We start from the raw sequence: 56,629 nt of genomic DNA, 5'->3' as shown, positions 1-56,629 counted from the left end.
TGGCGCATCCGCAGATCCTGGCGGCCTTCGAGGCGGTGGAGCACTGGGTGGCCGGGCAGGGCGGTCTGGAGTACGACGGTCCGTGCCGGGAGGTCTACTTCGCGGACTGGGACGCGGCCGGGCCCGAGGACCCGGTCTGCGATGTGGCGTTCCCAGTCCGGTGACCGGGCACAAGCCGAGCCCCCTCGGCAAGGACGGCGGGCTGGTCGAGAGGGCTCTGTGGGTGTTGCTTGTGCAGTTGTCGTAGTCGGGAGCGTGAGCGGTGGGTCAGCGAGTGCCCCCTACGCCTTGACCGAGGTCACAAAGGCGTTCCACGCGCCGGCCGGGAACGCGAGGACCGGGCCCTCCTCGACCTTGGAGTCGCGTACGGCGAGTCCCGCGGTCGTCGGCGACTTGACCTCGACGCACGCCCCGTTCCCTGCGGAATAGGAGGACTTCGTCCACGTCTCCGTGGCGCCCTGAAGCAGTGCCATGTCCACTCCTGTTGCGAGATTGCTGTGGTGCTTGCTGTAGTGCGATTCACGCCAACCTTTCTGACCGGTTGGCGTGATCGACGCTACTAGCCAACTTCCCCGCCTGGAGTACCCGTTCACTCGACCGGGTGGCATATTCCGTTGGAGACTTCCGCTGGACCGTGGCACCGGTGTACAGTCCGCCGCTTCCTCAGCGGGCGTACTCCTTGGCCGCGTCGGCGATGAACTGCCGGGACTGCTCGACGTTCAGCGACTGGGCCCGCAGGTGCTCGTACATCACGGCGTACTTCTGCACGTCGTGGGCCTTCTCCAGGTAGAGGTCGCTGGTCACGCCCTCCAGGTAGACGACGCTGGAGTCGGCCGCGTCGGCGAACTCCAGGATCGCGTACTGGCCGTTGAGGCCGGGGTGCGCGCCCACCTCGAAGGGCAGCACCTGCACGGTGATGTGCGGCTGCTGGGACATCTCGATGAGGTACTCCAGCTGCTCGCGCATCACGAGCCGGTTGCCGACCAGCCGGCGCAGGGCGGCCTCGTCGAGCACCACCCAGAGGCGAAGGGGGTTGTGTTCCGCGGTGATACGTTCCTGTCGGCGCAGCCGCACCTGGACGCGCTTCTCGATGTCGGCGGCGGAGGTCTCCGGCAACGCGCCCTGCACCAGCGCCTCGGCGTACGCGCGGGTCTGCAACAGGCCGGTCACCAGCTGGGGTTCGTACACCCGCAGCGACTCGGCGTCCGTCTCCAGGCCGATGTAGACGCTGTACGGGATGTCGCCGAACGCGTGCCACCACCCTTGCTGGCGCGAATCCCTGGCCATCTCCATCAGGGAGTCGACCACCCGCTGGTCCTCGACCTCGTACACCCCTCACAGGTCGCGGACGTCGCGCTGGCTGATGCTCCGGCGGCCGTTCTCCAGCCTGCTGATCTTCGACTGCGAAACGAGCAACCGCTCCGCCACTTCCTCCGCCGTCATGCCCTTGAGCTCACGGAGCCTGCGCAGCTCCTGGCCCAGCCGGCGTCGCCTGACGGTGGGATTGACATTGGACGCCACGGGACGTGCACCTCCGGCTGCCTGCCTGTAACTACCACTTTGCGTATCTGCTGTTGAGCAGACTGCCACCAAGGTGGTTCCTACCGCTGGGAAACTGTGGATATGCGGCGCGTACGCGTCAGTTCGGGCACATTCCGGATGCGGCCGGGAACAGGGGTGCGGAGACAGCCGAACGGGGCGGCGAGGCGCGTACTGCGTACGCCTCACCGCCCCGCTCGGACCAGCGGCTCCCGAACCGGGTCTCTGGTGTGCCGTGTTGCTGCCCGTCGTTCTCTGTCGCTGCCGTGGAACTGCGGCTCAGTGCACCACGGCGCGCGCCATCGCGCCCCGGCGCGGCTGCATCGGAACACCGCGGGCGGGTTCCGGCGCACCGGGCCTGGCGCCTGGTCCGGCCTGCCGCCGCGGCTGGGCGACCGCGCCGTTCTGCACGTCCATGACGGCGTGGGCCACGAGCCCGCCCATCGGGTCGTGCCGGATCAGGTCCCGCAGCCGGGAGCGAGAGGACCGTCCCTCGTTGCCCGGGTACAGGTGCTTGCCGAGACCGACCGCGTGGGCCAGGGCGGCGAGCGCGGCGGTCCGCGGGTCCGGCGGTACGCCGGTGCGGATCGCCGAATCCAGCCGGCCACGGATCTCCCGGGTGACGGCGTTGTCCGTCGCCTGGTAGCGAGTGGTCGGCAGCACCCCGCACATCTGGCCCGCCACGGCGGCGACCATGCCGCAGCGTTCGAGATGCGTGAGGTAGACCTGACGGAGTCCCAGCCGGGGTCCGCCGATCCAGTGCACAGCCCGCACGGGAGCGCCACGCCTTCGCAGCAACTCCAACGCGCAGTCCAAAGTCGGATCTCCAGTCGGCCGTGGCTGCACCACGGCGATACGATCCCCGTCTGGGGCTATCCGTCCGGCCAGCGCCAGCTCCACTAGCTGTGCTCCGGCCAGACCGAGGTCGAGCGACTGCGGCTGTGCAGTGGTACCCGTGGCCGGGTCCAGTGCCAGCAGCAGAAGCTCCTCCGGAAGTGTTCTGCGGCTCCTGCCCATCCATGCCTCCCCGCGTGGATGAATGACAGGGTGACCCCTCTCACATTGGTCTGTCGAGGGTGCGTGACCGGTTTGTAAGGGAACCGGAAGGTATGTCGTTCTCGTCTACCGCAGGGGCTAAGCCCGCACACAGGACACTGGTACATGGTTCGGACAACGCACGGCAACGTGCGAAGCGTGGAGGAGGCATCGGTGGCGGGCGAGTCCCCCGACAGGTCGAAGCAGCGCGAGTCGTCGGCAGAACCGACGTCGGGGAGCGCGGGTTCGGTTCCCGAAGCACGCGACCCGCGAGTGGCGGCGGCCGCCGGGAAGGAGACGGCCGGCGGCGTGGACACCGCCACCCGGATCTTCTCGGTACGGAACCCGAAGCCGGGTGGCGAGGACGACACGAAGCTCCGCGAGGCGGTGGCGGCGTGGGTCCGGACGGGCGACCCGGAGGACGCGGCCACGGAGCCCGAGGAGGGCCCTGAGACCGCCGAGCAGCCCTCGGACGGCCCCGAGGCGGCGGAGAACGCCGACAGGCCCGACACGGCGCCCGAGGCAACGACAGCGGCGCACACCGCGTCCGCCCCCAAGACCGAGCCGAACAAGCCCACTTCGGCCGAGAACCCCCCGAAGGCCACACCCGAGCCCGCCGACGAGCCGGAGGCGACGGCCGCCGAGCCCGAGGACGCCAACCCCGTGGCCAAGTCGACGGCCGAGACCGAACCGGAAGACGCCCGGCCCGAGGACGACCGGCCCGAGGCCAAGCCGACGGCGACGGCGACGGCGACGGCGGCCGAACCCGAGGACGCGCGCCCCGGCGACCAGCCGCAGGCCGACGCCGAACCCGAAGACGCCAACCCCGCGAGCAAGGCCGCGACGGCTGCGGCCGAGCCCCAGGACGCCCACCCCGGCGACCAGCCGAAGGCCGCGACCGGGGAACCGGCGGACGCGAAGCCCGGGGACGGGCAGGCGGCCGCGGCGGAGCCCGAGGACGAGGCGACGGCCGTCGCCGAGCCCGAGGACGCGGCCGAGGACAAGGCTCAGGCGGCGACCGCCGAGCCGGAAGACGCCAAGCCCACAGGCAAGTTGGCGGCCACGACCGAACCCGACGACGCCCGACCCGAGCGCGGGCCGAAGGCCGACGCCGAACCCGAGGACGCCAAGCCCGCGGGCAAGGCGACGGCGGCCGAACCCGAGGACGCGCGCCCCGGCGACAAGCCGCAGGCCGACGCCGAACCCGAGGAAGCCAACCCTGCGGGCAAGGCGACGACGGCGGCCGAGCCCCAGGACACCCGCCCAGGCGACCAGCCGCAGGCCGACGCCGAACCCGAAGACGCCAACCCCGCGAGCAAGGCGGCGACGGCTGCGGTCGAGCCCCAGGACGCGCGGCCCGGTGACCAGCGGCAGGCCGACGCCGAACCCGAAGACGCCAAGCCTGCGGGCAAGGCGGCGACGGCTGTGGTCGGGACCGAGGATGCTCGGTCCGAGGGGAAGGCGGCGTCGGAGGAGGCCGCTTCCGGGGACGGGCCCGCGGACGCCGATGGCGCGGAGGGCCCGCAGGGGCCAGCCGCGGCTGACAACGATGGCCGCACGGGGGGTGCGGGTGGGGACGCGACCGCCGAAGGCGGAGCCGAGGCGGGCGTCGGGACTGGCGTCGACCAGCCGACGACCATGCTGAAGGCCCCCCGGCTGCCGCAGGTCGACCAGCCGACGACCACGCTCAAGCTGGGCGGCACCGCCAAGCCCGAGGGCGATGCCGAGCGCACCAGCAGGTTCGTAGCGCTCAAGTCGGACATACAACCGGGCGCGAAGCCCGCGAAGCCGCAGCCGGAGTCCGGGGGCGAGCCCGCCTCCACCACCCGCACCACCGTCATCCCGCAGGTCGGCCCCGAGCGCACCACCCAGCAGCCGCTTCCCCCGAAGCCCCCGCTGGACCTGCTCGCGGAGCTGACGAACACGCCCCCGCCGCCGGAGACCTCGGTCAGGACCGCGGTCCGGCGGGTCAAGATCTGGACCCCCCTGGTCATCCTGCTCCTGATCGTCTTTGCGGTCGTACAGAACGTGCGCCCGCTCCCCCAGCCCACGCTCGACCTCACCGCGAAGGACACGTACACCTTCGACGGCAGCAAGGTGGACATCCCCTGGCCCGCCGACGGCCAGGCCGCCCTCGACGTCCAGGGCATCGGCACGTTCGGTTCCTCCGGCGACCAGAAGCCCGTGCCGATCGCCAGTGTCGCCAAGGTGATGACCGCGTACATCGTGCTGCGCGACCACCCCCTCAAGAGCGGCGCGGCCGGCCCGAAGATCAAGATCGACCAGACCGCCCAGGACCAGGCGAACGCCGGCCAGGAGTCCACCGTCGACGTGACGGCCGGCGACTCGGTCACCCAGCGCGAGGCCCTGGAGAGCATCCTCATCGCGTCGGCCAACAACGTGGCCCGCCTGCTGGCCCGCTGGGACGCGGGCAGCGAGAAGGCGTTCGTGGCGAAGATGAACGCCACCGCGAAGAAGCTCGGCATGACCAATACGACGTACACCGACCCCTCCGGCCTCACCGACTCCACCGTCTCCACGGCCGTGGACCAGGTGAAGCTGGCGAAGGCGGCGATGGCGAGCGAGCCGGCCTTCCGCGAGGTCGCCGCGATGATGTCGTACGACGACTACAAGGGTGTCAACCACTCCAACTGGAACCAGCTGGTCGGTCACAACGACGTCGTCGGCATCAAGACCGGCACCACCACCTCCGCCCTCGGCAACCTGGTCTTCGCCGCGAAGAAGACGGCCGGCGGCGAGACCCGCACGATCATCGGCGCGGTCATCCGGCAGCCCGCGGGCGGCGTCGACAACACCATCCTCAGCGCCGCCCTCACCGGCGGTGACAAGCTGATCCGGGCCGCCCAGGACGCGCTGAAGTCGGCGACGATCTACAAGAAGGGTTCTGTCGTCGGGTACGTGGACGACGGGCTCGGCGGCCGCACCCCGGTCGTGGCGACCAAGGACGTCACCGCCGTCGGCTGGTCGGGGCTGAAGGTGAAGCTGACGTTCGCCGCCGACGAGGTACCGCACACCGCGAAGGCGGGCACCAAGGTCGGCACCCTCACCGTGGGTGACGGCTCCGGCTCCGCCGTCCAGGTGCCGGTCGCCCTGCAGAAGGACCTGACCGAGCCCGGCTTCACCAGCAAGCTGACCCGTATCGCCTGAGCCGCACAGAACCCATAGCAGGCATTCCGTCACGCACCCCGCCGATTGGCGGCCCACCCCGGGGCCGCACGGCGGGGTGCGTGCTAGCGTCACGAATCGGGGCAGGTCGCCGGTCGCCGGGACACGGCCGCGAACTGGACGGGAAGCGGCCGGTAACACCGTGGAACACGGCCGAGAACAGAAGACGGGACACGGGGAGTGCCTTCAGGTGGCCACAGCGGAGCCGACACGCGCCGACAACGCCGATCCGGGCCCGAAAGCCGGCCCGCGAATAGCCGTGCCGCCCGCGGAAGCGGACGGCACGGAGCGTAAGGACGGCGGTCGGCTGCTGCGTGCCGCCGAACCCCTGCGGCGGCGGCTGCTGGAGCACCCGGTGCTCTCGGTCACGGCCCTCGCCGGCGCCCTCCACATCATCTGGTTCTTCACGTTCGCGAACAGTGGCGGGGATCTCGCGGCGCAGGACGCCTGGGCCGAGTTCGTCGGCCGGCACCCGGACTCCGCGTACAACCTCGCCTGGTACGGCGGGATGCACCCGGTGTCGTACAGCGTGGTGTCGCCGTACCTGATGTCGCTGCTGGGCGTCCGTACCACGATGATGATCTCCGGCACGGTCTCGGCCGGGCTGCTGACCCTGCTCCTGATACGCAGCCGTGCGGTGCGGAACCCGCTGTGGGCCGCGCTCGCCGGGGTGTTCGCGCTGATCTGCAACGCGCTGTCCGGGCGGGTCACCTTCGGTCTCGGCACGGTGTTCGCGCTGGCCGCGGTCGGGGCGGTGTTCTGCTGGCCGCACCGCTGGCGTTTCAAACGGTGGGCGAAGGCGCTGGTCGCGGCCCCGCTGGCGGCGCTCGCCACCATGTCGTCGCCGGTCGCCGGGCTCTTCGTGGGGCTGGTCGCGGTCGCGCTGTTCCTGCAGAAGCGGCGACCGGGCGCCTGGGCGCTCGGTCTGGCGCCGGCGGCCGTGGTCGCGATCTCCGCCTGGCTGTTCCCGTTCTCCGGCACCCAGCCGATGGGCCTCGGCTCGATGAGCCTGCCGCTCGCCTCCGGCCTGCTCTGCCTCTTCCTCGTCCCCAAGGAGTGGCGGACGGTCCGGCTGACGGCCGGCGTCTACAGCCTCGGGGTCGTCCTCGTCTGGCTGGTCAGCTCGCAGATCGGCTCGAACATCTCGCGGCTGCCGATGCTGTTCGCGGGCGCGACCCTGATCGCCGCCCTCCCGTACACGGTCCCGCGCTCCCGCAAGTACTACGTCACCGTCCTCGCCTTCCTCGGCTCCGCCGGCTGGATCGGCTTCAAGGCGGTCGACGACGTCGTCCATACGACCCCGACCGCGTCCTGGGCGCGCGAGCTGGCCCCGCTCGTCCACCAGCTCCAGCAGGTCGGCGCCGAGAAGGGCCGTGTCGAGGTGGTCCCGGCCGCCTCCCACCGGGAGGCGTCCGCGCTCGCGCCGTACGTCAACCTGGCCCGCGGCTGGAACCGCCAGGCCGACATGGAACGCAACCCGCTCTTCTACGACGACACCCTCAACTCCGCGAACTACCACGAGTGGCTACAGCGCTGGGCCGTGCACTACGTCGTCCTGCCCAAGGACGATCCCGACGGCGACGGCGGGGAACGCGAGCGGGCCCTGGTCCGGCGCGGGATGCCGTACCTGAAGCAGATCTGGGGCGACGCCAACTGGCAGCTGTTCCGGGTGACCGACCCGACGCCGCTCGCCGAGCCGGACGCCGTGGTGGACAGCGCCGAGCAGGGCGAGCTGACCATCGAGGTCCGCAAGGCGGGGCGGATCCTGATCCGGATCCCGTACTCGCCGTGGCTGAGCATCGTCGACGCGGAGGGCAAGAGCCTGAAGCCGCCGCAGGAGACCGAGGCCTCCAAGCACCGGGCGGACGACAGACCCAAGACGTACGTCAACGTCAACGGCTGTCTGGCGGAGACGCCGGAGGACGCGAAGGGGGACAAGTGGACGATGCTGCTGGCCCCGAAGGCCGGCACCTACCGGCTGGCGGCGCCCTACCAGCTCCCGCGCGGCACCCCGTGCCCCGACGAACTCAAGTGACCGGGCGGCGGTGAGGGCGGGCCTGCAACCGGCTGGCGGATCCGTGCGTCAGTCATATGCACAGAGCGTGCGAGGAGCAAGTCGTGCAAGGCGCAAGTGGTGAGCAAGTGCGGTCGTCTGCGGGTGACTTGAAGGCGGACGGGTAGTCCGTCGCCGTCGCGTCCCCCGCTGCCCGATGGTGTGTGACTCCGGGGGGAACGATGAACAGACGCACGGGTCGGCAGGGGGCAGCACGCAGGCTGCCCCTGTTCGTGGCCACGGGAGTGGGTCTGCTGGCGATCCTGGCCACCGTTCTGGTGGTCCTGCGGGTCTCCGACGGGTCCGGACCGGACTGCGACGTCCGATTAGAGGTCAACTCCTCCACGGAGAAGGGTGACCTGCTGGCCGAACTGGCCGCGAAGTACAACTCCTCGGGCCGTGAGCTGGCGGGCGGCCGGTGCGCCCGGGTGTCGGTGTCCGAGACGAGTTCGGGCGTCGCGATGGACGCCCTGGCGCAGGGCTGGGACGAGAAGCGCGACGGCGCGCCCGAGCCGCAGGCCTGGACGCCGACCTCCTCGCTGTGGCTGACGCTGCTCGCCGAGAAGGGGACCGCGTCGGACCGTACCGTCCTCACCGGGGACAAGCCGGTCTCGCTGGCCACCAGCCCGCTGGCCATCGCCATGCCCCGGCCCATGGCCGAGGCGCTGGGCTGGCCCAAGAAGAAGATCGGCTGGCGGGACGTGCTGTCGCTGACCGAGAAGGGCTGGGGCTCGCTCGGCCACCCCGAGTGGGGCCGCTTCTCCCTGGGCAAGGACAACCCGCACACCTCCACCTCGGGCCTGGCGGCGACCGTGGCCGCCTTCTACGCCGCCACCGGCCGCTCCAGCGACCTCACCCTGGACCAGGTCAGGGACCCGAAGACCCGGAAGTTCGTGGCGGGTGTGGAGGCCGGGGTGCTGCACTACGCCGCCGACGCGACCGCCTACATGGCCCACCTCGCCGAGGCCGACGCCGAGGGCCGGTCGCTGTCGTACGCCAGCGCGGTCGCCGTCCAGGAGCAGCTGATCCATCTGTACAACCAGGGCAGCCCCACCGGAAACGTGGACCAGCTCGGCAAGGGGCGCAAGCCGAAGGTGCCGCTGGTGGCCGTGCACCCGGCGGACGGCACCCTGATGCTCGACCACCCCTTCGTGGTGCTGCCGTCGGCGAGCCGGGAACAGCGGGCCGCCGCCGCCGACTTCCGCGCCTTCCTGCTCGAACCCGCGCAGCAGCGCCGCTTCCAGCACTTCGGCTTCCGCGACCACGAGGGCAACGCCGGTCCCGAACTGGCGAAATCGGTGAGCCTGCCCGACAAGGGCAAGCAGCGGCTGTCCCTCATCGACCCGCCGGCCCCCGCGGTGCTCGGCGCGATCCTCGACAGCTGGGACGAGCTGCGCAAGAAGGCCCGGGTGCTGCTGGTGATGGACGTCTCCGGCTCCATGAACCAGTCCGCCGGGGGCGGGCAGAGCCGGCTGGAGGCCGCGAAGAAGGCGGCCGTGAACGCCCTCGGCCAGTTCCATCCGGACGACGAGGTCGGGCTGTGGACCTTCTCCACCGGGACCGACGAGCATCCCGAGCCGTACCAGCAGATCCTGCCGCCGAAACCGGTCCGGGAGAGCAAGGACCGGCTCACCGCGGCCATCAACGGGCTGAACGCCGATGGCGGTACGGCCCTCTACAGCACGGTGCGCGCCGCGCAGCGGGCGGCCCTCGCCGACCTGGACACCAGCCGGATCAACGCGGTGGTGGTGCTCACCGACGGCAAGAACGAGTACCCGGCCGACAACGACCTCGACGCCCTGCTGAAGGACATCGACGCCACCCAGCTGGAGCGGTCGGTGCGGGTCTTCACCGTCGCCTTCAGCGACGCGGCCGACTTCGAGACCCTCAGCAAGATCTCCGCGGCCACCAAGGCCACCTCGTACGACGCCCGCGACCCCGCCGTCATCGACAAGGTGATGGTGTCCGTGATCAGCAACTTCTAGTCCCTGCACGGGCGTTGCCACGACCGACTGAGAGGCGGTGAGCAACGATGGACGGCAGACACCTCCCGGCCGCGGGCACGGTCACGGCCGTGCTGCTGGGTGCGGCGGGCGCCCTGGCCGCGTACCTGGCGGGGGCCGGGCCGGCCGCGGCCCTGCCCGCCGGTGCCGGCATCGGCCTGCTGGTGTGGACGGCCCACCTGGTGACCGACCGGGTGACCGGCCGCCCCGGGACCGACGCCGGGACCGGGGAACCACCCGGGCCCGGATCCACACGGGCCAAGGCCGGGCGCGCCGGATCCGGGCCCGCCGGGTCCGAGCCCCCTGCCGACGCCAGGCGCTGGCTGAACCGTGCCTCGAACGCCGCCCGCAAACTCGACCGCCACCGGCGGGACAGCGCCGACCCCGCCCTGACCGAGGCGCTCACCACGGCCGTCGGCTTCGTGCGGACGGCGGCCGACGAGCTCCGGGCCCGCGCCGAGGCCGTCCGGGTCATCGACGCCGCCACCGAGGGCACCGACCACGCGGCCCTGCGGGGCGACCAGCGCCGGCTGGAGGAGGAGGCCCGGGCGCTGCGGGGAGCGGTCCGGGAGGCGAAGGAGGCCTCCGCCCGCGCGATCGGCGAACGGGCCGCCTCCCTGGAACGCCTGGCCGGGCTGCGCGAGGTCCTCATGGCCACGCTGGAGTCGACCGTGCTGCGCCTGGAGGCCGCCGCCGACCGCGGTTCCCTGCTGGTCTCCCTGCACGCCGCCGGTGACGCCGCCATGAGGGCGGCCGATCTCACCTTCCTCGAACACGAACTGGAGGCCGTCCAGGCGGGACTCGACCGGCTCGACGAGCTCGGCCGCTCCGTGCACGACACCGGCACGGCCCCCGGGGAGGCGGGGTGACCGTGCGGCGCCGATGGAGGACGCGGAGATCCAGGCGGTACGCCGTGCGGTCCAGGAGCAGGAAGGGTCTGCTGGCCGCCGTGCTGGGCTGGTCGCTGCTCGGCACGCCGGCGGCACTGTTCCTCGGGGGCGCCGGCAAGGCTTGGGGTGCGGTCCCGATGTACTTCGGGATTACCTCCGCCTGCGTGGCGTTCTACATCCCCGGCTGCTGGGACGACTACCCGCGCAAGGTCCTCAGGGAGCGCCTCACCGCCGCGCCCGTGCTGACCGCCGCCGTTCTCCTCGTCCCGGGTCCCTGGCTGGTGCCGTGGGTCGCGCACGACTGGGTGGGAGAGCCGGTCCGGGCCATGGTCACCGAGAGGACAGCCCTCTCCGACACCTCCTGGGAGGCGGACGACGGGCGGTTCGTGTACCGGGTCGCCGACGCCACGACCGAACGGGACCTCGGCCGGCTGCTGTACGGGCTGCCGGAACCGGTGCCGGTCGGCACGGTCGTCGAGGTCTCCGTGGTGCCGGGCGGCTGGATACCACCGGTCGGCGCGGAGCGGTTCGAGGACGGCGGCGCACGGCCGTATGTGACCGCCTTCGGCGCGCTGGCCGCCCTCCACCTGCTGGGCTGTGCCGGCGCGTGGGTCGCGTGGCCGCGCGAGCCCTGGTGATCCGAGGCCTCACCGCAGCTCGTTCGCGTAGCGGTCCGTGCCGGGCACGGTCGGGACGAAGGGCGCCACCAGCTCGACCCTCCCCAGCCCCGACCCGGCGATCTGCTCGTCAAGGCCGGTGAAGTGGGTGTCCCAGCAGTCCCTCGGGTCGGTCTCCAGGAACCACAGCAGCGTCAGCCGGGTGTCGACGCCCTCGACCTGCTTCACGTACGTCATCCGGTCGCCGGGCAGGGGCGTCGGGCGGAAGACGGTCACCAGGGCCGACGGGGAGGACGCCACCTTCTTCGGCAGATGGCGGGAGCGCAGCCACTCCAGCAACTCGGCCCGCTGCTCGGGCGATTCGCTGTCGATGACCTGCACCACCAGCCCCGCGTACGGATGGTCGAGGGCGTGGAAGTCGCGGGGCCCGGCCGCGCCGTCCCGGTAGACCGTGGCCTCGTGGTCCTGGAAGGCCGTGAAGACATGGGTCCGGTCCTGGTACACGCGGGCGTCCCGGTTCAGCCGTTTGTTGATGGCGACCGTCCACTTCATGTGGTCGGCGTAGCGGCCGTCGGTGATCCAGTAGACGGAGATGTAGCAGCCGGCGGTGACGGGCTGGGCGATCGCCGACTTCTCGGGGTAGCGCAGGAGTTGCAGGTCGCGGGTGGCGACCCAGCGGCGCCCCGCGTACATCCAGGGCATGGCCATGGCGCCCGCGTAGTAGTGGTCGTCCTCGTACCAGCGGTTGTACGCGTACTCGTGCCCCGGGTGCGGCTCGACCATGGTGATGAGGGCGTGGCCGGGGCGGACGCCGTACGGCCCGACGGCGGCGAGTTCGGCGTAGACGTCACTGCGGGTGTCGTCGCTCATGCGGTTCCCCTTTCCGGTGGTCGCCCATACTCTGACGCTCCGTCAGATAAAGCGCCAGGGCCGTGCAGGCCCCAGAGCCGGGAGGTCATCGATGTCACTGCTCGCGGGCAAGACGGTCGTCGTCTCGGGGGTCGGCGCCGGGCTCGGGCACCAGGTCGCGGCGGCCGTCGTACGGGACGGCGGGAACGCCGTGCTCGGTGCGCGGACCGAGGCGAACCTCGCGAAGAGCGCGGCCGGGATCGATCCGGAGGGCGGCCGGACCGCGTACCGGGCCACCGACATCACCGACGAGGGACAGTGCGAGGCGCTGGCGGGGCTGGCGCGGGAGCGGTTCGGGGGGATCGACGCGGTGGTGCACGTGGCCGCCTGGGACTCCTACTTCGGCGGGGTCGAGGACGCGGACTTCGCGACCTGGGCGTCGGTGATCGACGTGAACCTGCTGGGGACGCTGCGGATGACCCGGGCGTGCCTGCCGGGACTGAAGGCGGCGGGGGGCGGCTCGGTGGTCTTCATCGGGACGCAGTCGTCGGTCGCCGCGCCCTCGCAGGTGAAGCAGGCCGCGTACGGCGCCTCGAAGGGCGCGCTGACCAGCGCGATGTACTCGATGGCGCGGGAACTGGGGCCGTACCGGATCCGGGTCAACACCGTGCTGCCGGGCTGGATGTGGGGGCCGCCGGTGCAGGCGTACGTGCAGTTCACGGCGCACACGGAGGGGGTGCCGGAGGACGAGGTGCTGGGGCGGCTGACCGGGCGGATGGCGCTGCCGGAGCTGGCGACGGACGGGGACGTGGCGGACGCGGCGGTGTTCCTGGCCTCGGACCGGGCGCGGGCCATCACGGGCCAGTCGCTGCTGGTCAACGCGGGGGAGCTGATGCGCTGACCCGTCGGATCCAGCCACCCCAGCTGTTCATGTACATAAATCAAGGTCAGCAAGACGAACGATTTTACTGCCCCTTGACCATACGTCGGCTTGTCGTGCCCTCGTAAACGAACCCACGATGAGCGGGCACTTCGCGGCCTTCCCCGTCCTCGCTCCGCTTATGCGAAGTGCCAGCCAGCTGAGCGGAGTTCAGTAGGCGGACCCTGGAAGGGGGGCGCATGAACGGGCTCGACTGGGCCGTGCTCATCGGCTACTTCGGTGTGATGGTCGCGATCGGCGTCTGGTCGCACAAGCGCGTGGACAACGTCAGCGACTTCTTCACCGCCGGCGGAAAGATGCCCTGGTGGCTGTCCGGCATCTCGCACCACATGTCGGGCTACAGCGCGGTGATGTTCACCGGGTACGCGGGCATCGCCTACACCTACGGCGTGACCTCCTTCGTCACCTGGTCCTTCCCGATCGCCCTCGGCATCGCGATCGGCTCCAAGCTCTTCGCCCCGCGCATCAACCGCCTCCGCTCCCGCCTGCACGTGGCGTCCCCGCTCGAATACCTGAAGAACCGCTACGACCTGAAGACCCAGCAGGCGCTGGCCTGGTCCGGCATGCTGCTGAAGATCGTGGACGTGGGCGCGAAGTGGGCCGCGATCGCGACCCTGCTGTCGGTGTTCACGGGCGTGTCCCTGAACCAGGGCATCCTCATCACCGGCGCGATCACCGCGGTCTACTGCACGATCGGCGGCCTGTGGGCGGACGCGCTGACCGAACTCGGCCAGTTCGTCATCCAGTTGCTGGCCGGCGTCTCCATGTTCGTCGCCGTCGTCCTGAAGCTGAACGACAAGGGCATCGGCCTCTTCGACGCCTTCGACCAGCCGGCCCTGCACGGCCACGGCAAGCCGCTGGTCGGCCCCTACGGCACGGTCTTCCTCCTGGCCTTCCTCTTCATCAAGCTCTTCGAGTACAACGGCGGCATGCTCAACCAGGCCCAGCGCTACATGGCGACGGGCAGCCCGCGCGAGGCCGAACGCTCGGCGCGACTCTCCGCCGCCCTCTGGCTGGTCTGGCCGGTGGTCCTGTTCTTCCCCATGTGGATGTCCCCGCTCCTGGTGCACGCCCAGAAGCCGGACGGCTCCGACTCCTACGGCCTGATGACCGAACAGCTCCTCCCGCACGGCCTGCTGGGCCTGGTCATCGTCGGCTTCTTCTCCCACACGATGGCCATGTGCTCCTCCGACGCCAACGCGATCGCGGCCGTCTTCACCCGTGACGTGGCCCCGGTGATCTCGCGGCAGGCGCGGGCCTGGAACGCGCGCTCGGGCCTGATCGCGGCCCGCGTCACCACGGTCGTCTTCCTCGGCCTGTCCATGGCGGTGGCCACCCAGGTCAACTCCCCCGCCTTCAAGGACATCATCACCGTCGTCATCAAGTGGGTGGCCGGTCTGATGGGCCCGATCGCGATCCCGATGATGCTGGGCCTGCTCCGCCCGTTCCGCCGCTCCGGCCCGACCGCGGCACTCACCAGCTGGGCCATGGGCCTGCTCGCCTTCTGGCTGGTCAACTACCCCATCAACTGGAACGTCGACGGCGGAGTCCCGCTCCAGTACCAGGTCTCGATCCCGCTGGCCGTCTCCCTGGTCCTCTACATCCTCATCGGCTTCCTGAAGCCGGAGGACAGCCCGGAACGCCTGGCCGTCATCGAGACGGTCAACACGGACGGCGACAGCGCGTCGGCGGCCGTACCGGTCCCGGCCCAGGCGGGCGGTGCCGGCGACGAGGTGCTGCGCGACTGACCGCGTCCCCGGCCGACGAGTGCCCCGCCCGACCAGTGCGCCCGGTTCCACGCCGTCCGTGGAACCGGGCGCACAGCTCCACCATCCTGATTAATCCGCTCATATCACTGGTGCGTCGTGACGGTGTCGGCCGGGGCGACTCCCTACGGTGGCGTGCGCTGCCCTCGTACGGACCACAGAAGGAGTGAGCGTGAAGACTTGCCACGGGGTGAAGAGAAAGCTGGCGCTCGGGGCCACGGCGCTGGCCGCGGTCGCCGCCGCGGCCGTCCCGGCGTCGGCCTCGACCGGCCCCGACGGAGGCTGGGGACGCTCGGATCACTGGGGCGTCATCGCCCGCAACACGATCGGCTCCCCCGTCGCCGCCCTGCGCAGCGGCCCGTTCGTCACCCCCTCCGCCACCGTCCCGCCCGAGGCGGCGCATCCGCCCTACGGTCGCGGCAGCCTCGGCATCGAGGTGGCGGACCACTCCACCTCCCTCACCCCGCCCAGCGAGGCCGTCCACTTCGGCAACGAGGTCGACTTCTTCGGCGCCCCGGTGCTGGGACTGCGCGAGGTCGGTTTCCATGTCTTCCAGACCGGCGAGAACGTCTCCTACGGCGGACCCGGGAACCTGCCGAACATCAAGTTCGAGATCAACCCGAACCTCACCGCGAACCCCACCACCTACTCCTCGATGGTGTGGAACCCGCCCGCTGTGACCGCCGTGAACCAGTGGAGTCCCTACCTGGACGCCACCACGACCGGCACGTGGTTCCTCACCGGCGCCGCCGGCACCATCACCGGCTGCAACCTGACCACCCAGTGCTCCTTCCCGGCCCTGCTCACCGCGCTCAACGACGGCGGCGCGGAGCCGGTCATCTACACCGCCGGGGTGAGCAAGGGCCGCGACTACCTGTGGGCCGGGGCCGTCGACGGCCTGCGGATCAACCGTCGCGTCTACGACTTCGAACCCGACGGCGTCCGAGTCAGCCGCGCCCGCTGAGGACAGGGGGACGCGGCCCCGGGCCGGCTACCTCGGGTAGCGCGCCAGCCACCCCGGTGACGCGCCCACCGGACTGTGCAGGGCCGGCCCCTGGGTCATCTCCATCGCGAAGTCGTCGGCCAGTTCCAGGATCGTCTGGCGGCCCTCCAGTTCGGCCACCCAGGCCGGCGGGAGGGCCGTCTCGCCGTGCAGGGCGCCGAGCAGGCCGCCGGTGAGGGCCCCGGCGACGGCCGAGGGCCCGGCCTGGTTCACGGCCAGGCACAGCCCGTGCCGTACGTCCTCGCCGACCAGCGCGCAGTACACGGCCGCCGCCAGCATCCCGTCCGCCGCCCCGTCCCCGGTGAGTTCCTCCACCCGCCCCGGCGAGGGCATCCCCTGCCGTACGGCACCGAGCGCGTGCTGCAACGCGTCCGACACCGGCTGGTGCCCGGGCCGCGCGGCGAGCAGCGCCAGCGCCCGCTGCACCGCCCCGTCCAGCGAGTCCCCGCGGGCCAGCGCGTGCACGATCACCGCGTACGCGCCCGCCGACAGGCAGGCGGTCGGATGCCCGTGCGTCTGCGCCGCGCACTCGATCGCCAGCTGTACGACGAGCTGCGGCTCCCACCCCACCAGCAGCCCGAACGGCGCGGACCGGGCCACGGCCTCCGCCCCCATGTCGTCGGGGTTCTTCGGCGACTCCAGCGTCCCCATGTTCTCGTCCCCGAGCCCGAGCAGCAGCGACCGCGTCGGATCCCGCCGCGCGTACAGCCACTCCTCCCGGGCCAGCCACCCGTCGTCCTTGCGCCGCTCGTCGGGTCCCCAGTCCCGCTGGGTGGCCGCCCACCGCAGATACGCCCGGTGCAGGTCGGTCGGCGGATGCCAGGCCCCCGTGTCCCTCCTCACCTGGGCTCTTATCAGCCCGTCCACGGTGAAGAGGGTCAGCTGCGTGTGGTGCGTCACCGTCCCGCGCCGCCCGTACCCGAACCCGAGATCGACCAGCCCCTCCGGTCCGTACGCCGCCCGGATCTCCTCCAGCGTCAGCCCGTCCACCGGCCCGCCCAGCGCGTCCCCCACGGCCCCGCCGAGCAGAGTCCCCCGCACCCTGCTCCGGAAGTCCTGCTGCTCGGCCCGGCCCCAGACGGCACCCGACGTCGTACTCACCACCATGACCTCCTCACGGGCACCGTCCGTACATACGAGCGCTCAGCACTGTAATCGACCGGGAACGGTCCGTTCAGGGGGCAGTTAGGTATGCGAAGTGTGGGTTGTGTGGCCCCGAGTGGGCGGCTTTCGGCCAGGTCGGGAGGTTGGTGCTGCCGTCAGCTAGTCCCAGACGTAGGTGTCAGTGGCTTCTGCGATCGTGCGCGTCGTGGATGAACTCGTCGGGTTCGGGTACGGGCGGCGCGGCCGGAGTCGGCGAGTCCTATGAGGCGGCGGCTGCTCGCGAGCTCCGTGAGGAGCTGGGAACGTCGGCGACCGTGCGCCTTCGGTTCAAGTTCCTCAACCGGGGCGGGCTCAGCCCTCACTGGCTCGGGGTGTGCGACGCCGTGCTTACGGAGATCGTCGCCCCCGATCCGGGGGAGGTGGCCTGGCACGGGTGGCTGACCGAGTCCGAACTGCAGCGGACTCGGCACCGGTGGACCTTCACCCCTGACAGCCAGGAGATTCTCGATCGGTATCTCGCCTGTCGTGCTGCCTAGTTCATTTCTGGCGTCCCGCCTTCCTAGGCGGCCATACCGACGACCCGGCAGTCCCGGCATCGCCCCGGCCCAGGTGCGCGGAACGCACGCTCGCAGCCGTCGCAGGTCTGGAGCGGATCAGGGCGGGCCGGCGCGGAGGCACCGAGCGAGACCGGGATCGGCAGCTGCGAGGGCAGGAGGGCGGTGAGGCGGTGCGCGAGGAAGGCCGCCGGGTGCTTGATCGGGTCCTGGGGCAGGCCGGTCGTCAGGGCCCGCTCCACGACGGTGGCGGGCACGCCCCGCTCCAGCCACACGGAGACCTCCGGCATCAGCCGCCGTACGTCACGTTCGGAAAGGAGGAGACGGGAGTCGTAGGTGCGCAGGCGGGTGAGAAGGGCGGCAGCCGGGGTCTTCGCCGGGGCAGGGGGCTTCGGTTCGACGACCGGAGCCGATGGCACGGGCAGTGGCCTGCTCGGCTTGTTGTACGAGGTCGTCCGGGTCCTCACCTGCCCCGATTGAAGACGCTCCCTGGCACGCGTGAGGTATCCGTGTTCCTCCAGCTCGCGCAGGGCGGCGGCGATCCGGATCTCGCCCTCGGGGAACCTCGCGGCCAGCGTCTTGATGCCGATCGGTGATCCGGCGGGCAGCGACTGGATGTGCACCGCGAGGCCGATCGCCAGCAGGGACAACTCCGGATGCTGGAGGAGGTGATTGCCGACCACGGTGAAGTTCTCGGTGTGGGGTTCATTCACATGGATGACACCGGAGTGGGATTGCCGGGCCTTGCCGGACCTGGGCGCGCTAGGCTGCTGAGCAGTCATGGGGAAGGTTCTGCTTCCTTGATGATCAGGCCCTCGCAGTGGGATGGCAGTCCCGGCGAGGGCCGAAGTATGTCTGGACCTGTCGCCGCAGACGCTGCCGCACAACTGCCCCTCCGCGCCGGTTGAGTTCGGCATATTCACTCCGGGGAGTGATCGCCGGGGACGGTAGGGGCGGGTTGGGTTCTTTCCCCGGTTCTTTGGTCTTTGGCGTCGGGAACGGCCGGGTCATGGGTCCCCGCGACCCGGTTCCCCCAGCTCCGCCCATACGACCTTGCACCCCGCCGGGGCCGGGTCCACGCCCCAACGCTCCGCGTACGCCTCGACGATCAGCAGACCCCGCCCCGATTCCGCGTCGGCGGCCACCGGGTCGTGGACGCACGGGACGCGGTCGCCCCGGGCGTCGGTCACCTCGATACGGAGGGCTCCGCCGGGGTACAGCCGCAGCCCCAGCCGGAAGTCCCGTCCCGCGACGCGTCCGTGCAGCACGGCGTTGGACGCCAGCTCGGCCACGACCCGCGTCGCCGCCTCGTGCGACAGCCCCCAGTCGTCCAGTTGGCGTTCCGTGAGCAGTCGCGCGAGCCGGGCGCCTCTGCGGGTCGCGGACAGCTGGACCGTGAAGTGGTGCGTGAGGGATTTCTGGGTCATGTCACCCAGCGTGGTCAACTCTCCCTACTCTGAACAGTGATGAACCCCGCACAGAGCGTGACTGTCCGGGTCGTACGTCGGAGGGAGCGGGTGTGGAGGACGAGGAGGCCGAGGCCGTACTCAGGGCGGTCGGGCGGCAGATCAAGGTGTGGCGGGAGGCGGCCGGGAGGCGGCAGGCGGAACTCGGCGCCGCCATCGGGTACAGCGAGGAGATGGTGTCGGCCGTGGAGCGGGGACGACGGATCCCCAAGCCAGACTTCCTGGAGAAGGCCGACGAGGTGCTGGGGGCCGGCGGGAAGCTCGCGTTCATGAAGGAGGACGTGGAGCGGGCCCGGTATCCGAAGAAGGTGCGGGATCTGGCCAAGCTGGAAGACGAGGCGGTCGAACTCGGGGCGTACGCCAACCACAACATGCACGGCCTGCTTCAGACGGCGGAGTACGCGAGGGCGTTGTTCGCCATGCGGCGGCCCGCGTACCCCGAGGATGAGATCGAACGTCAGGTTTCTGCGCGCATGGCACGACAGAGCGTCTTCGAGCGAGTGCCCCTGCCGGAACTCACCTTCGTCCTGGAAGAGGTGACCCTGCGGCGTCCCATCGGGGGCAGAATGGTGCTGCGGCGACAGCTCGAACACCTGCTTGAGATCGGTAAGTTGAGGCACGTAGCGATCCAGGTGATGCCCACGGACCGTGAGGACCACGCGGGAATGGGAGGCTCGCTCCAGCTGGTGAAGCTCCGAGACGGCAAGACACTCGGGCACTCGGAGGCCCAACTGCACAGCCGCATGATCAGCGATCCCCGGGAAGTACAGATCCTGGAAATGCGCTATGGAATGATCCGGGCGCAGGCTCTCGCGCCACGGGAGTCGCTCACCTTCATCGACAAAGTGCTGGGAGCAGAGACATGACCCCCAACGCGCTGAACTGGTTCAAGAGCAGCTACAGCAGCAACGACGGGCCCGAGTGCGTCGAGATCGCGATAGCCCCCGCCACCGTCCACGTCCGTGACTCCAAGGACAAGGACAGGGCGACGCTCGCCTTCGCCGACGCCTCGTGGGTCGGGTTCGTGCGGGAGATCTCCCGTCCGTGACCGGCGCGGTGAGGCGTTCACGCTGACCACGCTCAACATCCGGCTTCTGCCGGACGGTCGCCTGGCCGTGAAGGCCTACGGCCGGCCCGTCGCCGGCGGTCGGGGGGCGTACGTGTCGTTCCCGGTTCCCGACCGGCCCGAACTCGCGGTCCTGGTCACCGACGCGGCCGGCCGGGCCGGGGAGTTGTGGGCCGCGCATCGTGGCCTCGGCTGAGCCCGGGACTCAGGTGTCCGCCGGCTCCCGGCTGATCCAGTCGGTGTCGGGATCCGCCGCGACGGCTCGGCGCAGGTCCGCGTGCATGCCCGGCAGGTCGCCCAGCCTGCGCCGCACCCGGGCCCGCGTCGCCAGGGCCCAGGCGTAGCCGGGGTTCAGCGCGAGGGCGCGGTTCAGGTCGGTGAGGGCGTCGTCCTGGCGGCCCAGGTTGGACAGGGACGCGCCTCGGCTCGCGTACGCCGACGCGTAGTCGGGGTCGAGTTCGAGAGCGCGGTCGTAGTCGGCCAGGGCCTCCGCGTCGCGACCGCTGACGCGCAGGGCGTCTCCGCGTTCGCAGCGGCCCCAGGCCCAGTCGGGTTGCAGGGCGAGGGCACGGTCGAGGTCGGCGAGGCGGCGGGGCTGGTCGCCGAGGCCGCGCCAGACGCGGGCGCGGCGGGCGAGGGCCCAGGCGTAGTCGGGCTTGAGTTCCAGGGCGTGGTCGAAGTCGGCGAGGGCCGCGTCGAGGTCGCCGTGGCGTTCGTGGGCGGCGCCGCGGGAGGCCAGGGCGAACTCGCTGGCGGGGTTGCGTCTGATGCCCTCGCTCAGGTCCGCCACGGCCGCGTCGTGGTGGCGGGCCAGCCGGTGGTGCTCGCCGCGCAGGATGACGTTCCACGGGTTGTGCGGCTCCAGTTCGACCACTCGGTCGAGGTCGGCGAGCGCACCTTCGTAGTCGCCCGACGCGCCCCGGGTGACGGCGCGACCGCGGTGGGCCCGCACCAGCGCCGGGTCCAGGGCGAGGGCGCGGTCGTAGTCCTCCAGGGCCCGTTCGTGGGCGCCGTCCCGCGCGAGCGCGTCGGCTCGCAGCGCCCAGGCCGTCGCCCGCCACGGCTCGTCGCCGCGGGCGCGGCCGAGCAGCAGCCGGATCAGTTCGGCGAGGCCGCCCCCGGCGAGCGCCCGCGAGAGTTCGCCGCCCCGGGTCCGTACGGCCTCGGCGTCCGCGTCCTGGCCCGCCTCGGCCAGCAGCCGCACCCAGCGCCGTACGACGTCGTCGCCGTGGGCACAGGCCGTGACCAGGTCGGCGAGGACCGCCGGGAGCGCGGCGCGGGGTCTGGCGCACAGCAGGTGGTACGACTCACCGAGCCGCAGCTCCCGCCACCCCTCGTCGGCCCACAGCTCGTCGGGCGGCAGCCCGGCTTCGGTCTCCGTGCGCCGTCTGCCGTACGCCTCCGCGAGCCGGGTGTGCCGCTCGGCCCAGCCCTGGGGCGAGCGCAGGCGCTGAAGTCGGAGCATCGGCGCCCGTACGACGTCGTGGTACTGCAACCGGCCGCCGTGCTCGCTGACGAACGGCATGCTCCTCAGCCAGGCGAAGAGCGTGCCCACCCGGTCCTCGGGACCGTCCACGACCGACCGGAACGCGTCCTCGTCGAGCTGTCGGGGCAGCGCGGCCGCCTGCGCGGCGGCTCTTCGCACGGGGTCCCGCTCCCATTTCAGGAACCGGTCGACCGCCGTGGCGCTCGGATCCCCCACGTCCTCGGGGCCGACGGGCCCGGACTCGGCCAGGGTGGAGACGAGCACCGGAAGCCCGCCCGTCAGGCGCAGCACCTCGGCGACCACCGGCTCGTCCCGTACCCCCTTGTCCGCGAGCAGGCCCCGGGCCTCCGCCTCGGTGAAGGGGCCGAGCGGCAGGTCGGTCCTGAAGTCGGCGAAGCTGCCCCAGCGGGCCGTGTCGAAGGGGTGCTGGCCGGAGGTGACCACGACGACGTTGGCGGGGAGGGCGCCGTACCGGTCGGTGGTCATCACGTCGTGCAGCCAGGGATCGAGGAACGGGCCGGTGCGCTCGTAGGTGTCGAGGAGGATGACGATCCAGGGGGCGGTGTCGGCCGCGTCGGCCAGCTCGTTCAGCAGTACCGGGGTCAGTACCCGCTCTGGGGACAGCACCAGTTGGGCGTCCTCCTGGCTGCGGAAGCGGGCCCGGAGCCGGTCGGTGCCCTGGGCGAGGCGGTCCGGGTCCAGGGCGACCGCGAAGGCACCGGCCACCGGCACCATCCCGAGCCCCACCTGCGCGGCCCGTGCCACGGCCAGGCTCCCCGCCGACGGCCCCTCCCGGTCCGCCGGTCCGACCGTCGCCAGGGCGGCCTCCGCTTCGTGCCGCCGCTCCCGGTGCGCGGCCAGCAGCCGCTCCAGCTCCTTGAACCGCCGTCCCTGCGCGGCGAACTGCCGGGCCAGCACCGCCAGCGCCTCGGGCACACCGGCCACGCCCTCGTCGACGTACCCGGTCAGCGCCCCGGCCTCCCGGGCGATCTGCTCCAACTCCCGTACCAGACGGGTCTTCCCGACACCTGCGTCACCGTGGACGTGGAAGAGGAAGCGGTGCCGCTCGTCCTCGGGCGCCAGGTCGAGGTTGCGCCGGAACGCCGCCCGCTCCTCGGCCCGGCCGACGAATCCCGCCCTCCGGCGCCGCGCGATCAGCTCCTGCATCGACGGCCGCGTCGACCCCATCAGCCGCACCCCTCATAGCCGGTCCGTTCGCGGTCTTCACCTGACATGCTGCCCCCATGCCGATACCGCCCCCGCATCCCAACGTATCCGCCGAGGCGCTCCGTTCGCCCGTCAACGGCCTGCGGTTGCGGGCGCGTCGGGTGAGCCGGGAGGTTCGTGGGGCGGGGCGGGTGCTGAGCGATGTGTCCGTGGAGGTCGTTCCGGGGCGGGTGACGGCGATCGCGGGGAGCAGCGGGGCGGGCAAGACCGTGCTGTTGCAGACGCTGGCGGGGCTGGTCGCGCCGACCGGGGGCGAGGTGCTGCACGACGGGGCGCCGCCCGGGCCGCCGGGGCCGGAGTTCGGGTTCGTGCCGCAGGAGGACATCATCCACCGCGAGCTGCCGCTGCGCCGCACGCTGGTGTACGCGGCGGGGCTGCGAATGGCGCCGGGGACGGCTGAAGGGGACGTGCTCGACGCCGTCGACCGGGTGCTGGAGGCGCTCGGGCTGGCGGAGCGGGCGCAGACCCCGGTGCGAGCGCTGAGCGGCGGGGAACGCAAACGGGCCAGTATCGCGGTCGAGTTGCTCACCCGGCCCCGGGTGCTCTTCCTCGACGAGCCGACGTCCGGGCTGGACCCGGTCACCGGCGCGGCCCTGCTGCGCACCCTGCGGACGCTGGCCGAGGACGGCACCACGGTCGTACTGACCACGCATGTCCTCGCCGATCTGCTCCGCGCCGATCAGGTCGTGTTCCTCTCCACGGGCGGCGAGGTCGCGTACGCGGGTGAACCGGGCACGCTGTGCGAGGCGTTCGGGGTCGGCACGGTGGAGGAGGTGTACGAGGCGGTGGCGGGCGGCGCCCGCGCCGAGCGGGGCGTGCCCGAGGACGTACCCCGGTCCGGCGGAGCGTCACCGTCACCGCGTCCGGCGCGGGTCGGTGCCGTGCGGCAGTGGGCACTGCTGACCCGGCGCGGTACGGCGCTGCTGCTGCACAACCGGCTCTCGGTGGCCGTGCTGGCGGGGTCGCCGGTGATGATCGTGGCGATGTTCGCGGTGCTGTTCCGGGCCGGCGCGTTCGATCCGGCGGCGCCGGATCCGGGCTCCACGGCGATGATCATGTTCTGGATCGCGTTCGGGGCGTTCTTCTTCGGGCTGACCTACGGCCTGCTGCAGATCTGCACCGAGCTGCCGGTCCTGCGCCGGGAGTGGCTCGCGGGGCTGCGGATCGGGCCGTACGTCGCCTCGAAGCTGACGACGATGCTGCCGGTGCTGGCGGTCGCGGACGCGCTGTTGCTGGTGGTGCTGCGGGCCCTCGACCGGCTGCCCGCGGCGGGCTGGGACACGTACGGATCGCTGTTCACGTCGAGTGTGCTGGCCTCGGCCGCCGCCCTCGCGCTGGGGCTGCTGGCGTCGGCGGCGGTGTCGGAGCCGGGGCAGGCGACGCTGATGCTGCCGCTGCTCTGCTTCCCCCAGGTGCTGTTCTCGGGCGCCTTCGTGCCGGTGCCCCGGATGACGGTGGCCGGGAAGGCGGTCAGCTGGGCGATGACCAACCGCTGGGCGTTCGAGGCGCTGGGCAGCGGGGTGGGTCTTGAGCCGCTGTGGCGGTCGGGCGGCTCACCGGCGGGGCCGCCCCTGCTGGCGTCGTACGGGGATTCCTTCGGGCATCCGGCGAGCCGCGGGTGGGTGGTCCTGGCGGGCTTCGCGCTGGTGTTCCTGGCCTGGACGTGGGTGGTGCTGGCGCGCAAGTGCCGGGACGGCGTGGCGCGGGACCGGGCGGGGCGGTGAGCCCGGCGGGGTGACACGGCGGGGTGACACGGCGGGGTGACACGGTGGGCTCAGCAGCCCTCCCGTGCGGCCAGTCCGGTCACGCCCGGTACCCGGTCGCGGTAGGTCTCGGTCACGAACGTCAGGAACGTGTCGACGTCCTCGGGCTGGGACGAGACGCCCAGGGAGACGCGGACCGCGCCCGCCGACGGCAGGCCCAGCAGCTCCAGGTAGTCCTCCAGGGAGCCGAGCCGGCGGCGGGCCGCCGAGCGCAGCCGGATCAGCGGCAGGGCGAACGCCTCCTCTCCGGCGCCCGGATTGCAGAAGCAGCCGGTGCGCAGGGAGATGCCCCGGGCGGCGCTGTCACGGGTGACGACGCGTTCGTCGACGATCCGGCCGTCCGCGCCGAGCACGTTCAGCGCGACCGTGCCACCGCGGGCCGCGTCGGCACGGTCGGGGCCGTACACCCGGATCAGCGGGGAGCCGTCGCTGTGCCGCAAGGCCCGTAAGCCGGTGAGGAGCCGGTCGGTGAGGCCGGTGACGTGGGCGTGGATGCGGTCCATGCCGATGCCGTCGATCCAGGCGAGTGCGGCGGTCACGTCCGGCAGGGACAGGAAGTTGACCGTGCCGTCCTCGAAGGCGGCCTCGTCGGCGGCGAGGACGTGCCACTGGGCGCGGGCGCTGACGGCGTAGATGGTGCCGCCCGAGAACCAGGGCCGGCGCAGTTTGGCGAGGGCCGCGCGGCGGGCGATCAGGCTGCCGACGCCGGTGGGGTGGCCGAAGACCTTGTACCAGCTGACGGCGGTGAAGTCCGGGTGGTGGCGGCTCAGGTCGAGGACGTTGGTCGGCGCGAAGGCGGCCGCGTCGAGCAGGACGTCGTAGCCCTGTGCCTGGGCGGTGGCGATCCAGTCCAGGGAGTGCTGGACGCCGGTGAAGTTGCTCTGCGCGGGGTAGGCGAGCAGGCCGCCGGCCCGCCGGCGCGGCCGGGGCGGGGTCAGGGCGGCGCGCAGCCGTCCCTCGTCGAGGTGGAGGCCGGGCACGTAGACGGTGGTGGCCCGGCGGGCCCGGGCGTACTCCCGCAGGCCGTTGACCGAGTTGTGGTTGTCGAGCGACATCACGAGCCTGCTGCCACGGGTGAACGGGTACGCCTCGCCGACCAGGCGCAGGGCGCCGGTGGCGTTGGCGGTGAAGATCACGGCGTACTCGTCGGGGTCGGCGTTGAAGTGCCGGAGCACCGCCCGGCGGGCCTCGGCCAGCAGAACGCCGGAGGCTCGGGAGGCCGGGCTCTCGGAGTGCGGGTTGCCGAACAGTCCGCCGGTGATCCGCCGGGCGCTGCCCGTGACGAGGGAGCGCGGGGGGAGTCCGGCGCCGGTGTGGTCGAGGTAGGTGTGCCCGCCCTCGTCGAGGTAGCCGAACTCCCGCGCCCTCAACTCCGCGAAGCCGTCCGGCTCTTCCGTCCCTCCGCCGGGTATCCGTCCGGCGGCGTCCGCCGTGTTGGCGTCTGCCGTGTCCATGAGACCCCCCTCGCACGCGACTTCGACCAAAGTACCGGCGTACGAGCGACGCGCCGCCGCGGCGCGACGCGACAGGACGTGATGGGTGTGAACGGCGGAGAGCGGGAAGGACCGTGACATGTCCACCTCCCACGCGCCTCGTGCGCTCCCGCTCGCCGCTGCCGTGCTCACCGGCACGGTGGCTCTCTACATCGCCCTCGTCGCCCTCGGGAACATCACCGACTTCGGCACCAACCAGGCCTTCGTCCAGCATGTTCTGGCCATGGACACCACGTTCAAGGACGACGACCTGATGTGGCGGGCCGTCACGAACAAGGGACTTGAGAACACCGCCTACGTCGCGATCATCGTCTGGGAGACCGTCGCCGCGCTCGTGCTGATCGCCGGGACGGTGCTGTGGTTCCGGCGCGACCACGCGCGGGCGCGCCGGCTGTCCACCTACGGCCTGCTGATGCTCGTGCTCCTCTTCGGCGCCGGGTTCGTCGCCATCGGCGGCGAGTGGTTCGCCATGTGGCAGTCGAAGACCTGGAACGGACTCGACGCCGCGACCCGGGTGCTGGTGCTCACCGGGATCGCGCTCGTCGTCGTACAGCTGAGCCCCTCGGATCAGGACGGGTAGGGCACGGCCTCCCGGCCGGTGCGCAACGTCCTTGTCCACCAGGCCAGTTGGTCCAGCACCGTCTTCGCGTACCCCTCCGCCCCGGGGTCGAGCGGGCGGCCGTCCTGCCACGCGGTGAAGTAGTTCGGGAAGGCCAGACCGTCCCGGACGGTCACCGCGTGCAGTTCGGTGAGCACGTTCTCCAGATGCAGCACCGCGTGCCGCCCGCCCGCCGCCCCGCCGTAGCTGACGAAGGCGACCGGCTTGGCCGTCCACTGGTCGAAGTGCCAGTCGACGGCGGCCTTCAGCGACGCCGGATAGCTGTGGTTGTACTCCGGGGTGACGACGACGAACGCGTCCGCCGACGCCAGCGCCGCCGTCAGTCCCGCCATGCCGGACGGACGGGGGTAGGTCTCGCCCGCGTACTTCGGTGACTGGGCCGGCAGCGTCAACGGGATCTCGTAGGCCGCCAGGTCCACGACCTCCACCTCGAACGCGCCGTGCGCGCCCGCCTGTTCGGCGACCCACCGCGCCACCACCGGGCCGAAACGGCCCTCCCGGACGCTTCCCACCAGAATCACGAGCCGGTACCTGTTGTCGTTGTCCATGCCGCCACGATCGGGCCGCTCCCGGCCGGCCGGCCAGACCGGGCCCAGGCTGGCCCCCGCAGGGCCACGCTGCGTCGGGCCGGGCCCCGTTCGGCGTGCCTATCCTCGACGGCATGGGGACACCACTGGGGGACTTCGTCCGGGCGAAGCGGGACAGCATCCAGCCGGAGGCGCTCGGGCTGCCGGAGCGCGGCCGGCGGCGGTCACCGGGGCTGCGGCGGCTCGACCTCGCGGGCCGGGCCGGGATCAGCGTCGAGTACCTGACGCGGATCGAGCAGGGCCGGGACCGCCGTCCGTCGGTGGCCGTCCTCAACGCCCTCGCCGACGCCCTCGGCCTCGGTCCGGCGGAACGTGCCCACCTGCGCTACCTCGCGAAGATCACCGGCGGTGAGTGCGTCACGCACCCGCGGCCGGCGCCGCCGCCGCGCGCGGTCCGCCCGGCCGTCCTGGAGAGCCTGCGCCTCCTCGAACCCGGCCTCGCCCTCGTCACCAACCGGCTCGGCGACATCCTCGCCCGTACGGGGTCGTACGAGGCCGTGATGGGCGCGACCGGGCTCCTGGACGCCGAGATCCCCAATCTCACCCGGTACGTCTTCACCGACGCCCGCGCCCGGGACCTCTTCGCCGACTGGGACACCGTCGCCGACGAGCAGGCCTTCGACCTGTGGCTCGGGCCCTCCGTCGAGAGCGGCGAGTGGTTCACGGCGGAGCTCGCGCCGGCCGCCGGGACCGACTTCGCCCGCCGGATGAACCGGCACGCGGTCCCGGCCCGCGGCGTCCTGCGGCTGCGGCACCCCTCGGGCGCCGCGCTCCGTCTGCGGCGGGTGACGTTCGACCTCACCGAGGAGGCCCAGCAGCTGGTCGTCCTCCTGCCGGCCGACGAGGAGACGGCGGCGGCCGTCGAGCGGCTGCGGCGGACCGTCCGGGCCCCGCGGCCCCGGCGGGCTCAGCCACTGCGCGTCGTCTCGTCCACGGCCACCTGACCACGACCGCCCGACCGCGGTTACCCGACCGCGGCCACTTTGGCCACGGCCACTTTGGCCACGGCTACTTTGGCCACGGCTACTTTGGCCACGGCTACTTTGGCCACGGCTACTTGACGACGGCTACTTGACGACGGTCACCTTGGTGTCCGGTTCCGTGCCGAACGTCCACAGGGCCGTGCCGTCCGCCTTGTGCATGCGGATGCCGCTGGTCTGCTTGCCGGCGGCGGGGGGCGGGGAGGAGCCGTCGACGGCGTTGGAGAAGGCGATCGACAGGCCGGACTTGGACGCGAAGTAGAGGATGTGCTCGATCTGGACGCCGTCCGAGCCGGTCGTGGACGCCAGGGTCTTGGAGATCGTGTAGGTGCCGGGATCGGGGCTCACCGTCCCCGGCCACACCGTGAACGTACGGGTCGCCTTGCCGCTCGCGTCGACCGTCCACACCCGCTCGGCGCCGAGCGAGTAGACGACCCGGCGGCCGGTGCCGGAGGCCGCCGGTACGGCGGGGGCCTTCGCCGGGGCCGGCGACGCGGAGGCGTGGGCGCCCGCCGACGCGCCCGCGGACGCGCTCGCCGACGGGCGGACCGCCGCGGCCGTGGGGTGCGGCCCCTTGTCGGCCTGGAGGGCGAGGAGGACGACGGCCACCGTCGCCCCCGCCGTCAGACCGGTGACCCAGACCCAGGAGGGCAGCAGTCGGGCAGCCACGGGTTCGCATCTCCTCCGCTATGGGCCCCCTGTACAGATGACAGAGGTCGGATCATCGTACCGGGCCGCGCCCCGCCGCCCTCCCGCTCCGATCGGCTAGTCCAGCACCGGCAGCAGCTCCGGAAGGTGCCCGTCGGAGGCCTCCGCCGCGCGCTGCCGCTCCTCGGGGACCGGCCCGTACAGCGTCGTCCGCGGCCTGGCCGGGCGCCCGGCGGCCTCGGCCACGGCGACGAGGTCCCGGACCGACTTGTACGAGCCGTACGACGAGCCCGCCATCCGCGAGATCGTCTCCTCCATCAGCGTCCCGCCCAGGTCGTTCGCCCCCGAGCGGAGCATCTCCGCCGCACCCTCCGCGCCCAGTTTCACCCAGCTTGTCTGGATGTTCGGGATGTGGGGGTGGAGGAGGAGACGGGCCATCGCCGTCACCGCCCGGTTGTCGCGCATGGTCGGGCCCGGGCGGGAGATGCCGGCCAGGTAGACGGGCGCGTTGGTGTGGATGAAGGGCAGCGTCACGAACTCGGTGAAGCCGCCGGTGCGCTGCTGGATGGAGGCCAGGGTGCGCAGGTGGCCCAGCCAGTGGCGGGGCTGGTCGACATGGCCGTACATCATGGTGGAGGAGGAGCGGATGCCCAGCTCGTGGGCGGTGGTGACCACCTCGATCCAGGTGGCGGCGGGCAGCTTGCCCTTGGTGAGGATCCAGCGGACCTCGTCGTCGAGGATCTCGGCCGCCGTCCCCGGGACGGTGTCGAGGCCCGCCTCCTTCGCCGCGGTCAGCCACTCCCGGATCGACAGGCCGGTGCGGGTCGCGCCGTTGACGACCTCCATCGGCGAGAAGGCGTGCACATGCATGCCGGGGACGCGTTCCTTCACCGCCTTCGCGATGTCGAAGTACGCCGTGCCGGGCAGGTCCGGGTGGATGCCGCCCTGCATGCAGACCTCGACCGCGCCGACGTCCCAGGCCTGCTGGGCGCGGTCGGCGACCTGGTCCAGGGAGAGGGTGTAGGCGTCCGCGTCGGTGCGGCGCTGCGCGAAGGCGCAGAAACGGCAGCCGGTGTAGCAGACGTTGGTGAAGTTGATGTTGCGGGTGACGATGTAGGTGACGTCGTCGCCGACCGCCGACCTCCGCACGTCGTCGGCGATCCGGGTCAGCGCGTCCAGCGCCGGGCCGTCCGCGTGGAAGAGGGCGAGGGCCTCGGCGTCGGTGAGCCTCGTCGGGTCGTCGGCCGCGGTCGCCAGGGCCTGGCGTACGTCCGTGTCGATGCGCTCCGGCGCCATCCCGGGGGCCGCCGCCTCGCGCAGGGCGCCCCAGTCGCCGTACACCTCGTCGAAGTCGTCGCGGCGGTCGGTCGTACGGCCCTCGGTGTCGATGGCGGTGTGCAGATCGGTACGGCCGCTCGCGACGAAGACCTCCTCCGGCTCCTGCCACGGATGCCCCTCCACGACCGCGTCCGCGACCGCGAGGCCCGTGGCCGGGTCGGCGAGCGCGGCCACGTGCGGGCGCAGCCGGGGGTCCAGCCAGGGCTCGCCGCGGCGGACGAACTCCGGGTACACGCAGAGACGTTCCCGCAGCTCGAAGCCCGCCGCGGCCGACCGCTGGGCGAGTTCCTCGATCTGCGGCCAGGGGCGCTCGGGATTCACGTGGTCGATGGTGAGCGGGGAGACCCCGCCCCAGTCGTCGATACCGGCCGCGATCAGCCGCTCGTACTCGCCGGCGACGAGGTTGGGCGGCGCCTGGATGTTGCCGGCCGGCCCCATGACCAGCCGCGCCACGGCCACCGCCGCGACCAGTTCGTCCAGCTCGGCGTCCGGCATGCCGCGCATCGCCGTGTCCGGCTTGGCGCGGAAGTTCTGGATGATCAGTTCCTGGATGCCGTGGTACGACCGGGCCACGCGCCGCAGCGCGAAGAGCGACTCGGCGCGCTCCTCGTACGTCTCGCCGATGCCGATCAGGATCCCGGACGTGAAGGGCACGGACGACCGGCCCGCGTCCTCGAGGACCCGCAGCCGGACGGCGGGTTCCTTGTCCGGGGAGCCGTGGTGCGGGCCGCCGGGCTCGGACCACAGCCGGGTGGCCGTCGTCTCCAGCATCATGCCCATGGAGGGCGCGACGGGCTTCAGGCGCTGGAAGTCCGTCCAGGACATCACGCCGGGGTTGAGGTGAGGCAGCAGCCCCGTCTCCTCCAGGATGCGGACGGAGATGGCCCGGACATAGGCGATCGTGTCGTCGTAACCGTGCGCGTCGAGCCACTCGCGCGCCTCCGGCCAGCGGTCCTCCGGCTTGTCGCCGAGGGTGATCAGGGCTTCCTTGCAGCCGAGGGCCGCACCCTTGCGGGCGACGTCGAGCACCTCGTCGGGGGACATGAACATCCCGTGCCCGGCCCGGCGGAGCTTGCCGGGCACGGTGACGAACGTGCAGTAGTGGCACTTGTCACGGCACAGGCGGGTGAGGGGGATGAAGACGCTCTTCGAGTACGTGATGACACCGGGGCGGCCCGCCTCCGCGAGGCCCGCGTCCCGGACCCGGGCGGCGGAGGCGGCGAGATCGGTCAGCGCCTCACCGCGCGCCTGGAGCAGGACGGCGGCCTCGGCGACGTCGAGGGCGACGCCGTCCCGAGCGCGTTTGAGGGCGCGACGCATGGAGTTCTCGGTGGGGCCGGTTCCGGGGGTCGCGGAAGTCGTCATTCTTTGAGCATACGTTCGGGTTCGGTGGGGTTGGCGGGGCGGCGGTGCGCCGTCGGCTGCGGGTGCGCGGGGGTTGCTCGCGCAGTTCCCCGCGCCCCTGAAGGGGCGCTTGCTGCAGCGCCCCTTCTTTTGCTTTTAGGGGCGCGGGGAACTGCGCGAGCGACCACGCACAACCCGCACCCGCCCACTCACAGGTACTCCCCGTACGCGTCCAGCACCCCCAGTACCTCCGCCTCCCCCGCCGGAGGCAACTGCACCACGACCTCCTCGATCCCCAACTCGGCGTAGTGCGCGAGCTTTCCGGCGCTCGGGAAGACCGCGTACGGCACCACCTGGAGCGCCTCCGCGTCCCGCCCCGCGTCGGCCCAGACCGAGCGGAGCACCGGCAGGGACTCGGTCAGTCCACGCCCCCCGATCGGCATCCACCCGTCCGCGTACTCGGCGATGTGGGTGAACAGCTTCGGCCCCGCCGCCCCGCCGACCAGCGTGCGGGGGCCGGTGACCGGACCGCGCGGCTTCTGGACGGGCTTGGGGAAGGCGGAGGAGGCGCGGACGCTCCCGAACTCCCCTTCGTAGGCGGTCGGTTCCTCGGCCCACAGCGCCCGCATCAGGGCCATCCGGTCCCGGCCCAGCTCGCGCCGGGTCCGCCACCGCACCCCGTGGTCGGCGGCCTCCTCGACGTTCCAGCCGAAGCCGACGCCGAGGGTGAAGCGGCCGTCGGAGAGGTGGTCGAGGGTGGCGATCTGCTTGGCGAGGTCGATCGGGTCGTGCTGGGCGACCAGGGTGATGCCGGTGCCGAGGCCGAGGCGCTCGGTGACGGCGGCGGCCTGGCCGAGGGCGACGAAGGGGTCGAGGGTACGGCCGTACTCGCGCGGCAGGTCGCCGCCCGCCGGGTACGGAGTGGTCCGCTCGACGGGGATGTGGGTGTGCTCGGGCAGGTACAGGCCGGCGAAACCGCGCGCCTCCAGCTCACGGGCGAGTCGGACGGGGGCGATGGTCTCGTCGGTGAGGAAGATCGTGACGGCGATACGCATGACCCATCTGTACCGGGGGTGGCGCGATATGTCCATACCGACTGGTCGGCATCACACGCCCCTCCTTTCACACCGCTATGCACATGACATACGGACGCCTGTGGATTCCCTGTCCTTCCGGGGGAGTTCACGTCCAGAGAGGAGAGTGAGCGGCATGTGTGAGGACACGCACGGCATCGGCAGACGCGCGCTGATCGTGACGGGCGCCGCCACAGCCCTTACGTTGGGAACCGTGAGCTTCGCGGCGGCGGACGGCCAGGACCAGGAGACCCGCACGCTGAGCGGCACACTGCCGCCCGGCTGCCCGGACTTCGTGTACGTACCGGTCGAAGTCCCCACCGGCGTACGGGAGATCAAGGTCTCCTACACCTACGACAGACCGAGCGTGCCGGCCGGCACCACCGGCAACGCGCTCGACATCGGCCTCTTCGACCAGCACGGCACCGAACTGGGCGGCAAGGGCTTCCGGGGCTGGTCCGGCGGCGCCCGCACCGAGTTCTTCGTCCGCGCCGACGACGCGACCCCCGGCTACCTCCCGGGCCCGGTCGGCGCCGGCACCTGGCACATCGCGCTGGGCCCCTACACGGTCGCCCCGCAGGGCCTGACGTACCAGCTGACGGTCACGCTGACGTACGGCGAACCGGGCGCCGTCGTCCCGCCCGTCTACCCCCCGGAGCGGGCGCGCGGCCGGGGCCGGGACTGGTACCGCGGCGACTGCCACCTGCACTCCTGGTACTCCGACGGCCGCCGCACCCCCGCCGAGATCGCGGCCCTCGCCCGCGCGGCCGGCCTGGACTTCATCAACTCCTCCGAGCACAACACCCACGCCTCGCACGCGCACTGGGCGGACCAGGCCGGCGACGACCTGCTGATCATGCTGGGCGAGGAGATCACCACCCGCAACGGCCATGTCGTGGCCCTCGGCACCGAACCCGGGACCTTCGTCGACTGGCGCTACCGGGCCCGCGACAACCGCTTCGGCCGTTTCGCCCACCAGATCCACCGGGCCGGCGGTCTGGTCGTACCGGCGCATCCGCACGCGACCTGCGTGGGCTGCGCCTGGAAGTTCGGCTTCGGGGACGCGGACGCGGTCGAGGTCTGGAACGGGCCGTACACCCCCGACGACGAGGTGGCCCTCAACGCCTGGGACGCCACCCTGGTCGCCTCGGTGCGCGACAACAGGCAGTGGCTGCCGGCCATGGGCAACAGCGACGCGCACCGCGACCCGGACGCGGTGGGCCTGCCCCAGACCGTCGTCCTCGCCGACGACCTGAGCCGCGAGGCCATCCAGGACGGGCTGCGCGCGGGCCGCTCCTACATCGCCGAGTCGAAGAACGTGACGCTGAGCTTCACGGCCACCGGCAGCCGCGGCGAGCGGGCCGGGATCGGCGAGCGGCTGGAGGTGGCGGCCGACAGCACGGTGACCCTGCGTCTGGAGGCCTCGGGCGTACCGCGCTGCACGATCCGGCTCGTCACCGACGAGGGCGTCCTGCTGACCAGCGACCCGCTGCCGGTGACCGGCTCGGGCGTGGTGGAGTGGCGCACGACCCCGTCGTACGCCGCCTACGTACGCGCCGAACTCCGCCACGAGACCGCGGCCGGCCCCCTCCCCGGCGCCCTCGCGGCCCTGACCAATCCGATCTTCCTGGGCCGGGCCGCCGACCGCGGCTGAGGGCGGACCGTCGGGAGGTCCGCCTGGGCGAACCTCCCGAACCGGCCCTGTCGCGTCCGTCCTGCCGCGTCCGTCCTGTCGCGTCCGGTCCTGTCACGTCCGTCCTGTCACGTCCGGTCCTGTCACGTCCGGTGTCGCGTCCGGTGTCGAACGGGTCCCCGAACCATGCCCGTAGGCACCTGCGGCTACCGGCCGCCGTCCCGCTTGCGCTCCGTGCGCCGCAGGGCCCGGCGCTGCTTTCCCGGCAGGGTGGCGGCCAGCTCGCCGACCGGGGCGACGTCATGGCTCGCGCCGTCCCGGCCGCCCCGGCACCACCACACCGGCGGGCCGGCCGCGTCCGTGGCATCCGCGTACCAGTCGCCGGCGGTGCCCGCGGGACGGGCGTGCATGCCGAGCTTGTGTTCCCCGCAGATCGGCCAGACCTGCCAGAGCAGCTCCACGACGGTCTCCTGCGCCGCGTCCGCGACCACCCTCAGCACCGTCATCTCGTCGTCCGGCTCCAGCGGGTCGTCCTCCTCGGGGTCCCACGCGTTCACCTGGTTGCCGTGCCAACGGCCGTCGGGCATCGCCACGTGGACCTGCCCCCGGTCGATTCCGCCCGGGGGCAGGGACGGTCCCGGGTCGACCATCAGTACCAGCGCGTCCTGACCCGGCAGGGTGGCCGTCAGATCCCGGTTGACCACGGCGAGCGCGGCCTCCAGCTTCGGCCACTCACCGGGCTCGACCGGCCGCGGCTCAGGGAGAGGCTGCCGGCCATGACCAGGACCGATGCGGTCGTACGAGAAGTAACTCACCGGGGCATCGTGCCATCAGCGCTGTCCTGGTCGCCTCCGTCCCTCACGGACCCGCCCCGCCGTGCCACAGGTCGGTGCTGTGCGCGTCGACGAGGGTGCCGATGCGGGTCAGGACGTCACCGGCCGGCTGCGGGTCGAGTCGGCGTCCGTCGCGCAGCCGCAGTGCGACGAGGCCGTCAGCGGCTTCCCTGGCGCCGATGACCGCTTGGTAGGGAACCAGGCGGGCCGCCCGGACGCGTGCGCCCAGACTGCCGTGTTCCGGGCCGGAGATCTCGGCCCGCAGCCCGAGGTCGGCGCAGCGGCGGGCGAGCGCCTCGGCGCCCGGCAGTTCGGTGCCGGAGACCGGGAGGATCACCAGCTGGGTGGGGGCGAGCCAGGCGGGGAAGGCCCCGCCGTGTTGTTCGACGAGATGGGCGACGGCTCGCTCCACACTGCCGATGATGCTGCGGTGGACCATGACCGGGCGGTGTCTGGCGCCGTCCGCGCCGATGTAGTGCAGGTCGAACTGTTCGGGCTGATGGAAGTCGACCTGGACGGTGGACAGGGTGGACTCCCGGCCTGCCGCATCGGTGACCTGGACGTCGATCTTGGGGCCGTAGAACGCGGCCTCCCCCTCGGCCGCCTCGTAGGGCAGGCCGGAACGGTCGAGGACGTCGGTCAGCAGGGCGGTGGACCGTCGCCATTTCTCGGGTGCGGCCACGTACTTGCCGCCGGGGCCCGGCAGGGAGAGCCGGTAGCGGGTCGCGGTGATGCCGAGCGCCTCGTAGGCCCGGCGGATCATCTCCAGCGCCGCCCGCGCCTCCCCGGCGACCTGGTCCAGGGTGCAGAAGATGTGCGCGTCGTTGAGCTGGATGGCCCGTACCCGGGTCAGCCCGCCGAGCACACCGGAGAGTTCGGAGCGGTACATACCGCCGAGCTCGGCCATCCGCAGGGGCAGTTCGCGGTAGCTGTGGGAACGGGAACGGTAGATCACCGCATGGTGCGGACACAGGCTCGGCCGCAGGACGACCTGCTCACCGCCGAGTTCCATCGGGGGGAACATGTCGTCGCTGTAGTGCGCCCAGTGCCCCGAGATCTCGTACAGCTCCCGTTTGCCGAGCACCGGCGAGTACACGTGCCGGTAGCCCGCCCGGCGCTCGGCGGCGCGGATGTACTCCTCCAGGGTGTGCCGCACGACGGCGCCGTCGGGCAGCCAGTACGGCAGGCCCGCGCCGATCAGCGGGTCGGTGTCGAACAGGTTCAGTTCGCGGCCGAGTCTGCGGTGGTCGTGCACGGTGGTCATCACGGTCTCCCTCGCTGGTTGCGGAGCAGGGGACCGGGCCTACGACGAAGCCCCGGGGCACCTGCCCCGGGGCTTCGCATCAGATCGTCTGTCAGCGCGCCGGGACACTCTCCGGCGTCGTCGTCATGGCAGCGCGCTTCATACCGGTCACGGTAGCAAGGGCGCCGGGCGTCCGCCCGTCGTTTTCGGTGCCCGCGCCGGCCGCCCAGGGCACGCGGCGCGCTGCCGCCGAAAACAACGTGCCGCGGCCGGGCGCGCCTCCCTACGCTTCCGTCATGGACAGCACCTGGACCGCGGGTCTCGTCAACGTCGTGGACGTCGAAGCGACCTGCTGGACCGGGTCCCCGCCGCCCGGCGAGGTCAGCGAGATCATCGAGATCGGGCTGACCGTCGTCGACCTGGCGGCCGGTGAGCGCCTGGCCCGGCACCGGATCCTGGTGCGGCCCGCCCGGTCCACGGTCAGCGGGTTCTGCACGGAGCTGACCGGCCTCACCCGGTCCGAGGTCGACCGGGGGGTCACCTTCACCGAGGCGTGCCGGCTGCTGGCCGCCGAGCACCACGCGGGCGCCCGGCCCTGGATCAGCTGGGGCGACTACGACCGCCACCAGTTCACCCGGCAGTGCCGGGCGACCCGGACCGCCTATCCCTTCAACCGCCGCCACACCAACGCCAAGGCCGCCTTCACCGACGCGTACGGCCTGCGCAAGCGCCCCGGCATGGCCCAGGCCCTGGAACTCGCCGGGCTACGGCTCGAAGGCCGCCACCATCGCGGCGAGGACGACGCCTGGAACATCGCGGGTCTCGTGCTCCACCTCTCCGAGCGAGGTCACTGGCCCGCCCCGGTGGAACACCTCGCCTGACGCGATGGCGAACTCTCGCATCGAGCAGCCGGACGGGAACCCTGTGGGCTCCGGTGAGGAGAACCGCTCAGTCCACCACCTGTGGATCACGGAAGTAGTACACGACGGTCACGCCCATACCCGGGGTGTGCGTGTACACGACGGTGATCGCCTCGGCCGAGTCACGCGCGAGGGGTGTGGTGTACGTGTACTCCACGGAGGGGGGCCGCCAGCCGGGGATCTCGCGACCCACGGCCGGATCGCGGGCAATGGCGGCGAGCGCCTCCCGCGCCCTTTCCCGCTCCCCCTCCGTCAGGTCGCCGAACGCCTTCCTGGCAGGCTCGGCCTCCTCCAACGGGACTTCGTTCACGCGCCGCCGCCTCCGGCTCGTGCGTCCTCCAGTGCCGTCATGATCTCGGGCGAGTTCCTGATCAGGATCCGGTGCCGGTAGGCCCGGACCACGGCTGCGGCGCCGGCGAAGTCGTTGGTCGGGGAGGCTCCTATGGCGGCTGCCAGCTCCTCCTCGAAACGTTCCCGGTCGCCCGGGAAGCCGTAGCGGCTGAGCGCGCTGCGCAGGTCGTCCACGGTCCGGATCTCCGGAAGCGGCATCGCTCCCCAGCCGTGCTCGGGCTGTGCGCTCATGATCAGCTCCTGACCGACGGACATCGCTCCAGCTCCCAGTATGGCCCTCGTCACCACGCCACCGCCCCGGCTCCGCACTCGGCCCACAGCAGCTTCCCGAACTCGCGGAACTCCGACACGCCCCACCTGTCCGCGCAGGCCCGCACCAGGGGCAGTCCGCGGCCGTGCTCGGCGTCGGGTGGGGGTGGCGGGGCGGGCGCGTGCGAGAAGCCGGGCGGGACGTGCGGGTCCGTGTCCCATACGGCCACGCGGAGGCGGCCGGGCTCGGCCGAGCGGAGACGCAGGGCGTACGGCCCCTTGGTGTGGCAGTGCGCGTTGGCCAGCAGCTCGGCCGCCACCAGCTCCGCGGTCGGGGTCAGCTCCGGCAACTCGTGCGCGGCGAGAATCAGCCTGAGCGCGCCCCGTGCGATACCTGGTGCGCGTGGATCGCGTGGAAGGTGCAGGGTGTACGTCCAGGACGGGGATACGGTGACCATCGGAAGTCTCCGGTCGCTGAGGGGAGTTGGACAGGTGCCTGGTGTCTGTGCCGTGGCGTCCCACGGTGCGCTTCCAGGTGAGGCGCCCGGGAATGACGATAGAGGTCCCGCAAAGCAGCTTTGCGAACTTTCGAAGGATCTCGGCCTCTTCTCCCTCGTGTGAGTGACAAGCTCGCTGCACGCCCGTCAGAAGGAGCACTCATGACGCCAAGGCCCGCGCCGACGGCCCGACGCGTCCGGCTCGCCACCGAACTGCGCAAACTCCGTGAGCGGGCGGGCCTTACCTCCACCGAGGCCGCGCAGATGCTCGGCACCAGCTCGGGTCAACTCAGCAACGTGGAGTCCGCCAGGTTCGGGGTGAGCCCCGACCGCGTCCGGGCGATGGCCAACCTCTACTCGTGCACGAACCGGCGCTACATCGACGCCCTCGCCGACATGGCGGCCGAGAAGGCGCGCGGCTGGTGGTGGGAGGCCTACCGCGAAGTACTGCCGTCGGGGCTGCTCACCCTCGCGGAGCTGGAGCACCACGCGACGGCCGTCCGTACCGCCTTCACCTCGCACGTCCCCGGCATGCTCCAGATCGCCGAACACGCCCGGGAGATCTTCAGCCGAGCGATCCCGGCCCTCACTCCGCCGGAGGTGGAGCACCGGGTCTCGCACCGCATCAAACGCCAGGACGTGGTGTACCGGGAGAACCCGAATCCGTACAGCACCGTAATCCACGAAGCTGCCCTGCACATGCGGGTCGGCGGTCCGCGGGTGGCCCGGCAGCAGCTCAGGCATCTGATCGACATGAGCCTGCGGGACCACATCACCCTTCGGGTGCTTCCCTTCGATGTCGGGGCGTTCCCGGGATCCGGCCAGTCCATCAACTACCTGTGCGGGCCGGTGACGGAACTCGACACCGTACAACTCGACCAGTTCCACGGTCCCGTACTGCTCGATGCCGAGGCTCACCTGGAGAAGTACCGACGCCTCCTGGACGTCGTCGAAGCCACCGCCCTCAGCCCTGCCAAGTCCCGGGACCTGATCCACGCCGTCACTCAGAGCCTGTGAAGGAGCCGGTATGTCCACGTGCCGCTGGCGGAAGTCGTCGTACTGCCAAGAAGGCGAGGCCTGCGTCCACATATCCACCACACCCACCACCGTCCGCATAGCCGACGCCGAGCCGCCCCGGAACGTCCTCACCGTCAGCGCCGTAGCCTTCGAGGCGTTGCTCGATCTGGTGAAGAGCCCCGACGGACGGTGAGGCCGTGGCCCACCTCGGAAACAGAGGAAGCATGTCGGATCGCAGATTCCGGATCACCACCGCCTTCCAGCGGCACGTCGCCAACCCCCTGACCCGGCTGCTGCCCTTCCAGACGCTGCTGGAGACCACCGGGCGGGTCTCCGGGCGGCCGCGGCGGACGCCGTTGGGCGGGAAGCGGGTCGGGGACACCTTCTGGCTGGTGTCGGAGTTCGGGACGAAGTCGCAGTACGTGCGGAACATCCAGGCCGATCCGCGGGTGCGGGTGCGGATCGGCGGGCGGTGGCATCACGGCACCGCCCACCTGCTGCCCGACGACGACCCGGTCGCCCGCCTGCGCACCCTGCCCAAGGGCAACAGCGCGGCCGTGAAGATGCTGGGGACGCAGCTGCTGACGGTCCGGGTCGATCTCACCGACTAGTTCAGCTGGCGGCCTTGTAGAAGGCGTACGTCGCCGAGTACGGCACCGAGATCTGGTCGGTGCCGGTGCAGGCAGCCGCGGGGGCCACGCCGCCCTCGGTGTCCAGGCGCTGGATGTAGGTGACGCCCTCGAACGTCCCGGCGCCGCGGGTGGCCGTGGCCTTCAGGAGCAGCTCGGGGACGGCGCCGTCCTTGGCGGACGTGGCGACCGCCGAGGCGTTGACCGCGCTGCCGTCGACCGTGGAGACCCAGACCGGGCCGCGGGAGTGCAGGGCGACCGGGCGGTGGGCGCGGTCCCGCTTGTCGGAGAGGGTGGCGGCGGGCTCCAGGAGCTTCCAGGCGCCGTCGGTGCAGGTGTAGGTCTGCACGCCGTGCGCGGAGTAGACGCCGGTCAGCTTGTTGCCGTCGGGCACGGCGAGCGCGGCGGGGGCGTGCACGGCCGGGAGGCGGGCGGGCTGCGCGGAGTAGGCCTGGACGGCGGTCGTACCCAGCAGGGTGGCGGCGCCCGCGGCGGCGACGGCCGTGGTGGTCAGGGCGATTCTCTTGGCGAGCTTCATGGAGTGGGCTCCAGGGATGTCGTGCGTGTTCCGGGAAGGGAGCGGCCGGACATCGACGATTCGGAAACCGGCCGTCCCCCTTGTCGAGTCCGGACGTTACGGATCCGCCACCGCTTCCGGAACCGGTTTCACGATCTCTGCCCGCACGGGACTCCTCACCGATCCCCAAAGGGCAAGCAAAGAGACCCCGTCGACCTCTCAGCCCGGCCAGACGATCGCCTGCACCTCGCTGTAGGCGTGCAGCGCGTACGAGCCCACGTCCCGGCCCACCCCGCTCTTCTTGAACCCGCCGAACGGCGCCTCCATGTTCCGCCCCACCGTGTTGATCCCGACGCCGCCGGCCCGCAGCCGCCGCGCCACCCGGAAGGCGCGGGCGACATCGCCCGACCAGACGTAGTCGATGAGGCCGAAGTCGGAGTCGTTGGCGAGGGCGATGCCCTCCTCCTCGTCGTCGAAGGGGACCACGGAGACGACCGGGCCGAAGATCTCCTCCCGGGCCGCGCGCATGTCGTTCGTGCAGTCGGCGAGGAGGGTGGGGGCGACGTAGAAACCCCGTTCCGGCGACGGGCGTTCGCCGCCGGCCACCACGGTGGCCCCTTCCTTCCGCGCGAGTTCGACGTACGACTCGACGCGCGCCCGGTGCTCGGCGGTGATCACGGGTCCCACCACCGTGCCGGGTTCCGTCGGGTCGCCGACCTTCAACCGGCCCGCGTACGCGGCCAGTTCCGTCACCAGCCGGTCGTACAGCGCGCGCTGCACCAGCACCCGGGTCGGCGCCGTGCAGATCTGCCCGCTGTAGAAGGAGAAGGTGGTGCCGATCCCGGCCACCGCCGACCCGACGTCCGCGTCCGCGAGGACGACCGCCGCGCCCTTGCCGCCCAGCTCCATCAACTGGCGTTTCATGTCCCGCCCGCACGCCTCGGCGATGCGCTGCCCGACGGCGGTGGAGCCGGTGAAGCTCACCATGTCGACGTCGGCCGAGGCCACGGCGGCCTCGCCGACCCCGGTCGACCGGCCGGAGACGACGTTCACCACACCCGGTGGGGCGCCCGCCGCCTCCAGCGCCTCCGCCATCCGGTACACCGACAGCGGATCCTGCGGGGCGGGCTTCACGACCACCGTGTTGCCCATCGCCAGCGCCGGCGCGACCTTGCCCGCCGGGTTGGCCCACGGGTTGTTGTACGACGTGATGCAGCTGACGACCCCGACCGGCTGGCGTACCGCCAGCGCGCCCATCACACCGGCCCTGCCCATCGGCCCGGCCTCGTTGATCTGCGGCGGGATCGCCCACTCGGCCGGTTCGACGGTGGCGTACCGGCGGAACCGGGCCGCCGCCACCCCCACCTGCATCGCCCGGGCGGTGGCCGTGGTCGCGCCCGTCTCGGCGCGGGCGAGGTCCGCGTACTCGGCCAGCCGCCCCCGGATGAGGTCGGCGGCCCGCCCCAGGACCGCCGCCCGCTCCCCCGCCGGTGTCCGCGACCATGCCCCGAACGCCTCCCGGGCGGCGGCGCAGGCGGCCAGCACCTGGCCCTCGGAGGCCTCCGGGGCCCAGCCGACGGTCTCCTCGGTCGCCGGGTCGACGACCGCGTAGTGCCCGCCGTCGGGCTCCGTCCAGGCACCGCCCACGAACAGCCGCTGCCCGTCCGCCACGTCGCTCACCGGGTGCTCACCGTCCTGGTGTCCCGACCGGAGCGCAGCACCTTCCCCGGTACGGCCCCGCTCACCACGTCGTCCCGGATGGCCTCGACGCCGTTGACCCAGACCGCCCGCACCCCGATCGCCTTCGAGTCCAGCCGGGGACTGTCTCCCGGCAGGTCGTGCACCAGGGTGGCCTGGCCGGCGGCGATCCGCTCCGGGTCGAAGAGCACGAGGTCCGCGTGCCAGCCCTCCGCGATCCGCCCCCGCTCCCGCAGCCCGAAGAGCCGGGCGGGATCGTCGGTCAGCATCTTCACGGCCTGTTCGAGGCCGAGCAGCTTCCGGCCGCGCAGGCAGTCCCCGAGGAACCGGGTGGTGTACGGCGCCCCGCACATCCGGTCGAGATGCGCCCCGGCGTCGGACCCGCCGAGCATGACGTCCTCGTGCTGCCAGGTCTCGGCGCGCAGCGCCCAGGAGGCGGGGTCGTTGTCGGTGGGCATCGGCCACAGGACGGTACGGAGTTCGTCGGCGGCGCAGATCTCGACCAGGCAGTGGAAGGGGTCCTGGCCGCGCTCCTGTGCTATGTCACGCACCACCCGCCCCGACAGCCCGGCGTTCGCCTCGCTGTACGTGTCCCCGATGACATACCGCCCGAAGTTCGCCAGCCGCCGGAACACCCCGGCCTCCTTGGACTGGGCGCGCTCCAGCAGCTCCGCCCGTACCTCCGGGTCCCGGAGCCGGGCGATCCGCTCCGGCACGGGCAGCCCGAGGACCGGCCCCCAGCCCGGTATCAGGTTCAGCGCGCAGAAGGTCCCCAGCGACATGTTCATCGGCGTGAGGATCGGCATGGTCAGCGCCACCACCCTGCCGCCCGCCTTCCGGGCCCGCTCACTGGCCTGCAGCTGCCGCGGCACCCGCTCCGGCACGGCCGCGTCCACCGTCAGCACGTTCCAGTTCAACGGCCGCCCGGCCGCCGCGCTCATCTCGGCGAACAGCTCGATCTCGGCGTCGCTGAACTGGTCGAGGCACCCGGCGACGATCGCCTCGATCTGCGTCCCCTCGTGCTCGCCGACGGCCCGGGACATGGCCAGCAGCTCGGCCGGCCGCGCGTGCCGGGAGGCGACCGGCTGCCCGTCCCCGTCCGAGTGCGTACTGGACTGGGTGGTGGAGAACCCCCACGCCCCCGCGTCCATGGCTTCGTGCAACAGCCTCACGATCTCGCCGAGTTGCTCCTCACTCGGCTGCCCGCCCACCGCGTCCGCCCCCATCACGTACCGGCGCAGCGCACAGTGCCCCACCATGAACCCGGCGTTGACGGCGATCCGCCCTTCGAGCGCGTCCAGATACTCCCCGAAGGAGCTCCAGCTCCACGGCGCCCCTTCCTCCAGGGCGACCAGCGACATCCCCTCGACCTTGGACATCATGCGCCGCGTGTAGTCGGCGTCGCCGGGGCGGGACGGGTTGAGGGGGGCGAGGGTGAACCCGCAGTTCCCGGCGGCCACGGTCGTGACGCCGTGGTTCAACGAGGGGACCGCGTACGGGTCCCAGAAGAGCTGCGCGTCGTAGTGCGTGTGCGGATCGACGAACCCGGGCGCGAGGACGAGCCCGGCCGCGTCCTCGGCCGTACGCGATTCCTCGGTGACGGTCCCGACGACGGCGATACGACCGTCACGGATGCCGACGTCGGCGGTGAAGGAGGGTGCGCCGGTGCCGTCCACGACGGTCGCACCCCTGATGACATGATCAAGCATGGGGCTCCCTTTCCAAGGCGGGCACCTGCCCTACCTGAAGGGGCGCGGGGAACTGCGCGACCAGCCACAACGCACCCGCACCCCGCAACGGCGACTACGCGGCACCCCGGAATCGGGTCGTCCGGTGCACCGGATCCGTGTCGATCTTCGGAATCACGTGCTCCCCGATCAACCGGATCGTCTGCAGCGTCTCCTCCTTCGGCACCCCCACCGGCAGCCCGAAGCTCAACTGGTCCGCCCCCGCCTGCTCCCAGCGCTTGCACTGCCGCAGCACCTCGTCCGGGTCCCCGCAGATCAGCAGCTCCTCCTCCACGAGGAGTTCGACGAACTCGGGCGTGTACTCGGGCAGCGTCTCCGGCCACTCCGGGAAGCCCTCGGGCCGCGGGAAGGTGTCGTGGTACCGGAAGACCAGCGAGGGCAGATAGTGCAGCCCGCCGCTCGCCGCGATGCGGATCGCCTCGTCGTGGGTCGGCGCGCAGATCGCCGTCGTCGTCACCATGACGTTGTCGTTGACGAAGTCGCCCACCGGCTCCGCGTTCACGATCGCCGTCTTGTACTGCTCAAGGACCCATTCCATGTCGGAGACCTTCTGGATGCTGAACCCGAGCACCCCGAGCCCCTTCTTCGCCGCCATGGCGTACGACGGCGGCGACCCGGCCGCGTACCACATCGCCGGGTGCGACTTGCCGTACGGCTTCGGCAGCACCTTCCGCGGCGGCAGCTGCCAGTGCTTGCCCTGGAAGCCGACGTACTCGTCCTGGAGCCACATCTTGGGGAACTCGGCGATCGTCTCCTCCCAGATCTCCTTGGTGTAGTTCATGTCGGTCACCCCGGGGATGAACCCGAGGATCTCGTGCGAGCCGGCCCCGCGCCCGCTGCCGAACTCGAAGCGGTTGCCGGTGAGGTGGTCGAGCATGGCGACCTTCTCGGCCACCTTCACGGGGTGGTTGACCTGGGCCAGCGGGTTGAAGATCCCGGAGCCCAGGTGGATCCGCTCCGTCGCGTGGGCCAGGTAGCCCAGGTAGACGTCGTTGGCGGACAGGTGCGAGTACTCGTCGAGGAAGTGGTGCTCGGAGGCCCAGGCGTACTTGAAGCCGGACTGGTCCGCCTGGATGACGTACTCGGTCTCCTCCATGAGTGCCTTGTGCTCGGCCAGCGGGTCGGTCTCGGCTCGCTTGCCCACGTATCCCTGTACAAAGAGCCCGAATTCCAAGGCGGTTCACCGTCCCAAGTCCAGGTGGTCCCTATGAGCCCTGCTGAGTCCTACGACTTTCTGACGTAGCGTCAGAAAAATCAATAGCTGACGAGCCGTCAGATGACACTGACCCCCGCCAGCCACCCCCCGTCGATCACGAACGGCTGCCCGGTGATGTACGAGGAGTCGTCCGAGGTCAGGAAGAGCGCCAGCCGGGCCACCTCCTCCGCCCGCCCGATCCGGCCCAGCGGCACGAGCTTGCGGTACAGCTCGTCCAGGGCCCGGGTCATCTCCTCCGGGTCGACGGTGGGGTCGAGCCGCGCCGGGTTGGACATCGCGGTGTCGATGGCGCCCGGGCAGATCGCGTTGACGCGTATCCCCCGGTCGGCCAGCTCCAGCGCGGCGACCCGGGTGAGCCCGAGCACCGCGTGCTTGGTGGCGGCGTAGGTCCCCACGGCCGCCATCCCGGTCAGGGCCGTGTAGGAGGCCGTGTTCACGATGGTCCCGCCGTCGGCCAGCTCCGGCGCGGCCGTCTTCATCCCCAGGAAGCAGCCGACCTGGTTGACCTGCACGACCTGCATGAACTCGTCGAGGGGGGTGTCCACGAGCGCGTTGAACCGCAGGATGCCCGCGTTGTTCACCAGCCCGTCGAGCCGCCCGTACGCCTCCTTCGCGGCGGCGACGGCGGCCCGCCACTCCTCCTCCACGCCCACGTCCAGGTGGACGTACTTCGCCCCGATCTCCTTGGCGAGCGCCTCGCCCTGGTCGTCCAGCACGTCCGCCACGACCACCCGCGCGCCCTCCGCCACGAAGAGCCGCGCCTCCTGCTCGCCCTGTCCGCGCGCCGCCCCGGTGACGATGACGACGCGCCCGTCCAGCTTGCCCATGCCGATCGCTCCTCAGTTCAGAAGGGGCGCGACGGACGCCCCGAACGCGGTGATCTGGTCGATGAGTTCGGCCCGGCTCCGGCTGCGGAACCGCACCTGGATCTGGTGCACGCCCATCGCGCCGTAGGCGCGCAGCGACTCGGCGAGGGCGTCCGGGGCTCCGCTGAGCGTGCGGCGGCCCACCTCCCACTCCGGTGTGCCGACGTACAGCGGCTCGGTGATGGCGCCGACGGTGATCGGTTCCCCGACACCCCCGTCCTCGCGCAACCGCCGCAGCTTGTCGATCTGTGCGGGCAACCGGCCGCGCGGGTCGCCCTGCGGCAGCCAGCCGTCGCCCTTGAGGGCGGCCCGGCGTACGGCGGCGGGCGAGGACCCGCCGACCCACACCGGCACCCGCTCCTGGGCCGGCCGGGGCCGCTGGCCGAGCCCCTCGAAGTCGTAGAACTTCCCGTGGTGGGACGGGAACTCGTCCGCCCCGAGGGCCGCCCGCAGCGCGTCGATCGCCTCGTCGAGCAGCGGCCCCCGCTGCCGGAAGTCCACCCCCAGCACCTCGAACTCCTCCGCCACATGCCCGGCGCCGACGCCGAGGATCAGGCGGCCGCCGGAGAGGTGGTCGAGGGTGGCGTACTGCTTGGCGGTCAGCAGGGGGTGGCGCAGCCCGACGACGGCGACGTGGCTGAGCAGCCGGACCCGCTCGGTCACGGCGGCCAGGTGGGCGAGGGTGGCGACCGGGTCGTACCAGACCGTGCTCATGGCGGGGGCGAGCCGGTGCGGGATCGCCACGTGGTCGCAGACGGCGAGGTAGGCGAAGCCGGCCCGGTCCACGGCGCGGGCGATCTCGACGAGGTCCGCGGCGCCCGCCCCGTCCTCCCAGCCCTCGGCGTAGATCGTGGACTGGGACTGGACGGGGAGCTGGATGCCGTAGGCGAGGCTCACCGCGGACCGCCCCAGAGGCCGTCCTCCGTCAGGCCCAGCAGCTCGATCGCGTTGCCGCGGACGATCCGCTCGACCACGTCCTCGGCCAGGTGGCCCATCTGGTCCTCGCCGACCTCGCGGGACTTCGGCCAGGTGGAGTCGGAGTGCGGGTAGTCGGTCTCGTACAACACGTTGCCGAGGCCGATCGCGTCGAGGTTCTTCAGGCCGAAGGCGTCGTCGAAGAAGCAGCCGTAGACGTGCTCGGCGAAGAGCTCGGAGGGCGGGCGGTGCACCTTGTCGGCGACTCCGCCCCAGCCCCGGTTCTCCTCCCACACCACGTCGGCGCGTTCCAGGATGTAGGGGATCCAGCCGATCTGGCCCTCCGCGTACATCACCTTCAGGTTCGGGAAGCGCTCGAACTTGCCGCTCATCAGCCAGTCGACCATCGAGAAGCAGCAGTTGGCGAAGGTGATGGTGGAGCCGACGGCGGGTGGGGCGTCGGCCGAGGTGGAGGGCATCCGGCTGCTGGAGCCGATGTGCATGGCGACGACCGTGCCGGTCTCGTCGCAGGCGGCGAGGAAGGGGTCCCAGTCGTCGGTGTGGACGGAGGGCAGCCCCAGGTGCGGGGGTATCTCGGAGAAGGCGACGGCGCGCACCCCGCGGGCCGCGTTGCGGCGGACCTCGGCGGCGGCCAGCTCCGCGTCCCAGAGGGGGATGAGGATGAGGGGTATCAGGCGGCCCCGCGCGAGCGGGCCGCACCACTCCTCCACCATCCAGTCGTTGTAGGCCTGGACGCAGAGCAGGGCCAGTTCGCGGTCCTTGGCCTCGGTGAAGGTCTGCCCGCAGAAGCGCGGGAAGGTGGGGAAGCAGAGGGCGGACTGGACGTGGTTGACGTCCATGTCGGCGAGCCGCTGCGGCACGTCGAACGATCCGGGCCGCATCTGCTCGTACGTGATCACTTCGAGCTTGATCTCGTCCCTGCTGTAGCCCACGGCGGTGTCGAGGCGGGTGAGGGGGCGGTGCAGGTCCTCGTAGATCCACCAGTCGCCGATGGGGCCGTCCTCGCCCGGCCTGCCCATGACCGGCTTGAAGCGGCCGCCGAGGAAGCTCATCTCCCTCAGCGGGGCCCGGACGATGCGCGGCCCGGTGTCGAGGTACTTCTTCGGGAGCCGGGACTGCCAGACGTCCGGCGGCTCCACGGTGTGGTCGTCGACGGAGATGATCAGCGGAAAGGTGCCGTCCGTGGTGTCCATGGCGCTCACGGTAGCGCCGATCTGACGAACCGTCAGCTAGCGGGATGACGGTTCGTCAGCAGTCGCAGGCCGCGTGTCCGGCCAGCACGGCCAGTTCGTCGTCCTCCAGCCTGCGGGTGCGGCGGGCGGTGGGGTCGTAGGCGACACAGGTGCTCACACAGGTGCAGAACACCCGGTCGCCGCGGGTGATCCGGCTGGTCAGCAGGAAGGAGGTACGGCGGACCGCGCTGACGGTGGTGCTGATGACGGCCGGTTCCGGGGTGAGGTCGAGCGCCTCGGTGTAGTCGAGTTCATGGCGGGCGTAGATGACCCGGACCCGGACCTCCTGGCCGGGGTGGCCGCGCTGGAGGTAGAAGAGGTCCACGTGGGCGTCCTGGATCATCTCCAGCAGGCGCACGTTGTTCACGTGGTTCATCAGGTCCAGGTCGCTCATCCGGACCGGTCGGCTGTAGAGGTGGGGGCGGTGCGGCGGGTGGTGGTGCTGGTGCTGCGCGGGGACGGCCGCCAGGGCCGCCAGGGTCGCCCGGCTCACCGCAGGGCTCCGAGGGCGTCCTCGGCCAGGTCGGCGGCGGCGACCGCCCCGCCCGACGTCTCGATCTCGGTGCGCAGGGCGGTGAGCCCGGCGCGGACCGCCGGGTCCCCCGCCACCCGCAGCACGGCCGCGCGCAGCGACTCGGCGGTGACCCGCGCACGGGGGAGGTGGGTGCCGAGTCCCAGGTCCTCGATCCGGCCGGCGTTGACGCGCTGCTCGGCCATCTGCGGGATCGCCACCATCGGCACCCCGTGCTGGACGGCCTCCATGGTCCCGCCCATCCCGGCGTGGGTCACGAAGACGTCCGCGTGGGCGAGCACGGCCAGCTGCGGTACGTGCGCGTGCACCTCGAAGTGGGCGGGGAGCGGGCCGAGTTCGTCCGGGGTGACGTCCGGTCCGACGGCCATCACCACATGGTGCGGGAGATCGGCGAAGGCCTCGGCGCACGCCCGGTAGAACTCCGGGCGCCGGGTGAACTGGGAGCCCAGGGAGACGAGCAGGACCTGCGCGTCGGGGCGGGGCGGCTGCCAGGACCCCTGGTAGGAGCGGTCGCCGAGGGCGGGTCCGACGTAGGCGACCCGGCCGGCGGCGACCGTGTCGGCCCGGCGCTGGAAGGAGCGGGGCAGGAAGGCGATGGCCTGCCCGGGCCGCTCCACCTCGTGGATGCGCGCGGGGTCCAGGCCGTGCTCGGCGAAGGCGGCGGTGAGGGCGTCGTACCCGGGGAGTTCGGCGAGGCCGCCGGCGCCGTCGAAGAACTCGGGGAACAGGCCGTCGTAGGCCAGGTGCGTGGGCGAGCACAGGACGGTCGGCACGCCCCAGCGCGCGCCCAGCAGCAGCCCCGCGAAGCCGTAGACGTCGTAGAGGACCAGGTCGGGGCGGTCGTCCTCGTACGCCCGGGTCAGCGCGGGCAGGGAGCCGAGCGAGGCGTGCACGGCTCGGGCGAAGCCCTCGGAGAGGCGCTCGGGCGCGTCCGAGCCGTCGCTCTCGACCGGGTAGACGACGGGCTCGGCACCGGCCGCCTTCACGGCGGGCGTGAAGTCCTCGGTGATGGCGTACGTGACCCGGTGGCCCCGGCGCACCAGTTCCTCCACCACGCCCAGGGTCGGGTTCACATGCCCCTGCATCGGCAGGTTCACCACGGCGATGTGCGCCGGGCGCCGGAGCGGGGGCGGGACGGGGGCGGAGGCGGCGGCGGGGCTGGTGCCAGGCACGATGAGCGTTTCCTGTTCCTGTACGGCGCGTCGGGGCGCCCGTCGGTCGTCGCGGGGGCCGTGCGTGCGGTCGTCGGGTGGGTGAGGGGCCGTGCGTGTGGGGAGACGGGCATCGGTACAACGACACCGGTCCGTCCGACGCGACTGCCGACGAGGGTGAAACAACTCCTTCGTGGTGACTTGCGGAACGTTTCGTTGACCCGGCGGACACGGGCGGTGGGGGTCGTGTACGGAGACGGCCGGGGGCCGTGCACGCGGACGGCCGGGGATCGCGGGCGGGCGTGACCGAGGATCGTGGGCGGGCGTTGGGCGGCGTAAGGGGAACCTTCGCCCGCCACCACAGGAGCCGCCTCATGTCCGGAACGCAGCTGCCCTTCATGGAGGAGGGGATGGCCCGCTGGCCGTTCGGTCCGCCCAACGCCGGGATCGCGCTGGACTTCACGGGGTCCCCGCTGCAACTCGGCGAGGTCCGGACGCTGGTGCGGGAGCGGTGGGCCGATCTGCCGCGCCTGGAGAGGCAGTTGGTACGAGGGGCGCGGCGGGCCCGGTCCGGCTGGTCGCGCCGGCACCGCTGGGAGGCGCGGACCGGTCACGATCCGGCCGCGCAGGTCCGGGACGCGGGCGCGGACACCCTCCGGGACGCGGTGGACGACTGGTTCCACAGCCCGTTCCCCGGGGGCGAACCGCCCTGGAACCTGCACCTGCTGCGCGGCCCGTCGGCGGGCGAGTCCACCCTCCTCTTCCGGATGCACCACAGCCTGCTCGACGGACGGTCGCTGACCACCCTGCTCCGTGCCCTCCTCGACGGCTGCGCCCCGGTGGACGCCGGGGCCTCCACGGCCGGGCCGGGCGAGCTGCGCCGGACGCCCGTGCCCGGCACCCAGCCGGGGCTGCTGGCGACGGGCCTGGCCGTACCGCTGCCAGGCAAGGGCGAGCGGCGGATGGGGTACGCGGTGGTACGACTGCCCCCCGACCTCCTGCGGACCGTGCGGGAACGTTCCGGGGCGACCACCAACACGATCTTCCTGGCGGCCGTCTCGGGCGTACTGCGCTCCTGCCTGCTGACCGCGGCCACCGGCACCGGGGCAGGCGGCGGCACCGGATCCGCGGCCGGACGGGTCTGGCTGTCCGTTCCGGTGGACCAACGCCCCGCCGACCGGGGCGACTTCCTCGGCAACGCGTTCTGCAACGTCCGGCTGCCCGCGCCGGTGGACGTGTCCGACCCCGCCGCCCGGCTGCGGGCCTGCGCCGGCCTGCTGACGACCGTCACCCGTCCCCCGGGCCGGGCGGAGAGACTCCTCGAAGCGGCCGTCACCGCCCTGCCGGGCCCCGCCCAGGCGCTGGCCCGCGGCCGTCTCTTCGCCCCGGCCTACGCACCCGCTGCCTGCACCTACGTCCACCTCCGCGAGACCGGCCGGACGCTGGCCGGACGCCCGCTGCGCCGGGTCACCCTGGTGCCGATGGTGCCGCCGGACGACACGGTCACCTTCGCCCTCGGCGGCTGCGGCCGCGGCCACACCGTGAGCGTGTGCACCAACTCCGGTGCCGAGGACGCCGACCTGCTCGCGGAGTCCTTCCGGCACGAACTCGCCCTGCTCGCGGAGACCGTCCCTGTGTGAAGAGTGTGTGGACCGCCGCGTGTCGCTCTGTGATCGGTGTCTCGCCCGGCTGACGCAACCCCCGCGAACAAGGCAGACTGACGGGGTGAATCGGGATGTCTAGGGGGACGGGCATGGACGGTGGAGCGCGGGTACCGGAACAGCGGCGCCCCGACTCCTCGGCGGACGCGGCGGCGTTGCGCTTCAGCGTGCTCGGTCCCGTGCGCGCCTGGCGCGAGGAGGAGCCGCTCAACACCGGCTCCCCGCAGCAACGCGCGCTGCTCGCGGCCCTGTTGCTGCGCGAGGGCCGGACGGCGACCGCGGCCGAGCTGATCGACGCGCTGTGGGGCGCCGAGCCGCCGTCGCAGGCGCTGGCGGCGGTACGCACGTACGCCTCCCGGCTGCGCAAGGTGCTGGACTCCGGGGTGCTGGTCAGCGAGTCCGGCGGGTACGCGGTGCGGGGGCTGCGCGAGGACGCCCTGGACCTGGCGGTGGCCCAGGAGCTGGCGGCGGAGGCGGAGAAGGCGAAGAGCGCCGGGGTCCTGCGCCAGGCCCGGGACGTGCTGAACCGGGCCCTGGCCCTGTGGGACGGCGAACCGCTGGCCGGGGTGCCGGGCCCGTTCGCCGACACCCAGCGGGTCCGCCTGGAGGAGTGGCGGCTCCAACTCCTCGAATCCCGCCTGGACATGGACCTGGAACAGGGCTACCACGCCGAAGCCGTCTCGGAACTCACGGCGCTGACCGCGGCCCACCCGCTGCGCGAACTCCTGCGCGAGCTGCTGATGCTGGCCCTGTACCGCAGCGGCCGTCAGGCGGAGGCGCTCGCGGTGTACGCGGACACCCGCCGGCTGCTGGCGGAGGAGCTGGGCGTGGACCCGCGCCCGGAGCTCCGCGAACTCCAGCAGCGGATCCTGCAGGCCGACCCCTCGCTGGCGGAGCCGTCCGCTCCGGCGCCGGAACCGGTGGCGGTCCCGGTGCGCCCGGCCCAGCTCCCGGCCACCGTCCCCGACTTCACCGGCCGCGCCTCCTTCGTCGCGGAGCTGGGCGAGGTGCTGGCGTCGGCGGAGGGCCGGGTGATGGCGGTGTCGGCGCTCGCGGGCATCGGGGGCGTCGGCAAGACGACCCTCGCGGTCCATGTCGCCCACCAGGCCCGGTCGGCCTTCCCCGACGGCCAGCTGTACGTCGACCTGCAGGGCGCGGGCGCCCGGGCGGCGGAGCCGGAGACGGTCCTCGCCTCCTTCCTGCGGGCGCTGGGCACGGCGGACTCGGCGATCCCCGACTCCCTGGAGGAGCGGTCGGCCCTGTACCGCTCGCTCCTGGACGGCCGCCGGGTGCTGGTCCTCCTGGACAACGCCCGGGACGCGGCCCAGGTCCGCCCGCTGCTGCCGGGCACCGAGGGCTGCGCGGCGCTGATCACGTCCCGGGTGCGGATGGTGGACCTGGCCGGGGCCCATCTGGTGGACCTGGACGTGATGTCCCCGGACGAGGCGCTCGCGCTCTTCGTCCGGATCGTCGGCGTGGAGCGGGTGGCGTCCGAGCGGGAGGCCGCCCTGGACGTGGTGGCGGCCTGCGGCTTCCTGCCGCTGGCCATCCGCATCGCCGCGTCCCGGCTGGCGGCCCGCCGCACCTGGACGGTCTCGGTGCTGGCGGCGAAGCTCGCCGACGAGCGCCGCCGGCTGGACGAGTTGCAGGCCGGGGACCTGGCGGTGAAGGCGACGTTCGAACTGGGCTACGGCGCCCTGGAGCCGGCCCAGGCGCGGGCGTTCCGGCTGCTGGGTCTCGCGGACGGCCCGGACATCTCGCTGGCGGCGGCCGCGGCGGTCCTCGGTCTCCCTTCGGAGGAGACGGAGGACCTCCTGGAGGCCCTGGTCGACACGTCGTTGCTGGAGTCGGCGGCTCCGGGCCGTTACCGCTTCCACGACCTCGTACGGCTCTACGCGCGTGCATGCGCGGAACGGGACGAGGAGCCGCCGAGCACGGGGGCACCTCCCACGCCTTCCGGGCAGTGGGGGAGGGCGGCGGCGCTGTCGCGCCTGCTGGACTTCTATCTGGCGACGGCGGTGGAGGTGTACGCGATCGAGCGGCCGGGGGAGCGCGCGCTGGACCACCTGAGCCCGAGCACCTACCCCGGCCTCGCCTTCTCCGACCGGGACAAGGCGCTGGACTGGCTGTTCACCGAGGCGAGCGGGCTGCTGGCGGCGGTGCAGCAGGCCGGTACGGCGGACCGGCTGCGCCGGGCGGCCGACCTCCTCTTCGCCGCCGTCGACCTCGGGGAGTCCGGGATCGGCGCACGCCAGTACGTCCGGGCGGCCACCGCGGTGATCTCGGCGGCCCAGCGGCACGGCGACGCCTACGCCGAGGGCCGGGCCCGCCTCATGCACAGCCATCTGCTGGGTGTCTCCGGCCAGTTCGCGGAGTCGGACCGGGAGGCGGGGGCGGCGCTGCGGCTCGGTCTCACCGCCGAGGACCCCGTGGTGTGCGCCCAGGCGCCCAACCAGCAGGGCATCATCGCCCTCTACGCCGGGCGCCACGAAGAGGCCGAGCAGCACCTCACCCAGGCTCTGGCCGCCTTCCGGGCGGACCGCAACACGCCGGGTGAGGCCAGCGCCCTGTGCAACCTGTCCCGGGTGCACCTCGCGACCGGCCGTACCGAGAGCGCGGTCTCCCTGGCCCGCCAAGGGGTCACCAGCTACGAACGCGACGACAACGGGATGGCGCTGCGCCTGGCCAACGGCAAGTACGCGCTGGGGCTGGCGCTGACCAGCGCGGGCGAGACCCGGCTGGCCCTGGAGACCCTCACCGACGCGCTGGCCATGTTCCAGGACGCCCGGCAGCAGCTGTGGCACGGCATGACACTCTTCCGGATCGCCGAGCTGCACCTGGCCGACGACAGCCCGGCCCAGGCGGCGGCCTGCGCGGAACAGGCGCTGGCCGTGCTGCACGGCATCGGCGGGGAGTGGCGGCGCGCCAACATCCTCACCGCGCTGGGCAGCGCCCTGCACGGCATCGGCCAGACCGACCGTGCGAAGGTCTGCTGGCAGGAGGCCCTGTCGGTGTACGAGGCGGCGGGCTCGCCGGAGGCGGCGGACGTACGGAAGCTGCTGGCGGGCGCCCCCGTGGTCTAGGGCGGACCGGGGGCCGCAGGGGCGTTCATCGTTCGTTTATCGCCGACCGGCACTCTCAGTGGTGCCGGATCGTCGCGTCGGGGGGCAGACGGCTCGGTGCGATGGCCGCACCACTAGGGTGAACGGCCGTGCGAAGCCCGCCCGGAGACCCACGGGGGAGTCACCGGGCGGGCATTCCCCGCACAGATCCGTCCCGTTCTCAAGGAGTCATCCCATGGCCGACACCACCGGCACCGTCACACCCGACGACTTCCACGCCACGAGCGAGCCGGCCGCCGCCGACGCGGAGGCCGCCGCGCACGCCGCCTCTCTCATCGTCGGCGAGAAGCCGGCCTCGGACGCCGCGGCCGCCGACGCCGAACCGGCCGCGGACGCGGCCACCGGCGACATCACCACCAAGGACTTCCACGCCACGTCGGAGCCGCTCGTCACGCCCGACGACTTCCACGCGACGGACCAGAAGGCCTGACACAGGACCACACCCGGACGGGGACGGCCGCGGCGGCGCGGAGGGGGAGCCGCCGCGGCCGAGGTGTGTCCAGGGGACCGGAGACCCGGGGGGGACCGGGGGACCGTCCCGCGGCATCCGCGAACGCGCTCCGCTCCGTTCGCCCCGCCGCCACCCGGACGTCGTGGCCGGCGGCCAGGCTCGGGTGCCATGGGTTCCGACCGGAAAGCACCCGCTGTGGTAGTGAAGGTCGTTCAGTTCGTGCCGCTCGCCGCGCTCGCGGTGCTGCTGCTCGACTCGGCCACCGACTTCTTCCCCGACGACCCGATCGCGGGGATCCTCACGCCGGCCCGGCTCACGCTGCTGCTCGGGCTGGTGGCGCTGCTCGTCCCGCCGGAGCGGGCCCGGTTGCGGGACTTCCGGACGCGGCTGGACCTGCCGGTGGCGCTGCTCGTCGCGGCCGCGGTGGCGGCGACGTACGGCGGCGGGCACCCGACCGCCCCGCTGCGCGGACTGCTGACGGTCGTGGCGACGTACTACCTCGTCGTGGGTGTGCGCCGCACCCGGCCGGAGTCCTGGCGCGCGGTCGGACTGCTCGCCCTCGCCGGGGTCACGGCGGCGAGCACCAGCGCGTTCTCGCAGGTCACGAACGGCACCTCGACCGGGTTCTGCCGGACCGGCCTGCTCACCGACGTCGCCTGCGACGCGGGCGGCGGTGATGTGCTGGTCCGCGCCACCGGCACCTTCGCCAACCCCAACCTGCTCGGCGCCTGCCTGGTGCTGCTGCTGCCGTTCGCGCTGCTCGCCGCGGTCGCCGTGGACGAGCGCACGGCACGGACGGCGATCGTCGTGATGGTCCTCATCGGGTACGGGGCACTGGTCACCACCTTCTCCCGGGCCGAGTACGTCGCGGCCGCCGCCGGGCTGCTCGTGCTCGGCGGCGCCTACTGGCTGGCACCCCGGCTCGCCGACCGGGCGCGGCGGCGGGTGCTCGCGGTGGTGGGCGGGCTGGGTCTGCTCGCCGCCGCCGGGGTGATCTGGGGAGTGTCCCGGGCCGGGGACTCGCTGGGGGTGCGGGGACAGGCCTGGCGGGCCGCGCTGCGGGTGGCCCGGCAGAATCCGCTGGGGGTGGGGCTCGGGCGGTCCGGTGACGCCATCTCCGCTGCGGCGCCCGGCGAGCGGGTGTTCGTGCACGCGCACAACCTGTGGCTCAACTGGCTGGTGGAGACCGGGCCTCTCGGGCTGCTGGCCGTCCTCTCCATGACCGTCGTCGCCTGGGCGAGCGCGGGCCGGGCCGCGCGCGAGAAGTCCGTGCCGGGTACGTTCGGACTGGCCTCGCTGACCGGGTTCTTCCTCGCCGGCATGCTGGACGACCCGGCCAACCTGGACCGGATCAGCGTGCTGTTCTGGCTGGTGCTGGGTGTGGTGATGGCCGAGGCTCCGGCGGGGTGGCGTCGCCGTCCCGCCGCGCCCGTGGTCCTGGACGACGACACCATCGTCCTCACCGTGCCCCGGCAGCCCCGGCCCGGCCGGCGCCCGG

Annotated in this window: 50 protein-coding genes and 2 pseudogenes (2 of these 52 running past the window's edge); 25 read left to right on the top strand and 27 right to left on the bottom strand. The window is 72.3% G+C overall.

The annotated features are described in order from the left end of the window. Positions 1-164, top strand: the end of a protein-coding gene (locus ACIPSJ_RS29610) for a MerR family transcriptional regulator (RefSeq protein ID WP_359206955.1). 721 nt of this gene lie to the left of the window's left edge; the window shows 164 of its 885 coding nt (coding positions 722-885); the start codon falls outside the window, past its left edge; its stop codon occupies positions 162-164. 117 nt (positions 165-281) lie between these two features. Here ACIPSJ_RS29610 and ACIPSJ_RS29605 read toward each other — a convergent pair whose 3' ends face one another. The 3 genes and pseudogenes from ACIPSJ_RS29605 to ACIPSJ_RS29595 form a co-directional block, all read right to left on the bottom strand. Beyond that, on the bottom strand, positions 282-473 hold the full coding sequence (locus ACIPSJ_RS29605; protein WP_089102095.1) for a DUF397 domain-containing protein: 192 nt from the start codon (positions 471-473) through the stop codon (positions 282-284). Positions 474-663: 190 nt separating this feature from the next. Continuing rightward, positions 664-1,521, bottom strand: a pseudogene (locus ACIPSJ_RS29600) (helix-turn-helix domain-containing protein). A 297-nt stretch (positions 1,522-1,818) separates the two neighbouring features. Beyond that, complete coding sequence (locus ACIPSJ_RS29595; protein WP_359206960.1) at positions 1,819-2,556, bottom strand: GPP34 family phosphoprotein; 738 nt, start codon at positions 2,554-2,556, stop codon at positions 1,819-1,821. Positions 2,557-2,733: 177 nt separating this feature from the next. On the opposite strand from ACIPSJ_RS29595, the gene ACIPSJ_RS29590 reads away from it, so the two are divergent. From ACIPSJ_RS29590 to ACIPSJ_RS29570, 5 genes are all read left to right on the top strand, one after another. Next, a complete protein-coding gene (locus ACIPSJ_RS29590) occupies positions 2,734-5,742 on the top strand; it encodes a serine hydrolase (RefSeq protein ID WP_401350646.1) in 3,009 nt (1,002 codons plus the stop codon). Positions 5,743-5,950: 208 nt separating this feature from the next. Continuing rightward, positions 5,951-7,795: an MFS transporter gene (locus ACIPSJ_RS29585; RefSeq protein WP_359206966.1), complete on the top strand. Its 1,845-nt coding sequence runs from the start codon at positions 5,951-5,953 to the stop codon at positions 7,793-7,795. 200 nt (positions 7,796-7,995) lie between these two features. Next, positions 7,996-9,798, top strand: coding sequence for a substrate-binding domain-containing protein (locus tag ACIPSJ_RS29580; RefSeq protein WP_359206969.1), 1,803 nt, complete (start codon positions 7,996-7,998; stop codon positions 9,796-9,798). A gap of 47 nt (positions 9,799-9,845) precedes the next feature. Next, positions 9,846-10,685: a hypothetical protein gene (locus ACIPSJ_RS29575; RefSeq protein ID WP_359206972.1), complete on the top strand. Its 840-nt coding sequence runs from the start codon at positions 9,846-9,848 to the stop codon at positions 10,683-10,685. 44 nt (positions 10,686-10,729) lie between these two features. Continuing rightward, positions 10,730-11,344 (top strand): hypothetical protein, encoded by a 615-nt coding sequence (locus ACIPSJ_RS29570; protein ID WP_359206975.1) that lies wholly within the window; start codon positions 10,730-10,732, stop codon positions 11,342-11,344. 9 nt (positions 11,345-11,353) lie between these two features. Here ACIPSJ_RS29570 and ACIPSJ_RS29565 read toward each other — a convergent pair whose 3' ends face one another. Further along, positions 11,354-12,193, bottom strand: a complete 840-nt coding sequence (locus ACIPSJ_RS29565; RefSeq protein ID WP_359206978.1) for a hypothetical protein — start codon at positions 12,191-12,193, stop codon at positions 11,354-11,356. A gap of 91 nt (positions 12,194-12,284) precedes the next feature. Here ACIPSJ_RS29565 and ACIPSJ_RS29560 point away from each other — a divergent pair, with 91 nt between their 5' ends. The 3 genes from ACIPSJ_RS29560 (at position 12,285) to ACIPSJ_RS29550 (ending at position 15,842) form a co-directional block, all read left to right on the top strand. After that, positions 12,285-13,073 carry an SDR family oxidoreductase gene (locus tag ACIPSJ_RS29560; RefSeq protein ID WP_359206981.1) on the top strand — a complete coding sequence of 263 codons (789 nt, stop codon included), beginning with the start codon at positions 12,285-12,287 and terminating at the stop codon, positions 13,071-13,073. A gap of 218 nt (positions 13,074-13,291) precedes the next feature. Then, positions 13,292-14,860: a sodium:solute symporter family protein gene (locus tag ACIPSJ_RS29555; protein ID WP_359206984.1), complete on the top strand. Its 1,569-nt coding sequence runs from the start codon at positions 13,292-13,294 to the stop codon at positions 14,858-14,860. A 190-nt stretch (positions 14,861-15,050) separates the two neighbouring features. Beyond that, positions 15,051-15,842 (top strand): hypothetical protein, encoded by a 792-nt coding sequence (locus ACIPSJ_RS29550; protein WP_401350640.1) that lies wholly within the window; start codon positions 15,051-15,053, stop codon positions 15,840-15,842. 27 nt (positions 15,843-15,869) lie between these two features. Here the strand turns inward: ACIPSJ_RS29550 and ACIPSJ_RS29545 are convergent, their stop codons facing one another. After that, positions 15,870-16,982 carry an ADP-ribosylglycohydrolase family protein gene (locus tag ACIPSJ_RS29545; protein WP_393538977.1) on the bottom strand — a complete coding sequence of 371 codons (1,113 nt, stop codon included), beginning with the start codon at positions 16,980-16,982 and terminating at the stop codon, positions 15,870-15,872. A gap of 212 nt (positions 16,983-17,194) precedes the next feature. Between ACIPSJ_RS29545 and ACIPSJ_RS29540 the strand changes: the two genes are divergently transcribed. After that, positions 17,195-17,521, top strand: coding sequence for an NUDIX domain-containing protein (locus tag ACIPSJ_RS29540; protein WP_401350637.1), 327 nt, complete (start codon positions 17,195-17,197; stop codon positions 17,519-17,521). A 23-nt stretch (positions 17,522-17,544) separates the two neighbouring features. Here ACIPSJ_RS29540 and ACIPSJ_RS29535 read toward each other — a convergent pair whose 3' ends face one another. Both ACIPSJ_RS29535 and ACIPSJ_RS29530 read right to left on the bottom strand, forming a co-directional pair. Beyond that, positions 17,545-18,321, bottom strand: a complete 777-nt coding sequence (locus ACIPSJ_RS29535) for a helix-turn-helix domain-containing protein (RefSeq protein WP_401350635.1) — start codon at positions 18,319-18,321, stop codon at positions 17,545-17,547. Between the two features lie 225 nt (positions 18,322-18,546). Then, entirely contained in the window at positions 18,547-18,966 is a 420-nt protein-coding gene (locus ACIPSJ_RS29530) for an ATP-binding protein (RefSeq protein WP_401350633.1), read from the bottom strand. Between the two features lie 92 nt (positions 18,967-19,058). Here ACIPSJ_RS29530 and ACIPSJ_RS29525 point away from each other — a divergent pair, with 92 nt between their 5' ends. The 3 genes and pseudogenes from ACIPSJ_RS29525 to ACIPSJ_RS29515 form a co-directional block, all read left to right on the top strand. Next, complete coding sequence (locus ACIPSJ_RS29525; RefSeq protein WP_401350631.1) at positions 19,059-19,871, top strand: helix-turn-helix transcriptional regulator; 813 nt, start codon at positions 19,059-19,061, stop codon at positions 19,869-19,871. Next, positions 19,868-20,053 carry a DUF397 domain-containing protein gene (locus ACIPSJ_RS29520; protein ID WP_401350629.1) on the top strand — a complete coding sequence of 62 codons (186 nt, stop codon included), beginning with the start codon at positions 19,868-19,870 and terminating at the stop codon, positions 20,051-20,053. The genes ACIPSJ_RS29525 and ACIPSJ_RS29520 overlap by 4 nt, the downstream gene beginning before the upstream one ends. Position 20,054: 1 nt before the next feature. Further along, a pseudogene (locus ACIPSJ_RS29515) lies at positions 20,055-20,267 on the top strand (hypothetical protein); the annotation flags it as partial. A 9-nt stretch (positions 20,268-20,276) separates the two neighbouring features. Here ACIPSJ_RS29515 and ACIPSJ_RS29510 read toward each other — a convergent pair. Then, the gene (locus tag ACIPSJ_RS29510) at positions 20,277-22,745 is read right to left on the bottom strand and encodes a tetratricopeptide repeat protein (protein ID WP_401350626.1); all 2,469 of its coding nucleotides are present in this window, start codon (positions 22,743-22,745) and stop codon (positions 20,277-20,279) included. Between the two features lie 56 nt (positions 22,746-22,801). On the opposite strand from ACIPSJ_RS29510, the gene ACIPSJ_RS29505 reads away from it, so the two are divergent. After that, positions 22,802-24,508 carry an ATP-binding cassette domain-containing protein gene (locus tag ACIPSJ_RS29505; protein ID WP_401350624.1) on the top strand — a complete coding sequence of 569 codons (1,707 nt, stop codon included), beginning with the start codon at positions 22,802-22,804 and terminating at the stop codon, positions 24,506-24,508. A gap of 50 nt (positions 24,509-24,558) precedes the next feature. On the opposite strand, the gene ACIPSJ_RS29500 is transcribed toward ACIPSJ_RS29505, so the two are convergent. Further along, on the bottom strand, positions 24,559-26,001 hold the full coding sequence (locus tag ACIPSJ_RS29500; RefSeq protein ID WP_401350622.1) for an aminotransferase class V-fold PLP-dependent enzyme: 1,443 nt from the start codon (positions 25,999-26,001) through the stop codon (positions 24,559-24,561). 118 nt (positions 26,002-26,119) lie between these two features. Here ACIPSJ_RS29500 and ACIPSJ_RS29495 point away from each other — a divergent pair, with 118 nt between their 5' ends. Continuing rightward, complete coding sequence (locus ACIPSJ_RS29495; protein ID WP_355725224.1) at positions 26,120-26,620, top strand: DUF2165 domain-containing protein; 501 nt, start codon at positions 26,120-26,122, stop codon at positions 26,618-26,620. On the opposite strand, the gene ACIPSJ_RS29490 is transcribed toward ACIPSJ_RS29495, so the two are convergent. Further along, a complete protein-coding gene (locus tag ACIPSJ_RS29490) occupies positions 26,608-27,207 on the bottom strand; it encodes an NADPH-dependent FMN reductase (RefSeq protein WP_401350621.1) in 600 nt (199 codons plus the stop codon). The two genes, ACIPSJ_RS29495 and ACIPSJ_RS29490, sit on opposite strands and share 13 nt — an antisense overlap. A gap of 113 nt (positions 27,208-27,320) precedes the next feature. Between ACIPSJ_RS29490 and ACIPSJ_RS29485 the strand changes: the two genes are divergently transcribed. Next, on the top strand, positions 27,321-28,190 hold the full coding sequence (locus ACIPSJ_RS29485) for a helix-turn-helix transcriptional regulator (protein WP_359207024.1): 870 nt from the start codon (positions 27,321-27,323) through the stop codon (positions 28,188-28,190). A 123-nt stretch (positions 28,191-28,313) separates the two neighbouring features. Here ACIPSJ_RS29485 and ACIPSJ_RS29480 read toward each other — a convergent pair whose 3' ends face one another. The 3 genes from ACIPSJ_RS29480 to ACIPSJ_RS29470 form a co-directional block, all read right to left on the bottom strand. Then, a complete protein-coding gene (locus ACIPSJ_RS29480; protein WP_359207027.1) occupies positions 28,314-28,895 on the bottom strand; it encodes a hypothetical protein in 582 nt (193 codons plus the stop codon). A 96-nt stretch (positions 28,896-28,991) separates the two neighbouring features. Then, a complete protein-coding gene (locus ACIPSJ_RS29475; protein ID WP_401350618.1) occupies positions 28,992-31,577 on the bottom strand; it encodes a bifunctional FO biosynthesis protein CofGH in 2,586 nt (861 codons plus the stop codon). Positions 31,578-31,765: 188 nt separating this feature from the next. Further along, positions 31,766-32,611 carry an LLM class F420-dependent oxidoreductase gene (locus tag ACIPSJ_RS29470; protein ID WP_401350616.1) on the bottom strand — a complete coding sequence of 282 codons (846 nt, stop codon included), beginning with the start codon at positions 32,609-32,611 and terminating at the stop codon, positions 31,766-31,768. A 154-nt stretch (positions 32,612-32,765) separates the two neighbouring features. Here ACIPSJ_RS29470 and ACIPSJ_RS29465 point away from each other — a divergent pair, with 154 nt between their 5' ends. After that, a complete protein-coding gene (locus ACIPSJ_RS29465) occupies positions 32,766-34,283 on the top strand; it encodes a CehA/McbA family metallohydrolase (protein WP_401350613.1) in 1,518 nt (505 codons plus the stop codon). A 185-nt stretch (positions 34,284-34,468) separates the two neighbouring features. Here the strand turns inward: ACIPSJ_RS29465 and ACIPSJ_RS29460 are convergent, their stop codons facing one another. Then, positions 34,469-35,077, bottom strand: coding sequence for a hypothetical protein (locus ACIPSJ_RS29460; RefSeq protein ID WP_401350612.1), 609 nt, complete (start codon positions 35,075-35,077; stop codon positions 34,469-34,471). Between the two features lie 43 nt (positions 35,078-35,120). Beyond that, positions 35,121-36,350 (bottom strand): threonine--tRNA ligase, encoded by a 1,230-nt coding sequence (thrS, locus tag ACIPSJ_RS29455; RefSeq protein ID WP_359207938.1) that lies wholly within the window; start codon positions 36,348-36,350, stop codon positions 35,121-35,123. A 284-nt stretch (positions 36,351-36,634) separates the two neighbouring features. Between thrS and ACIPSJ_RS29450 the strand changes: the two genes are divergently transcribed. Continuing rightward, the gene (locus ACIPSJ_RS29450) at positions 36,635-37,219 is read left to right on the top strand and encodes an exonuclease domain-containing protein (protein WP_401350609.1); all 585 of its coding nucleotides are present in this window, start codon (positions 36,635-36,637) and stop codon (positions 37,217-37,219) included. Positions 37,220-37,286: 67 nt separating this feature from the next. On the opposite strand, the gene ACIPSJ_RS29445 is transcribed toward ACIPSJ_RS29450, so the two are convergent. The 3 genes from ACIPSJ_RS29445 to ACIPSJ_RS29435 are packed head-to-tail and all read right to left on the bottom strand — an operon-like array spanning position 37,287 to position 38,316. Then, complete coding sequence (locus ACIPSJ_RS29445) at positions 37,287-37,568, bottom strand: hypothetical protein (protein ID WP_359207045.1); 282 nt, start codon at positions 37,566-37,568, stop codon at positions 37,287-37,289. Next, positions 37,565-37,840, bottom strand: coding sequence for a hypothetical protein (locus ACIPSJ_RS29440; RefSeq protein WP_359207048.1), 276 nt, complete (start codon positions 37,838-37,840; stop codon positions 37,565-37,567). Before ACIPSJ_RS29440 ends, ACIPSJ_RS29445 begins: the two co-directional genes overlap by 4 nt. Before the next feature lie 50 nt (positions 37,841-37,890). Further along, positions 37,891-38,316, bottom strand: coding sequence for an ATP-binding protein (locus ACIPSJ_RS29435; RefSeq protein ID WP_359207051.1), 426 nt, complete (start codon positions 38,314-38,316; stop codon positions 37,891-37,893). A gap of 201 nt (positions 38,317-38,517) precedes the next feature. Here ACIPSJ_RS29435 and ACIPSJ_RS29430 point away from each other — a divergent pair, with 201 nt between their 5' ends. Genes ACIPSJ_RS29430 through ACIPSJ_RS29420 form a run of 3 tightly spaced genes read left to right on the top strand, consistent with a single transcriptional unit; the run spans position 38,518 to position 39,983 of the window. After that, positions 38,518-39,372: a Scr1 family TA system antitoxin-like transcriptional regulator gene (locus ACIPSJ_RS29430; protein ID WP_401350605.1), complete on the top strand. Its 855-nt coding sequence runs from the start codon at positions 38,518-38,520 to the stop codon at positions 39,370-39,372. A gap of 10 nt (positions 39,373-39,382) precedes the next feature. Further along, positions 39,383-39,565, top strand: coding sequence for a DUF397 domain-containing protein (locus ACIPSJ_RS29425; RefSeq protein ID WP_401350602.1), 183 nt, complete (start codon positions 39,383-39,385; stop codon positions 39,563-39,565). Positions 39,566-39,596: 31 nt separating this feature from the next. After that, positions 39,597-39,983, top strand: a complete 387-nt coding sequence (locus ACIPSJ_RS29420) for a nitroreductase/quinone reductase family protein (RefSeq protein WP_401350600.1) — start codon at positions 39,597-39,599, stop codon at positions 39,981-39,983. A 1-nt stretch (position 39,984) separates the two neighbouring features. Here ACIPSJ_RS29420 and ACIPSJ_RS29415 read toward each other — a convergent pair whose 3' ends face one another. From ACIPSJ_RS29415 to ACIPSJ_RS29375, 9 genes are all read right to left on the bottom strand, one after another. Next, on the bottom strand, positions 39,985-40,539 hold the full coding sequence (locus ACIPSJ_RS29415; protein WP_359207062.1) for a DUF3455 domain-containing protein: 555 nt from the start codon (positions 40,537-40,539) through the stop codon (positions 39,985-39,987). Positions 40,540-40,737: 198 nt separating this feature from the next. Continuing rightward, positions 40,738-42,198: an aldehyde dehydrogenase family protein gene (locus ACIPSJ_RS29410; RefSeq protein ID WP_401350597.1), complete on the bottom strand. Its 1,461-nt coding sequence runs from the start codon at positions 42,196-42,198 to the stop codon at positions 40,738-40,740. Continuing rightward, positions 42,195-43,925: a D-aminoacylase gene (locus ACIPSJ_RS29405; protein ID WP_359207068.1), complete on the bottom strand. Its 1,731-nt coding sequence runs from the start codon at positions 43,923-43,925 to the stop codon at positions 42,195-42,197. The genes ACIPSJ_RS29410 and ACIPSJ_RS29405 overlap by 4 nt, the downstream gene beginning before the upstream one ends. A 94-nt stretch (positions 43,926-44,019) precedes the next feature. After that, on the bottom strand, positions 44,020-45,138 hold the full coding sequence (locus ACIPSJ_RS29400) for an LLM class flavin-dependent oxidoreductase (RefSeq protein ID WP_355708767.1): 1,119 nt from the start codon (positions 45,136-45,138) through the stop codon (positions 44,020-44,022). Between the two features lie 98 nt (positions 45,139-45,236). Further along, the gene (locus tag ACIPSJ_RS29395) at positions 45,237-46,007 is read right to left on the bottom strand and encodes an SDR family oxidoreductase (RefSeq protein WP_359207072.1); all 771 of its coding nucleotides are present in this window, start codon (positions 46,005-46,007) and stop codon (positions 45,237-45,239) included. 12 nt (positions 46,008-46,019) lie between these two features. Beyond that, complete coding sequence (locus ACIPSJ_RS29390) at positions 46,020-46,943, bottom strand: LLM class F420-dependent oxidoreductase (protein ID WP_401350594.1); 924 nt, start codon at positions 46,941-46,943, stop codon at positions 46,020-46,022. Continuing rightward, the gene (locus ACIPSJ_RS29385; RefSeq protein WP_401350592.1) at positions 46,940-48,184 is read right to left on the bottom strand and encodes an amidohydrolase family protein; all 1,245 of its coding nucleotides are present in this window, start codon (positions 48,182-48,184) and stop codon (positions 46,940-46,942) included. The genes ACIPSJ_RS29390 and ACIPSJ_RS29385 overlap by 4 nt, the downstream gene beginning before the upstream one ends. 46 nt (positions 48,185-48,230) lie before the next feature. Next, positions 48,231-48,707 carry a thioesterase family protein gene (locus ACIPSJ_RS29380; RefSeq protein WP_359207080.1) on the bottom strand — a complete coding sequence of 159 codons (477 nt, stop codon included), beginning with the start codon at positions 48,705-48,707 and terminating at the stop codon, positions 48,231-48,233. Then, complete coding sequence (locus tag ACIPSJ_RS29375; RefSeq protein ID WP_401350589.1) at positions 48,704-49,918, bottom strand: macrolide family glycosyltransferase; 1,215 nt, start codon at positions 49,916-49,918, stop codon at positions 48,704-48,706. The genes ACIPSJ_RS29380 and ACIPSJ_RS29375 overlap by 4 nt, the downstream gene beginning before the upstream one ends. A 353-nt stretch (positions 49,919-50,271) precedes the next feature. On the opposite strand from ACIPSJ_RS29375, the gene ACIPSJ_RS29370 reads away from it, so the two are divergent. The 4 genes from ACIPSJ_RS29370 to ACIPSJ_RS29355 all read left to right on the top strand — a co-directional run. Then, the gene (locus tag ACIPSJ_RS29370) at positions 50,272-51,537 is read left to right on the top strand and encodes a wax ester/triacylglycerol synthase domain-containing protein (protein ID WP_401350587.1); all 1,266 of its coding nucleotides are present in this window, start codon (positions 50,272-50,274) and stop codon (positions 51,535-51,537) included. A 113-nt stretch (positions 51,538-51,650) separates the two neighbouring features. Further along, a complete protein-coding gene (locus tag ACIPSJ_RS29365; RefSeq protein ID WP_359207088.1) occupies positions 51,651-54,641 on the top strand; it encodes a BTAD domain-containing putative transcriptional regulator in 2,991 nt (996 codons plus the stop codon). Between the two features lie 214 nt (positions 54,642-54,855). After that, positions 54,856-55,110 (top strand): hypothetical protein, encoded by a 255-nt coding sequence (locus tag ACIPSJ_RS29360; protein WP_393539038.1) that lies wholly within the window; start codon positions 54,856-54,858, stop codon positions 55,108-55,110. Between the two features lie 222 nt (positions 55,111-55,332). Beyond that, positions 55,333-56,629, top strand: the 5' portion of a protein-coding gene (locus ACIPSJ_RS29355) for an O-antigen ligase family protein (protein WP_401350582.1). 38 nt of this gene lie beyond the right edge of the window; the window shows 1,297 of its 1,335 coding nt (coding positions 1-1,297); its start codon is at positions 55,333-55,335; its stop codon lies beyond the right edge, outside the window.

It is taken from the genome of Streptomyces sp. NPDC090088, assembly GCF_044747345.1.
Lineage (GTDB): Bacteria > Actinomycetota > Actinomycetes > Streptomycetales > Streptomycetaceae > Streptomyces.
The sequence above is the reverse complement of the archived record's forward strand: the minus strand, read 5'-3'. Positions and strand labels throughout refer to the sequence as shown.

Coding starts and splice junctions, on each gene's coding strand:
- ACIPSJ_RS29360 (WP_393539038.1), top strand. CDS start 54,856: ATGGCCGACACCACCGGCACCGTCACACCCGACGACTTCCACGCCACG.
- ACIPSJ_RS29605 (WP_089102095.1), bottom strand. CDS start 473: ATGGCACTGCTTCAGGGCGCCACGGAGACGTGGACGAAGTCCTCCTAT.
- ACIPSJ_RS29470 (WP_401350616.1), bottom strand. CDS start 32,611: ATGCGTATCGCCGTCACGATCTTCCTCACCGACGAGACCATCGCCCCC.
- ACIPSJ_RS29395 (WP_359207072.1), bottom strand. CDS start 46,007: ATGGGCAAGCTGGACGGGCGCGTCGTCATCGTCACCGGGGCGGCGCGC.
- ACIPSJ_RS29450 (WP_401350609.1), top strand. CDS start 36,635: ATGGACAGCACCTGGACCGCGGGTCTCGTCAACGTCGTGGACGTCGAA.
- ACIPSJ_RS29505 (WP_401350624.1), top strand. CDS start 22,802: ATGCCGATACCGCCCCCGCATCCCAACGTATCCGCCGAGGCGCTCCGT.
- ACIPSJ_RS29540 (WP_401350637.1), top strand. CDS start 17,195: ATGAACTCGTCGGGTTCGGGTACGGGCGGCGCGGCCGGAGTCGGCGAG.
- ACIPSJ_RS29575 (WP_359206972.1), top strand. CDS start 9,846: ATGGACGGCAGACACCTCCCGGCCGCGGGCACGGTCACGGCCGTGCTG.
- ACIPSJ_RS29415 (WP_359207062.1), bottom strand. CDS start 40,539: ATGAAGCTCGCCAAGAGAATCGCCCTGACCACCACGGCCGTCGCCGCC.
- ACIPSJ_RS29565 (WP_359206978.1), bottom strand. CDS start 12,193: ATGAGCGACGACACCCGCAGTGACGTCTACGCCGAACTCGCCGCCGTC.
- ACIPSJ_RS29500 (WP_401350622.1), bottom strand. CDS start 26,001: ATGGACACGGCAGACGCCAACACGGCGGACGCCGCCGGACGGATACCC.
- ACIPSJ_RS29420 (WP_401350600.1), top strand. CDS start 39,597: ATGTCGGATCGCAGATTCCGGATCACCACCGCCTTCCAGCGGCACGTC.
- ACIPSJ_RS29435 (WP_359207051.1), bottom strand. CDS start 38,316: ATGGTCACCGTATCCCCGTCCTGGACGTACACCCTGCACCTTCCACGC.
- ACIPSJ_RS29580 (WP_359206969.1), top strand. CDS start 7,996: ATGAACAGACGCACGGGTCGGCAGGGGGCAGCACGCAGGCTGCCCCTG.
- ACIPSJ_RS29560 (WP_359206981.1), top strand. CDS start 12,285: ATGTCACTGCTCGCGGGCAAGACGGTCGTCGTCTCGGGGGTCGGCGCC.
- ACIPSJ_RS29370 (WP_401350587.1), top strand. CDS start 50,272: ATGTCCGGAACGCAGCTGCCCTTCATGGAGGAGGGGATGGCCCGCTGG.
- ACIPSJ_RS29530 (WP_401350633.1), bottom strand. CDS start 18,966: ATGACCCAGAAATCCCTCACGCACCACTTCACGGTCCAGCTGTCCGCG.
- ACIPSJ_RS29440 (WP_359207048.1), bottom strand. CDS start 37,840: ATGAGCGCACAGCCCGAGCACGGCTGGGGAGCGATGCCGCTTCCGGAG.
- ACIPSJ_RS29535 (WP_401350635.1), bottom strand. CDS start 18,321: ATGACTGCTCAGCAGCCTAGCGCGCCCAGGTCCGGCAAGGCCCGGCAA.
- ACIPSJ_RS29365 (WP_359207088.1), top strand. CDS start 51,651: ATGGACGGTGGAGCGCGGGTACCGGAACAGCGGCGCCCCGACTCCTCG.
- ACIPSJ_RS29595 (WP_359206960.1), bottom strand. CDS start 2,556: ATGGGCAGGAGCCGCAGAACACTTCCGGAGGAGCTTCTGCTGCTGGCA.
- ACIPSJ_RS29495 (WP_355725224.1), top strand. CDS start 26,120: ATGTCCACCTCCCACGCGCCTCGTGCGCTCCCGCTCGCCGCTGCCGTG.
- ACIPSJ_RS29490 (WP_401350621.1), bottom strand. CDS start 27,207: ATGGACAACGACAACAGGTACCGGCTCGTGATTCTGGTGGGAAGCGTC.
- ACIPSJ_RS29405 (WP_359207068.1), bottom strand. CDS start 43,925: ATGCTTGATCATGTCATCAGGGGTGCGACCGTCGTGGACGGCACCGGC.
- ACIPSJ_RS29485 (WP_359207024.1), top strand. CDS start 27,321: ATGGGGACACCACTGGGGGACTTCGTCCGGGCGAAGCGGGACAGCATC.
- ACIPSJ_RS29555 (WP_359206984.1), top strand. CDS start 13,292: ATGAACGGGCTCGACTGGGCCGTGCTCATCGGCTACTTCGGTGTGATG.
- ACIPSJ_RS29520 (WP_401350629.1), top strand. CDS start 19,868: ATGACCCCCAACGCGCTGAACTGGTTCAAGAGCAGCTACAGCAGCAAC.
- ACIPSJ_RS29425 (WP_401350602.1), top strand. CDS start 39,383: ATGTCCACGTGCCGCTGGCGGAAGTCGTCGTACTGCCAAGAAGGCGAG.
- ACIPSJ_RS29465 (WP_401350613.1), top strand. CDS start 32,766: ATGTGTGAGGACACGCACGGCATCGGCAGACGCGCGCTGATCGTGACG.
- ACIPSJ_RS29510 (WP_401350626.1), bottom strand. CDS start 22,745: ATGGGGTCGACGCGGCCGTCGATGCAGGAGCTGATCGCGCGGCGCCGG.
- ACIPSJ_RS29475 (WP_401350618.1), bottom strand. CDS start 31,577: ATGACGACTTCCGCGACCCCCGGAACCGGCCCCACCGAGAACTCCATG.
- ACIPSJ_RS29430 (WP_401350605.1), top strand. CDS start 38,518: ATGACGCCAAGGCCCGCGCCGACGGCCCGACGCGTCCGGCTCGCCACC.